46 protein-coding genes, 1 pseudogene and 1 riboswitch (1 of these 48 only partly in view) are annotated in these 57,211 nt (G+C 71.8%); of the genes and pseudogenes, 20 read left to right on the top strand and 27 right to left on the bottom strand.

Annotated elements, in window-relative coordinates:
* Positions 1–3 precede the first annotated feature (3 nt).
* Together AW272_RS25650 and AW272_RS25655 are read right to left on the bottom strand one after the other, a co-directional pair.
* On the bottom strand, positions 4–504 hold the full coding sequence (locus tag AW272_RS25650; RefSeq protein ID WP_066370071.1) for an HAD domain-containing protein: 501 nt from the start codon (positions 502–504) through the stop codon (positions 4–6).
* A 1-nt stretch (position 505) separates the two neighbouring features.
* On the bottom strand, positions 506–760 hold the full coding sequence (locus AW272_RS25655; protein WP_066370457.1) for a helix-turn-helix domain-containing protein: 255 nt from the start codon (positions 758–760) through the stop codon (positions 506–508).
* Positions 761–825: 65 nt separating this feature from the next.
* Between AW272_RS25655 and map the strand changes: the two genes are divergently transcribed.
* The 4 genes from map (at position 826) to AW272_RS25675 (ending at position 3,839) form a co-directional block, all read left to right on the top strand.
* Positions 826–1,593, top strand: a complete 768-nt coding sequence (map, locus tag AW272_RS25660) for a type I methionyl aminopeptidase (protein WP_066370460.1) — start codon at positions 826–828, stop codon at positions 1,591–1,593.
* Between the two features lie 61 nt (positions 1,594–1,654).
* Entirely contained in the window at positions 1,655–2,278 is a 624-nt protein-coding gene (locus AW272_RS25665) for an alpha/beta hydrolase (RefSeq protein ID WP_083958688.1), read from the top strand.
* 89 nt (positions 2,279–2,367) lie between these two features.
* Positions 2,368–2,643, top strand: coding sequence for a GlsB/YeaQ/YmgE family stress response membrane protein (locus tag AW272_RS25670; protein WP_066370078.1), 276 nt, complete (start codon positions 2,368–2,370; stop codon positions 2,641–2,643).
* Between the two features lie 149 nt (positions 2,644–2,792).
* Entirely contained in the window at positions 2,793–3,839 is a 1,047-nt protein-coding gene (locus AW272_RS25675; RefSeq protein WP_066370081.1) for an NAD-dependent epimerase/dehydratase family protein, read from the top strand.
* On the opposite strand, the gene AW272_RS25680 is transcribed toward AW272_RS25675, so the two are convergent.
* Positions 3,817–4,926 carry a sensor histidine kinase gene (locus tag AW272_RS25680; protein ID WP_066370084.1) on the bottom strand — a complete coding sequence of 370 codons (1,110 nt, stop codon included), beginning with the start codon at positions 4,924–4,926 and terminating at the stop codon, positions 3,817–3,819. The genes AW272_RS25675 and AW272_RS25680 overlap by 23 nt on opposite strands.
* Positions 4,923–5,609 (bottom strand): response regulator transcription factor, encoded by a 687-nt coding sequence (locus tag AW272_RS25685; protein ID WP_066370087.1) that lies wholly within the window; start codon positions 5,607–5,609, stop codon positions 4,923–4,925. Before AW272_RS25685 ends, AW272_RS25680 begins: the two co-directional genes overlap by 4 nt.
* Before the next feature lie 102 nt (positions 5,610–5,711).
* On the opposite strand from AW272_RS25685, the gene AW272_RS25690 reads away from it, so the two are divergent.
* Genes AW272_RS25690 through AW272_RS45700 form a run of 3 tightly spaced genes read left to right on the top strand, consistent with a single transcriptional unit; the run spans position 5,712 to position 7,611 of the window.
* On the top strand, positions 5,712–6,368 hold the full coding sequence (locus tag AW272_RS25690) for a glycosyltransferase family 2 protein (protein ID WP_245657722.1): 657 nt from the start codon (positions 5,712–5,714) through the stop codon (positions 6,366–6,368).
* On the top strand, positions 6,365–6,979 hold the full coding sequence (locus AW272_RS25695; protein ID WP_066370094.1) for a TIGR04282 family arsenosugar biosynthesis glycosyltransferase: 615 nt from the start codon (positions 6,365–6,367) through the stop codon (positions 6,977–6,979). Before AW272_RS25690 ends, AW272_RS25695 begins: the two co-directional genes overlap by 4 nt.
* Positions 6,976–7,611 (top strand): class I SAM-dependent methyltransferase, encoded by a 636-nt coding sequence (locus AW272_RS45700; RefSeq protein ID WP_066370099.1) that lies wholly within the window; start codon positions 6,976–6,978, stop codon positions 7,609–7,611. Before AW272_RS25695 ends, AW272_RS45700 begins: the two co-directional genes overlap by 4 nt.
* Here AW272_RS45700 and AW272_RS25705 read toward each other — a convergent pair.
* Positions 7,608–7,979: a hypothetical protein gene (locus tag AW272_RS25705; RefSeq protein WP_218011057.1), complete on the bottom strand. Its 372-nt coding sequence runs from the start codon at positions 7,977–7,979 to the stop codon at positions 7,608–7,610. The genes AW272_RS45700 and AW272_RS25705 overlap by 4 nt on opposite strands.
* Positions 7,976–9,085, bottom strand: a complete 1,110-nt coding sequence (locus AW272_RS25710) for a molybdopterin-dependent oxidoreductase (protein WP_218011058.1) — start codon at positions 9,083–9,085, stop codon at positions 7,976–7,978. Before AW272_RS25710 ends, AW272_RS25705 begins: the two co-directional genes overlap by 4 nt.
* Before the next feature lie 114 nt (positions 9,086–9,199).
* Between AW272_RS25710 and AW272_RS25715 the strand changes: the two genes are divergently transcribed.
* Positions 9,200–10,546, top strand: coding sequence for a glycosyltransferase 87 family protein (locus AW272_RS25715; protein WP_066370111.1), 1,347 nt, complete (start codon positions 9,200–9,202; stop codon positions 10,544–10,546).
* A gap of 7 nt (positions 10,547–10,553) precedes the next feature.
* Here the strand turns inward: AW272_RS25715 and AW272_RS25720 are convergent, their stop codons facing one another.
* The 3 genes from AW272_RS25720 to AW272_RS25730 form a co-directional block, all read right to left on the bottom strand.
* On the bottom strand, positions 10,554–11,921 hold the full coding sequence (locus tag AW272_RS25720) for a glycosyltransferase family protein (protein WP_066370113.1): 1,368 nt from the start codon (positions 11,919–11,921) through the stop codon (positions 10,554–10,556).
* Positions 11,922–12,098: 177 nt separating this feature from the next.
* Positions 12,099–12,419, bottom strand: coding sequence for a plasmid stabilization protein (locus AW272_RS25725; RefSeq protein ID WP_066370115.1), 321 nt, complete (start codon positions 12,417–12,419; stop codon positions 12,099–12,101).
* Positions 12,420–12,491: 72 nt separating this feature from the next.
* Complete coding sequence (locus AW272_RS25730) at positions 12,492–12,710, bottom strand: hypervirulence associated TUDOR domain-containing protein (protein WP_066370119.1); 219 nt, start codon at positions 12,708–12,710, stop codon at positions 12,492–12,494.
* A gap of 121 nt (positions 12,711–12,831) precedes the next feature.
* On the opposite strand from AW272_RS25730, the pseudogene AW272_RS46090 reads away from it, so the two are divergent.
* Positions 12,832–13,059 (top strand): annotated as a pseudogene (locus AW272_RS46090) (flavodoxin family protein); the annotation flags it as partial.
* Positions 13,060–13,137: 78 nt separating this feature from the next.
* Here the strand turns inward: AW272_RS46090 and AW272_RS46095 are convergent.
* Positions 13,138–13,371 (bottom strand): DUF2188 domain-containing protein, encoded by a 234-nt coding sequence (locus AW272_RS46095; protein WP_083958662.1) that lies wholly within the window; start codon positions 13,369–13,371, stop codon positions 13,138–13,140.
* Here AW272_RS46095 and AW272_RS43500 point away from each other — a divergent pair.
* Positions 13,295–13,456, top strand: a complete 162-nt coding sequence (locus AW272_RS43500; RefSeq protein ID WP_169807617.1) for a hypothetical protein — start codon at positions 13,295–13,297, stop codon at positions 13,454–13,456. The genes AW272_RS46095 and AW272_RS43500 overlap by 77 nt on opposite strands.
* 237 nt (positions 13,457–13,693) lie before the next feature.
* Here AW272_RS43500 and AW272_RS45255 read toward each other — a convergent pair whose 3' ends face one another.
* Together AW272_RS45255 and AW272_RS25745 are read right to left on the bottom strand one after the other, a co-directional pair.
* On the bottom strand, positions 13,694–14,248 hold the full coding sequence (locus AW272_RS45255; RefSeq protein ID WP_066370120.1) for a hemerythrin domain-containing protein: 555 nt from the start codon (positions 14,246–14,248) through the stop codon (positions 13,694–13,696).
* A gap of 336 nt (positions 14,249–14,584) precedes the next feature.
* Positions 14,585–14,956 carry a hypothetical protein gene (locus tag AW272_RS25745; RefSeq protein WP_066370122.1) on the bottom strand — a complete coding sequence of 124 codons (372 nt, stop codon included), beginning with the start codon at positions 14,954–14,956 and terminating at the stop codon, positions 14,585–14,587.
* A 94-nt stretch (positions 14,957–15,050) separates the two neighbouring features.
* Positions 15,051–15,119, bottom strand: a riboswitch (cobalamin riboswitch).
* Between the two features lie 129 nt (positions 15,120–15,248).
* Between AW272_RS25745 and AW272_RS25750 the strand changes: the two genes are divergently transcribed.
* Genes AW272_RS25750 through AW272_RS25765 form a run of 4 tightly spaced genes read left to right on the top strand, consistent with a single transcriptional unit; the run spans position 15,249 to position 19,111 of the window.
* Positions 15,249–16,259 (top strand): ABC transporter substrate-binding protein, encoded by a 1,011-nt coding sequence (locus AW272_RS25750; RefSeq protein ID WP_083958663.1) that lies wholly within the window; start codon positions 15,249–15,251, stop codon positions 16,257–16,259.
* A 10-nt stretch (positions 16,260–16,269) separates the two neighbouring features.
* Positions 16,270–17,295, top strand: coding sequence for a FecCD family ABC transporter permease (locus AW272_RS25755; protein WP_066370125.1), 1,026 nt, complete (start codon positions 16,270–16,272; stop codon positions 17,293–17,295).
* Positions 17,296–17,300: 5 nt separating this feature from the next.
* The gene (locus AW272_RS25760; protein ID WP_066370463.1) at positions 17,301–18,341 is read left to right on the top strand and encodes a FecCD family ABC transporter permease; all 1,041 of its coding nucleotides are present in this window, start codon (positions 17,301–17,303) and stop codon (positions 18,339–18,341) included.
* Positions 18,338–19,111, top strand: coding sequence for an ABC transporter ATP-binding protein (locus AW272_RS25765; protein WP_066370128.1), 774 nt, complete (start codon positions 18,338–18,340; stop codon positions 19,109–19,111). The genes AW272_RS25760 and AW272_RS25765 overlap by 4 nt, the downstream gene beginning before the upstream one ends.
* 78 nt (positions 19,112–19,189) lie before the next feature.
* On the opposite strand, the gene AW272_RS25770 is transcribed toward AW272_RS25765, so the two are convergent.
* The 3 genes from AW272_RS25770 to AW272_RS45710 form a co-directional block, all read right to left on the bottom strand.
* Positions 19,190–21,067 (bottom strand): pectate lyase-like domain-containing protein, encoded by a 1,878-nt coding sequence (locus tag AW272_RS25770; protein ID WP_245657723.1) that lies wholly within the window; start codon positions 21,065–21,067, stop codon positions 19,190–19,192.
* A gap of 132 nt (positions 21,068–21,199) precedes the next feature.
* A complete protein-coding gene (locus AW272_RS43835; RefSeq protein ID WP_174551857.1) occupies positions 21,200–21,769 on the bottom strand; it encodes a hypothetical protein in 570 nt (189 codons plus the stop codon).
* Positions 21,770–21,896: 127 nt separating this feature from the next.
* Positions 21,897–22,022 (bottom strand): hypothetical protein, encoded by a 126-nt coding sequence (locus AW272_RS45710; protein WP_275527317.1) that lies wholly within the window; start codon positions 22,020–22,022, stop codon positions 21,897–21,899.
* Positions 22,023–22,301: 279 nt separating this feature from the next.
* Between AW272_RS45710 and AW272_RS25780 the strand changes: the two genes are divergently transcribed.
* Positions 22,302–22,883, top strand: a complete 582-nt coding sequence (locus AW272_RS25780; protein WP_245657736.1) for a DUF998 domain-containing protein — start codon at positions 22,302–22,304, stop codon at positions 22,881–22,883.
* Positions 22,884–23,152: 269 nt separating this feature from the next.
* On the opposite strand, the gene AW272_RS25785 is transcribed toward AW272_RS25780, so the two are convergent.
* The 3 genes from AW272_RS25785 to AW272_RS25795 all read right to left on the bottom strand — a co-directional run bounded on the left by AW272_RS25785 (position 23,153) and on the right by AW272_RS25795 (position 25,857).
* Positions 23,153–23,596 carry a DUF1707 SHOCT-like domain-containing protein gene (locus AW272_RS25785; RefSeq protein ID WP_066370139.1) on the bottom strand — a complete coding sequence of 148 codons (444 nt, stop codon included), beginning with the start codon at positions 23,594–23,596 and terminating at the stop codon, positions 23,153–23,155.
* A complete protein-coding gene (locus AW272_RS25790; RefSeq protein WP_066370141.1) occupies positions 23,580–24,269 on the bottom strand; it encodes a phosphotransferase in 690 nt (229 codons plus the stop codon). The genes AW272_RS25785 and AW272_RS25790 overlap by 17 nt, the downstream gene beginning before the upstream one ends.
* Positions 24,270–24,348: 79 nt before the next feature.
* On the bottom strand, positions 24,349–25,857 hold the full coding sequence (locus AW272_RS25795; protein WP_218011059.1) for a glycosyltransferase family 39 protein: 1,509 nt from the start codon (positions 25,855–25,857) through the stop codon (positions 24,349–24,351).
* Between the two features lie 303 nt (positions 25,858–26,160).
* On the opposite strand from AW272_RS25795, the gene AW272_RS25800 reads away from it, so the two are divergent.
* The 5 genes from AW272_RS25800 to AW272_RS25820 are packed head-to-tail and all read left to right on the top strand — an operon-like array spanning position 26,161 to position 37,507.
* Positions 26,161–26,997, top strand: a complete 837-nt coding sequence (locus tag AW272_RS25800; protein WP_066370143.1) for an ABC transporter ATP-binding protein — start codon at positions 26,161–26,163, stop codon at positions 26,995–26,997.
* Complete coding sequence (locus tag AW272_RS25805; RefSeq protein WP_066370144.1) at positions 26,987–27,781, top strand: ABC transporter permease; 795 nt, start codon at positions 26,987–26,989, stop codon at positions 27,779–27,781. Before AW272_RS25800 ends, AW272_RS25805 begins: the two co-directional genes overlap by 11 nt.
* 50 nt (positions 27,782–27,831) lie before the next feature.
* Positions 27,832–32,559 carry a type I polyketide synthase gene (locus AW272_RS25810; RefSeq protein ID WP_066370469.1) on the top strand — a complete coding sequence of 1,576 codons (4,728 nt, stop codon included), beginning with the start codon at positions 27,832–27,834 and terminating at the stop codon, positions 32,557–32,559.
* Entirely contained in the window at positions 32,556–36,350 is a 3,795-nt protein-coding gene (locus AW272_RS25815) for an SDR family NAD(P)-dependent oxidoreductase (RefSeq protein ID WP_066370146.1), read from the top strand. The genes AW272_RS25810 and AW272_RS25815 overlap by 4 nt, the downstream gene beginning before the upstream one ends.
* Positions 36,347–37,507 carry an acyl-CoA dehydrogenase family protein gene (locus tag AW272_RS25820; protein ID WP_066370148.1) on the top strand — a complete coding sequence of 387 codons (1,161 nt, stop codon included), beginning with the start codon at positions 36,347–36,349 and terminating at the stop codon, positions 37,505–37,507. The genes AW272_RS25815 and AW272_RS25820 overlap by 4 nt, the downstream gene beginning before the upstream one ends.
* Here AW272_RS25820 and AW272_RS25825 read toward each other — a convergent pair.
* The 9 genes in view from AW272_RS25825 to AW272_RS25865 are tightly spaced (at most 44 nt apart) and all read right to left on the bottom strand, a layout consistent with a single transcriptional unit that may run on beyond the window.
* Positions 37,470–38,096, bottom strand: a complete 627-nt coding sequence (locus AW272_RS25825) for a 4'-phosphopantetheinyl transferase family protein (protein ID WP_169807623.1) — start codon at positions 38,094–38,096, stop codon at positions 37,470–37,472. The genes AW272_RS25820 and AW272_RS25825 overlap by 38 nt on opposite strands.
* Positions 38,093–38,872, bottom strand: a complete 780-nt coding sequence (locus AW272_RS25830) for a thioesterase II family protein (RefSeq protein ID WP_066370152.1) — start codon at positions 38,870–38,872, stop codon at positions 38,093–38,095. Before AW272_RS25830 ends, AW272_RS25825 begins: the two co-directional genes overlap by 4 nt.
* Positions 38,862–39,974 carry an HAD-IIIC family phosphatase gene (locus AW272_RS25835; RefSeq protein ID WP_066370158.1) on the bottom strand — a complete coding sequence of 371 codons (1,113 nt, stop codon included), beginning with the start codon at positions 39,972–39,974 and terminating at the stop codon, positions 38,862–38,864. Before AW272_RS25835 ends, AW272_RS25830 begins: the two co-directional genes overlap by 11 nt.
* Positions 39,974–41,122 (bottom strand): acyl-CoA dehydrogenase family protein, encoded by a 1,149-nt coding sequence (locus tag AW272_RS25840; protein WP_066370159.1) that lies wholly within the window; start codon positions 41,120–41,122, stop codon positions 39,974–39,976. The genes AW272_RS25835 and AW272_RS25840 overlap by 1 nt, the downstream gene beginning before the upstream one ends.
* 1 nt (position 41,123) lies before the next feature.
* Positions 41,124–41,372 carry an acyl carrier protein gene (locus AW272_RS25845; RefSeq protein WP_066370161.1) on the bottom strand — a complete coding sequence of 83 codons (249 nt, stop codon included), beginning with the start codon at positions 41,370–41,372 and terminating at the stop codon, positions 41,124–41,126.
* 22 nt (positions 41,373–41,394) lie between these two features.
* Entirely contained in the window at positions 41,395–42,243 is an 849-nt protein-coding gene (locus AW272_RS25850) for a 3-hydroxyacyl-CoA dehydrogenase family protein (protein WP_066370163.1), read from the bottom strand.
* A gap of 41 nt (positions 42,244–42,284) precedes the next feature.
* On the bottom strand, positions 42,285–51,470 hold the full coding sequence (locus AW272_RS25855) for a type I polyketide synthase (protein WP_169807624.1): 9,186 nt from the start codon (positions 51,468–51,470) through the stop codon (positions 42,285–42,287).
* A 38-nt stretch (positions 51,471–51,508) separates the two neighbouring features.
* Positions 51,509–56,245 (bottom strand): type I polyketide synthase, encoded by a 4,737-nt coding sequence (locus AW272_RS25860; protein ID WP_066370166.1) that lies wholly within the window; start codon positions 56,243–56,245, stop codon positions 51,509–51,511.
* Between the two features lie 44 nt (positions 56,246–56,289).
* Positions 56,290–57,211: the 3' portion of a type I polyketide synthase gene (locus AW272_RS25865; protein WP_066370167.1), read on the bottom strand. Its footprint extends 4,484 nt past the window's final position; only the last 922 of its 5,406 coding nucleotides appear in the window; its start codon lies off the right edge, out of view; its stop codon occupies positions 56,290–56,292.

The following is a 57,211-nucleotide window of genomic DNA, read 5'->3' on the forward strand; positions in this document are numbered from 1 at the left end:
CGCTCACGCGGCCGAGGTCAGCCAGTCGCGGGCCTGGCGGAAGTGGGCGTCGCGGATGCCCCGGTTCCCGCCGATGTGGAGGAGCCGGAATCGGTCGACGTTCGGGTGGGCCTCCAGCCACAGCCGGTCGATCCGGCCGAGGCCGTCGTCGAACCACACGAACGGGCGGCGGTTCACGTATTCGGCCACGGAGGGGATCTTCCAGCAGCAGCCGGGGTCCTCCAGTCCTCTGCCCTTGTGGACCTCGATGACCGGCAGTTCGGGCAGGCCGATGATCGGCCCGATGCCGGCGTTGGCGTCGTGCTCCCAGGTGGTCGCCCAGACCAGGTCGGCGCCCGTCTCCCTGGCCAGGGCCAGCAGGCGCGGACCATGGTCGGGGTTGAGCCACAGCGCGAACGCCACTCCGGCGGCCGTGCACGTGTGTGACTGCCACGCCGTCCCCGGCCGCCGGAAAGGGTTGAGCACCCCGTCGACGTCGACGAGGATCAGCGGCCGTTCTTCCATCTCAGGCCGCGCGTTCGGCCGCGGTGATCTCGGCGAGGACGTCGAGGGAGATCCCCAGAGCCGTCGCCAGGGCGGCGATCGTGAAGAACGCCGGGGTCGGGACGCGGCCGGTCTCGATCTTGCGGAGGGTTTCCGGGCTGATGCCGGCGGCGGCGGCGACCTCGATCATGCTGCGGTCGCCCCGGGCCTGGCGGATGACGGTGCCGAGGCGGTGACCGCGTTCGTGGTCGAGTTCGGTGAGTGGTGGTCGGACCATGTACGGGATCATAGCAAGCCGTGATAACAATACCGGTATAAGTATTGGACTCACGGGAGCACACCATGGTTGAGATCAAGACCGCCGCCGAACTGGACGCCATGCGCGAGGCCGGACGGGTGGTCGCCAACGCCCTCGCCGCCGTGAAAGGCGCGATCAAGCCGGGCGTGAAGCTCATCGAACTCGACGAGATCGCCGCCACCGTCATCCGGGAGAGCGGCGCCAAGCCCGCTTTCCTGCACTACCAGCCCGGCTTCGCGCCGACCCCGTTCCCGGCCGTCATCTGCGCGTCGGTCAACGACGTGATCGTCCACGGGATCCCCGACGGCTACCTCCTGCGCCAGGGCGACGTGGTCACCATCGACTGCGGCGCCTACCTGAACGGCTGGGCGGGCGACTCGGCGTTCACGGTCATCGTCGGGCCGGGCCGCCAGGCCGACCTCGACCTCATCGCCACCGCCGAGAAGGCCCTGGCAGCGGGCATCGCCGCCGCCGTCCCGGGAGCCAGGCTGGGCGACATCGGCGCGGCGATCTCCGCCGTCGGGCGGGCCGCCGGTTACGGCATCCCGCAGGACTTCGGCGGCCACGGCATCGGCCGGCACATGCACGAGGATCCGCATGTCGCCAACGAGGCGCGGCGCGGCCGGGGCATGGTCCTCAAGGCGGGGATGACCCTCGCCATCGAGCCGATGTTCATCGCCGGGGGCAAGGACCGCTACCGCACCGCGAAGGACGGCTGGGCGCTGCACACCGTCGACGGCAGCCAGGCCGCCCACGTCGAGCACAGCATCGCGATCACCGACGAGGGCCCCCGGGTGTTGACGCAGGTCTGAGACGGGCGAAAAGGGACCCGTCCGTTCCGGCCACTGCTCCGAATGGGATGTCATGGAGAGCATGCCGTACACGACTGTTCATCCGGCTCAGGGCGCGACGCGACTGGTGGCGGTGGTGCTGCACGGCGGCCGGGAGACCAGCACCGCCCCCACGACGGCCTGGCAGATGTCCGTTCTGCGGATGATGCCGTTCGCCTGGGCGCTGCGGAGCGCGGGGGCCCGGCGGGGACTGGCGGTCTGGCGGGTGCGGTATCGGTTGCGCGGCTGGAACGGCCCGGAGGCCTCGCCCGTGGCGGATGCCGAGCAGGTGCTGGAGCAGGTGCGGCTGGCTTATGGGATCGATGTTCCCGTGGTGATGATCGGGCATTCGATGGGCGGGCGGACGGCGCTGCGGGCCGCCGGGCATCCGAACGTGCGGGGGGTGGCGGCGCTGGCGCCCTGGTTGCCCAAGGGGGAACCGGTGGAGCAGCTTCGGGATCGGCGGCTTCTCCTGGCTCATGGGAGCGATGACCGCACGACCTCGCCTCGTGCGACGCACTACTACGCCGAGCGGGCCAGGGAGATCACGAGGGATGTCCGGGTCGTGGACGTTCCCGGGGAGAACCACGCGCTGCTGCGGAACCCCGGCTACTGGCACGACCTCTCATCGGACTTCGTGCTCTCGTTCCTGCCCGGGGGTGAGTGACCGGCATTGGCGGTGCGGGTGTGGTGTGGACCGGCTTCTGGAGGGCAGACGGGATTTCAGCTTCACCCCATCCTTAAAGGGAGTCCCGCATGACCATCACCGGCATCATCATCGCCATCATCGTCGGCGCCATCATCGGCGCGCTGGGCCGCCTGGTGGTTCCGGGCAAGCAGCACATCCCGATCTGGCTGACCATCGTGGTGGGCATCGTGGCCGCCTTCATCGGCACCTTCCTCGCCAGCGCCCTGGGCGTGTCGTCGACCGGCGGCATCGACTGGATCGAACTGCTGCTCCAGGTCGCCGTCGCCGCGGTCGGCGTCATCCTGGTGGTCAGCCTGTACGACCGGCGCGGCGTCCGCCACTGACGGCGGCTGAACCACTAGTCACGCGAACCCCATCCGGATCCGCCGGGTGGGGTTTTCGCATGCCTGCCCGGATCGGCATCGATGACGAAAGTCTTACGCCGGCCTCCGGGAACCCCGTACCGCCCGGCCGATTCCGTAGCGTCGCCGGCATGCGAGTACTCGTCACAGGTGGAGCCGGGTTCATCGGCTCGCAGGTCGTCGCCGCGCTCACCGCCGCCGGGCACGAACCGGTCGTGTTCGACGCCCTCCTCCCGTCCGTCCATCCCGGCAGGCCGGTGCTCCCGGACGCCGAGTTCGTCTGCGGCGACGTGCGGGACGCGGAAGCGGTGGCCGGGGCGCTGCGGGGGGTCGGCGCGGTCTGTCATCAGGCGGCCATGGTCGGGCTCGGCACGGATTTCGGCGACGCGCCCGGCTATGTCTCCTGCAACGACCTCGGCACCGCCGTGCTGCTGGCCGAGATGGCGCGGGCGGAGGTGAGACGGCTGGTCCAGGCTGGTTCGATGGTCGTGTACGGCGAGGGCCGCTACACCTGCGCCGTCCACGGCGTGGTGCGGCCGGGCCCCCGGGCGGTGGCCGACCTGTCGGCGGGCCGGTTCGAGCCCCGCTGCCCGCGCTGCGGCGCCGGGCTGGCCCCCGGCCTGGTCTCCGAGGACGCCCCCGCCGACCCCCGCAACGTGTACGCCACCACCAAACTCGCCCAGGAGCATCTGGCCGCGTCGTGGGCACGGGCGACCGGCGGCCGGGCGGTGTCGCTGCGCTACCACAACGTCTACGGGCCGGGCATGCCCCGCGACACCCCCTACGCCGGGGTGGCCTCTTTCTTCCGATCGGCGCTGGAGCGCGGCGAGGCTCCCCGGGTGTTCGAGGACGGCGGGCAGCGGCGTGACTTCGTCCACGTCAGGGACGTCGCGCGGGCCAACGCGGCGGCGCTGGACTCTCTGGGCGAAGGCCACACCGCCTACAACGTGGGCAGCGGCGAGCCCCACACCGTCGGCGAGATGGCCACCGCCCTCGCCGCCGCGTTCGGCGGCCCGATGCCGGTCGTCACGGGCGAATACCGGCTGGGCGACGTCCGGCACATCACCGCGGACTCCGCCCGGCTGCGCGAGGAACTGGGCTGGAAGCCCGAGGTGGAGTTCGCCGACGGGGTCGCGGAGTTCGCCTTCGCGCCCCTCAGGTCACCAGCGGGAGGGTGACCTCGAACCGGCAGCCGCCGGGCACGTTGCGCACATCCGCCTGCCCCGCGTGGGCCTCGACGATGCCGCGCACGATCGCCAGCCCGAGCCCCGCTCCGGCGGGCGGGGTGCGGGCGGCGGTGCCGCGCCAGCCGGTGTCGAACACGCGCGGCAGGTCGTCGGCCGGGATGCCGCCGCACGCGTCGGTGACCGCCAGGACCGCGCTGTCGCCGCGACGACCGGCGCTCACCGCGACCGTGCCGTCGGCCGGGGTGTGCCTGATCGCGTTGACCAGCAGGTTGGCCAGCACCCGGGTCATCTCCTTGCCGTCGACCTCGACGGGCACGTGGTCGATGTCCTCGCCGACCAGCCGCACGCCGCGCTCGTCGGCCAGCGGCCCGGCGCCCAGCAGCGCGTCGGCGGCCAGGTCGCGCAGCGACATCCGGCTCGGCACGGGGGTGAACGCCCCCGCGTGGATGCGCGACAGCTCGAACAGGTCGCCGACCATCGCGGTCAGCCGCTCGACCTCCGCGCGGATCTGGCGGTGGTAGCGGGCGGGGTCGGCGGCGACGCCGTCCTCCAGGGCCTCGGCCATGGCCCGCAGACCGGTGAGCGGGGTGCGCAGGTCGTGGGAGATCCAGGCGACCAGCTCACGCCGCGAGGCCTCCAGCGACCTCTCCCTCTGCCGGGAGGCGGCGAGCTTCTCGCTGGTGGCGGCCAGTTCCCTGGCCAGGTCGGCCAGTTCTGCGGTCGCAGGGGCGGCCGGGACGGCGAAGTCGCCGTCGTCGCCGAAGTCACGGGCGGCCCTGGCCAGGTCGCGGCTGCGGGCCACCACCCACCGGCCCAGCACCAGCGCGGTCGCCAGTGACACCGCGGCGGCCATCGCGACCACCAGCGTCACCACCCACAGGTCGTGGGGTGACAGGAACATCGCCCACGCCACCGAGAGGGTCCCGGCGAGCATGGCGGTGACCGCGACGACCGCCACCACGATCAGCGAGACGGCCACCGAGCGACGCCGCAGGGACACCAGCACGCCCGCGCCCGCCAGCCCGGCGACGACCGCCCCGCCGAGCGCGAACAGCGCGATGAGCACAACATCCTTCATTCCGGCTCTCCCGGGTCGAATCGGTAGCCGACGCCCCACACGGTGTGGATGAGCCGGGGCTGCGCGGGATCGTCCTCGATCTTGCCGCGCAGCCGTCTGACGTGGACGGTCACCGTCGACAGGTCGCCGAAGTCCCAGCCCCACACGTCCCGCATCAGCTCCTCACGGGTGTGCGCCCGATAGGGGTGGGCCAGGAAATGGGCCAGCAGATCGAACTCGCGCAGCGTCAACGTGAGCTCGGCGCCGTCCTTGGCGGCGCGGTGGGTCTCCGGGTCGACGGTCAGCCCGGCGACGCCCAAGGGCCCGCGCGCGACCGGGACGGCCGCCCGGCTGCGCCGCAGTACCGACTCGACCCGCAGGACCAGCTCACGGGGGCTGAAGGGCTTGGTGACGTAGTCGTCGGCGCCCACCTCCAGGCCGGCGATGCGGTCGTCCTCCTCGCCCCGGGCGGTCAGCATGATCACCGGGACGGGGCTCGCCGCGCGCAGGCGGCGGCAGACCTCCAGGCCGTCGAGGCCGGGCAGCATGAGATCGAGCACGACCAGGTCGGGCCCGCCGACGATGGCGCGGTGGAGCCCCGTGGGGCCGTCGGCGGCGTGGTCGACGCTGTGACCGGCGCGCACCAGGTAGTCGGCGACGACGCCTGCGACGGTCGGGTCGTCCTCGACGACCAGGATCCTCATGAGCCCAGCCTGGCACCCGCAACCATGCAAAACGGACGGCGTCCGCGTTTCGTAAGGACTCCTCCCCCAGATTCCGGTCCGGTTGTTCCTACGGTGGCGAGTGTGATCGAACCAACAGTGGACGTCGTGCTGCCCTGCCTGAACGAGGTCGAGGCCCTGCCGTGGGTGCTGGAGCGGATCCCGCCCGGCTGGCGGGCCCTGGTCGTGGACAACGGGTCGACCGACGGGTCGGCCGAACTCGCCCGTTCCCTCGGGGCCACCGTGGTGCCCGAGGCCCGGCGCGGGTTCGGGGCGGCCTGTCACGCCGGGCTCGTGGCGGCCACGGCGGAGATCGTCTGTTTCTGTGACTGCGACGCGTCGCTCGATCCCGGGCTGCTGACGGGGTTCGTACAGAAGATCGGAGAAGGCGACGACCTGGTGCTGGGACGGCGGCGCCCGCAGTCGCGCGGGGTGTGGCCCGCGCACGCGCGGGCCGGGAACTGGGCGCTGTCGCATCTGGTCAGGCGGCGGACCGGACTGCGGCTGAGGGACCTCGGTCCGCTCCGGGCGGCCCGGCGGGAGGACCTGCTCAAGCTCGGTCTCACCGATCGGCGCAGCGGGTATCCGCTGGAGATGGTGGTGCGGGCCGCCGACGAGGGCTGGCGGATCCGCGAGGTCGACGTCCCCTACCTGCCCCGCAGCGGTAAATCCAAGGTCACCGGGACCTGGCGGGGAACGTTCCAGGCGGTCCGGGACATGCGCGGGGTGCTGGCCCGATGACGACCCTGCTCGTGATCGCCAAAGAGCCCGTGCCCGGACGGGTCAAGACCCGGCTGACCCCGCCGTTCACCCCGTCGGAGGCGGCGGCGCTCGCCGAGGCGTCCCTGGCCGACACCCTCGCGGTCGCCATGGCGACCCCGGCCGACCGGCACGTCCTGGTGCTGGACGGCTCTCCCGGCCCGTGGACGCCGCCGGGCCTGGAGATCCTTCCGCAGTGCGGCGGCGGACTGGACGAGCGGCTGGCCGCCGCCTTCGCCTCCTGCCGCGGACCGGCCCTGCTGATCGGCATGGACACCCCGCAGGTCACGCCCGGCCTGCTCGCACCCGCCCTGGATTTCGGCGCGTACGACGCCTGGTTCGGCCCCGCCGACGACGGCGGGTTCTGGGCCCTCGGCCTGAGGGATCCCGACCCGGCGCTGCTGCTCGGCGTGCCGATGTCGGTCCCCGAGACGGGTGCGGCGCAACGGGCCCGGCTGCGGCATCTGCGGGTCGGCGAGTTGCCGGGGCTGCGCGACGTCGACACGGCCCGCGACGCCGAGGCGGTGGCCGCCAAGGCGCCCTGGACCCGGTTCGCCGCAGCGCACCTGGCGATGTCGGCGGCGCTGCGATGACCTGGCACGACGACCCCTACGCCGTCGCCCTGCGAGCCGGGCGCGGCCCGTTGTTCCTGCGTCGCGCCGACGGGCGGCGGTTCCCGCTCGACGTCGAACGCTGGTGCGCGGGAACCGACGCCGCCGATCAGTCGGTGCTGGCCCGGTGCCACGGCACGGTCCTGGACGTCGGCTGCGGGCCCGGCCGCCTGGTCGCCGCCCTCGCTGAGCGGGGCCATCGCACGCTCGGCGTCGACATCAGCCCGGCGGCCGTCGCCGGGACCCGGCGGCGAGGCGGGATGGCCCTGTGCCGTTCGGTGTTCGAGCCGCTCCCGGGCACGGGCCGCTGGACCACGGCCCTGCTCATCGACGGGAACATCGGCATCGGCGGCGACCCGGTGGCGCTGCTGCGGCGCATGGCCGAACTGACCGTCCGGGACGGCCGGTTGATAGCCGAGGCCGACCCCGCCGAGGTGGACGAACGTCATCTCGTGTGTCTCGACGACGGCAGCGGCGGGCTGGGCGCGCCGTTCCCGTGGGCCAGGGCCGGCGTGACGGCGCTCGTCCGGCACGCCGGCACGGCGGGCTGGTCTCCCGCCGACGAGTGGTCGGTGGCGGGTCGCCGGTTCGTGGAACTGGTGCGGCCGGTCTAGCGGCGGCGGCGGATCAGCATCAGCGCGACCGCCGCCACCGCCACGACCCCCAGACAGATCAGCAGGTTGCGGCCGTAGGGCTGGGCCAGCACCGTCGGGTTCGGCGAGGGGCCGGGGCGCAGCAGCACGGGCAGCGTGACCAGGACCAGCGCTCCCATGGAGATCAGCGCCCCGCGCACCACCGCCCGGTCGGGCAGCCGCGCCACCAGCAGGCCGACGAGCAGCACGAGCGGCCCGATGATCGCGTCGTGCAGGGCGACGGCCCCGCCGAACCCGACGACGACCCCCCACAGGCCCGGCAGCGGCAGCAGGAAGACCAGTCCCACGGCGATCAGGGCCACACCGGCCGCGCCCAGGGTGATTCTCACCGGACCTCCAGCTTGGACACCCATTTGGTCTGCAGGACACCCGGCCGGTTCGGGGCGATGACGCGCGCCGGGTAGCCGTGGTCGAGCGAGAGCACCTCGTCGTTGAGCTTGAGCGCGAGCAGGGTCTGCGGGTCGTCGGCGTACTGGGCGGGCATCTCGGTGACCCGGTAGTAGCCCCACACCTCCAGCGAGGTCACCCGCAGCGCGGCGCCCGGTGGCGCGCCCGCGCGGGCCAGCAGGTCGCGGATCGGCACGCCGCTCCACCAGGCGTTCACACTCCACCCTTCGACGCAGGCGATCGGGAGGCGTACCCGCTGTTGCGGGAGGGCGTTCAGTTCGGCCAGCGTGATCCGGTACGGCCTCGGTCCCGCCACCTCCAGCGCCCAGCCCTCGGCCGAGGCGTAGGTGACCTGCGCGGCGACGGCCGTGCGGTTGATCGGCACCCCCTGGGTCGCGATGTCGGGGTTGCGGGGCGCGAGCAGGGTGAAGGCGCGCAGTGGCGTGAACGACTGCCCGACCGTCGTCAGCGTGACCGCCCCCACCGCCGCGCCGACCCCCGCGAGCAGCGCCCGGCGGTCGGCCGCGTCCACGTCGGAGGTCTTCTTCCGCCAGTGCGCCCTGATCAGCGGCGCCTTCACCGCCAGGTGCAGCAGCAGCGCACCCGCGACGATCCAGCCGACCGCGTAGTGGGTCTGGGTGAAGGAGAACGGCCACGGATACCACTGCAGGATGTTGATCAGCCCGGTGAACAGCTCGAACACCGTCGCCGCCACGAGCAGCGCGATCGTCAGCCGCTCGACGAGATGAGGGAGCGACCGGAAGGGCGGCCAGGCGAACAGCCGGGGGTAGACCGTCCACAGCTTGGCCATGACGAGCACGATCGCCGCCAGCCCCGACGCGACGTGCAGCCCCTGGGTCAGCCGGTAGCCCCAGACGGGCCGGGTCGGCAGCAGCCCGGTCATCCAGCCCGGTGGATGCTGGAGCACGTGGCTGATCAGCCCGGTCAGGAAGCAGACGGCGATGGCCGTCCCCAGCCAGCGGCCGATCGCCACAGCGGTCCTGGGATCGTGCAACCGGCCCCTGAACTGCGGAAGCGTGGGTCTCATGGGTCCCATGCAATCGCGCCGGAGGCCCGTTCGGGGGGAGGCGGCACCTTACGAAATCCGGACGTCGGGCCAGCCTGCGAGCTTCTCCGGCAGGCGCGCTGAGAGTCTGACCCGGTGAGACTCACCATCGTCCTGCTGTCGGGCCTGGTCACCGCGCTGGCCGTCGCGATCACCCGCGCCGGGCAGCTCGCCGACCCGGCGGGCCTGATCGGTTGGTACGCCCTGTGCTGGGTTCTGTTCGCGGCGGCGGCGTGGTCGCTGCGCCGGGTCCCCGCCCGGCGGGCGGCGGCGCTGGTGCTCGTGGGTGGCCTCGCCGTGGGCGCGACCGGTCTGCTGGACGTGCCCCGGACCAGTACCGACTCCTACCGGTACGCCTGGGACGGCCGCGTCCAGGCCGCGGGGATCTCCCCCTATGACCATCCTCCGGCCGACCGCGCGCTGGCCGTTCTGCGCGACGAGTGGCTGTTCCCCGACGGCCCGATCTGCTCTCAGACCTACCTGTCGTGGCTGCCGGAAGGCGGCTGCACCCGCATCAACCGGCCGAGGGTGCCGACGATCTACCCGCCGGTGTCGGAGGCGTACTTCCTGGCCGTGCACGCGCTCTCCCCCGGCGGCGCCCGCCACAAGCCCCTGCAGGTCGGCGGCCTGCTGCTCGCCCTGGCGACGACGCTGCTGCTGGTGCGGGTGGCGGGGGCACGCGGCGCGAGCCTGTGGGCGTGGTGCCCGGCCGTGCCGGTCGAGGCGGTCAACAACGCCCACGCCGACATGCTCGCCGTCCTGCTGGCGGTCGCCGGGATCGCGGTGGTGGCCCGGCACCGCACCGCCGGGGGCGCGCTGCTGGGCGCGGCCGTCGCCGCGAAGTTCCTCCCCGCGCTGCTGCTGCCCGGGGCCCTTTCCCGGGTACGCCGCCCGCGCGACGCCCTGGCCGTCCTCGTCCCGGCCGGGCTGGTGGTGGCAGTCGCCTACCTGCCCTATCTGCTGGCGTCGCAGGCGTCGGTGTTCGGCTACCTGACCGGATACACGGCCGAAGAGGGTTACCAGAGCGGCGCCGACGGCCGCTACGCCCTGGTCCGATGGCTGCTGCCCGATGCCTGGGCGCTGCCGGTCGTCGTGGTGGTGATGGGATGCGTGGTGACGTACACGATCATCAAGGGCGACCCGGAGCGGCCCTGGAGCGGCGCGCTGACCGTGACCGGGACGGCGTTCCTGCTGCTCACGCCCGGCTACTCCTGGTATGCCTTGCTGCTCGTCGCCCTGGTCGCCCTCGACGGCCGCTGGGAGTGGCTCGGTGTGGCGGCGGCCGGGGCGGTGGCCTATGTCACCGGCGCGGGAACGGTCGCGTACGCGCTGGCCGCCGTCGTGGTCGTCGTGTGTGGTCTGCGGGCCCGCCATGACCTGCACACGCCGGTGGATCCACGCCGCGCTGAGAGGCCTGACGGCGCTCGCATCCGCCATGAGTGAACCCTGTTCAAGGACTCGCGCCGAATCGTGCCCGCCACGGTCCGGGCAGGTCCTGCCGTTTCCAGTCGTCGGTGTAGGCAGGGGGCCTGACGTCCCGGTGGGTCACGATGACGTCGTGGCCGCGTTCCCGGAATGACTGGACGCGCGGGGGCATGGTGTCGTCGAACCGCTGGGCGATGGCCTGCGACTCGCAGCCCAGCAGGTAGCCGAGCTGGGCGCCGCCCTGCCCGTAGATCACGCACGGCCCCTCGATCCGGGGCCTGAGCTTTTCGGCGGCGGCGGTCATGACCTCGCGTTCGGTGCGGGCATCGGCCGACATGGTTACGGCGACGACGCCCTGGAGGATCAGGTGAGCCGCCACACCGGCCGCGAACGGCAGGCGGGCCAGCCGCGCGGCAGTCGCGATGGGGAGCGCCAGCAGGGCGTACACCGGGAGCAGGAAGCGAGGGGCAGCGTAGTCGACGTAGAAGAAGTACGGCAGCGCCATCGCCACGGCCGTCGCGGTCGCCAGCGCGAGCGGGCGGAACCACGGGGTGTGCCGGGCCGCCCACAGGCCCGCGCCCGCGGCCAGCGGGATCGCGATCCACCAGATGACCAAGAGGGGGGACACGCCGCCGCACTCGACCCCGAAGCGGCACAACGCCGGCCCGTCGAGGGCGCGGGCCTGCTCGCCCAGGGTGCTGGTCAGCCCGGTGTCGTTGTGCTCCCCGGCCGTCCCGAGGCGTTCGGTCACCCCGCCGAACCGCACGACCGCCTCGGCCATCCACTGGCCCCAGCCGATCGCCAGCCCCACGGCCAGCGCCGCCAGCTCCCGGAACCGCCGCTGCCACAGGGCGTAGGCGGCCAGCGGCACCGCCAGCACCAGCGCGTCGGTCGGCCGCATGAGCGAGACGAGCACCATGGAGGCGCCCAGGCCCAGCGGGCTCCCGGTCAGCAGGAAACCGATGGCGGCGACCGCGCCCAGCGCGACGTAGAGGTTGGGCATCGCCTGGTTGCCGTAGAAGAGGGACAACCAGCATCCGGCCAGCAACAGGGCGGCCAGCGGCACCACCCAGTGGTTCCTGACCCGCAGCCAGACGGCGAACGCGCCGAACAGGGCGGCGGAGGAGACCAGGGTCAGCCAGATCCGCAGCACGACCACGCTGTCGGTGATCGCCACGATCGGCGCGACCAGCAGCGGCACCCCCTGGGCGCGCGGCGCGGAGTAGAGGGCGGGCGGCGCGTGGGCGGCGTACTGGGAGGCGTAGACGGCCTCGTCCCAGCCGATCCCCATGCCGAGAGTGGGGATGAGGAGCTGGGCGGCGAGATAGAGCAACGCGACCCCCGCGAGCAGGACCCCAGGGGTGGTGGCGAGCTCTCGCCGGACGATGACCATGGCGCCCTCCCGATACCGCCGAAAAGGGCTCCCCTGACCTCCAGGCAACCGGACACACCTGGCCGTCAGGACAATCTTCGTCGGGCCGTTTCTCGACGCACGTCGCCACGCTGGTCGTGGCACTGGCCGGTGGAGCGCCGGCCGCGCTGGGATTCGCTTGGGGAAAACGGGCCCGAACTAGCTGACCGCCTTCTCCAGCTGCGCCTTCGTCATCTTCGACCGGCCCTTGACGTTCTTCCGCTTGGCCTCCGCGTACAACTGATCGCGGGTACGCCCACCGGCGCCGGAGTGCGATCGCAGCCCACCACGGCGTGAGGAGGAGATGTCCTCGATCGAGGTGCGGCTCGCGGTCTGGGACTCGCCCGCTCTGGCCCGCTCCTTGTTCACGGTCCGGGCGGCGATCTCGGTGGCCCGTTCGTCGCTCTCCCCGCGCTGCTTCACGCTGTCCTTGATGTGCTCGTACTGCCGCTCCCGCTTGGGACTGGATCCTCTGGGCATCTCCTGGCTCCTCTCCGTGACCTGGATTCCCCTGCCCCTTCTCACGGCAGGTAGGCAACGCCGAAGTCTCCCTCACCCGTCGTCATCGAGGGCCTCCGGTTTGTGTACGGCGGTCCGGCCGGTCTTGTCGCTGCGCACCTGGTACTGCGGCTCCTCGGGCGAGGCGTCGACCTGGCGGCCCGAATCCTCCGTGCGCTTGGTGATCTTCTTCTCGACCTTGCCGTGAACGGTCTGACCGTGGCTCTTCCATGTGACTTCGTCGCCTTTGGACGGTTTGTCCTTTCTGGTCATAGTGCTGCCGTACCCCGTTTGGTGATCCTGATCCGGGTAGCAGATCCTCCGTAACCGAAGACCAGGCCCGCATCCGGCCGAACGCCGGATGTGGGCCTTCGCATGACCCACGGAGATCCACGTGAAGGCACTCGTCATCAACTGCACGCTCAAGCTGTCACCGGCGCCCTCGAACACCGAGGCCCTGGCCGATGTCGTCAGCGCCGAGATGCGCCGCAGAGGTGTCGAGGTCGAGACGGTCCGGGCGGTCGACCTCAACCTCCTGCCCGGCGTCGAGACCGACATGGGGCCGGGCGACGACTGGCCCGCCGTCCACGACAAGCTCCTGAACTCCGAGATCCTGATCATCGTGACCCCGACGTCGGCTACACCGTCCCCGGCCGGGAGCCCTCGCCGCACGACCGATGGGCGCGCCCCCGGCGTGAGCTCACGCGTCCGTGCCGGCTTCGCCGTGGGGGCGCCGACGGGTTGCGACTCGAGTGACCGCGCTGCCGCAGGTAGAGACCGGATCAGCCTGCCGGAGGGTGAGGGTCGTCGCCGGGGCGATCGTGCGCTGGTCGCGCACCTTGCCATCAGTGCCGTGGATGCGTAGTTCACCGCCGCCGTCGGCGGTGAGGATCTCGGTCGCGCGCCGGATCGCCTCTTCCTGGGTGGCGCACAACGCGCCGGCCCGGCTGCCGCCCGGCTTCCTGTCTCACCACATCGCGGGAATGGGCCTGAGCTCGACATTCGACCGGTTCCGCTAACCGGACTCAAGCGCCCTCCATGCGGCGAGCAACTCGGTGTGGAGTGCGGCGGGGGCGTCCTCGGCGATGTGGTGATCACTGTCGATGCCCTTGACCGCCAGGTCGCCCGGATGTCCGGATAGATCAGAGGCAGGTCGCTGCGCGTCCCCCAACCGTGGACGAGAAGGACGGCCGGGCCCGAGGTCGTGTCGGCCAGTTCGATGTGTTCGAGGGTGAAGTCGTCGAACATGGGTCAGGTCACTTGTCGAGAGCGGCGACCAGTTCGTCCTTGGTCATCGAGCTGTAGCCCTCGACGCCCTTCTCCTTGGCCTGCTCCACCAACTCTTCCCTGGTGCGGCCCTTCGGCTTGGGCGGCCTGGCCAGCTCCTCGGCTTTGGCCTGGCTGAAGTTGCGGCCCATCTTGATCAGCTTGTCGGCGGGGATGGCCTTGGCCATGGCGGGGAGGATGTCGCTCTCCTCCTCCTCGACGTGGTGCTTGACCGCCTTCACCAGCTGCTCCAGCGCGGTGGCGAACTCCGGCCGGTCCGGGTCGGTCGCCATGAGCGCGGCCAGCAGCTCCTCGGCCTCGTGGTGCTCCTCGACCCCGTGGTGCACCTCGCCGCGCTCGCTCGGGGCGGCCTTGGCCAGCTCGGAGTAGACCTTGGTCTCCTCGGCACGGGCGTGCGCGACGAACTTGGCAGCCAGCTCCGCGACCAGCGCGGGACGGTTCTCCGGCTCCCGCTTGAGCTTCTCGAAGATCATTTCGACATCACGGTGGTCGGCCATGATCAGATCGATGACGTTCAGCGACATGTCTCTCCCCAAGAGCGAGTGCGGTCCAGTGCAGCCGCCTCTACCCGCCGCCACCTCACGAAACGCGAAGGACCCGGCCAGTTCACACCACCGGTTCCCAGACGGTGAAGGGTCAGCTCGTGACGCGGCCCCCCGGTGCGGAGGGTCATCTGGGGCACGCCCGTCTCCGGGTGGAGCGCCACCTCGGCGTGGACCCGGTCGAGCGCCAGCGGAAAGCCCTCAGCCGTGGTCCGGGGGGATGGCGCCTCTTGCGCCGATGTGCCGCCGCAGGCGGCTAGCACACCGCTGACCAGCAAGGCGAGCAGCTCGCAACAACGACAAGATCGTGATAGTGCGTCAGGCGTTCTCAGACAGCGCCTGTCCTTCGGCCGGTTTCGGGAGACGGCGAGGCGGGGTGAACCGGTGCAGTTCGAGGATCGGCGGCAACGGGACCATGCCGGGGCCGCCGGCGCGGATCCATTCGGCGACGTCGGCGGTCGCGTTCTCGTCGTTGACGAAGGCGAGCCACACCGGGCGGCCGCCAGCCTTGCGGCCTTCCGGGGTCGGCTGGACGACGATGACGTTGGCCTGGTCACACACATCGAGGCAGTCGGTCACGCGGACCTCGGCGACTTCGGCCAGAAGTCGAATCTGCTTGTCGTGGTCGAGGTGGGGCACCTTCCGGAGGCTGCCGCAGCAGCAGTCCCGGCAGACGGTGATCCTTTTCACGCGCTCACTCGAGGTAAGACGTGCTGCGGAGCAGGCATCGACGCCCGTCCTCTCTCGGGGAGATCCGCCCCGGCTGGTGAGGAGGCGACCGCGTGAGTCTCTGGCTCTCGGCTGGACGCCGATCACAGTGGCGGGACCGCGCCGGATTCACACCGGTTTCCTCGTCCGCCGTCGCCTTTCCCGCATCGTCTCATATCGGGCCGTACGGATACATATGCCGCATAGCGAGCTTGAAAATTTGGTTAGCCTAACCTAACTTAGGCGGCACTCCCCTTGAGAGATAGGAAGCCGCATGCGCGCGCTACGTCCCTTTCTCGCCGTAGCGGCGTTGAGCCTCGGGCTCATCGGCTGCGGCGGCGAACAGAACACCGCGGCCCCAGAGGCACGACCGTCCAGCTCCGCGTGGTCGTTCACCGACGGCTCCGGCAAGGCCGTCACGGCGGAGAAGACACCCACCCGGATCATCGCGCACGCCGGTGAGGCCGCCGCGCTGATGTCGTTCGGCATCAAGCCGGTCGGGATCTACGCCGACGAGTCGATCAAAACCGACGCCAACCTGAAGGACCTCGACCTCACCGGCATCGAGATCCTCGGCCAGGAGTGGGGGAAGATCGACGTCGAGAAGGCCGCCGCGTTACGTCCAGACCTGATCGTCGCCGACTGGTGGCCGGTGGAGAAGGCGCACAGCGGCTTCGAGGAAGGGGTCGACGAGAAGAGCAAGAAGCTCGCCGACCTCGCCCCGGTGGTCGGCGTCACGCAGGGCAAGTCCATCGAAGACCTGGCCAGAGGCTATGAAGACCTGGCCGAGAGCCTGGGCGCCAAGGTCGACTCGCCGGAGATCTCCGCGAACAAGAAGCGTTTCGAGGAGGCCGTCGCGCGGTTCAAGGCGGCGGTCGCGGCCAAGCCCGAACTGACGGCCCTGGGCGTCTCGCCCGCCGACGACAAGGTCTATGTCGCCAACCCGGAGTTCGCGCCCGAACTGCTGGACTTCCAGCGCTGGGGGCTGAAGGTGATCAACCCGGCCAAGCCGGACCCCGCGTTCCCGTACTGGGAGACCCTCAGCTGGGAGAACGCCGACCGCTACCAGCCCGACCTGATCCTGTGGGACGGCCGGGGCTACAAGCCGGAGCTGAACACCGAATGGGGCGCCAAGCAGCCGACCTGGTTCAAGATCAAGGCGGCCAAGGCGGGTGCGGTGGCGGCCTGGCCGGCGTACTGGCTGCACACGTTCGGCCACTTCGCGACGGAGCTCGACAAGGTCACCGAGGCGATCAACGCGGCCGACGACAGCGTCGGCGACTGACCGCGATCCGATGATCAGCACGATTCCGGTACGGCGGGCCCCCGCTCTCGGCGTGGGCCTGGCCGTCCTTCTCGCCCTGCTGGGCGCGGTCGCCTTCCTCAGCGTGACCCAGGGCGCCCGCGACATCGGACTGGCGGAGGTCCTGCGCGCGCTCGGCGGTCTCGGCGTGAACGAGGAGATCACCGGCACGGTGACCCTGGAGCTGCGGGTGCCGCGCACGCTGCTGGGCATCCTGGCCGGCGCCGCGCTGGGCGCCGCGGGCGCGATCCTGCAAGGCGTCACCCGCAACCCGCTGGCCGACGCCGGGATCATGGGCATCAACGCGGGCGCGGCCGTCTTCGTGGTCTTCGCGATCACCGTGCTCGGGATCCAGGGTGTCGGCGTGTACGTCTGGTTCGCCTTCGCCGGCGCCATCATCGCGACGCTGCTGGTGTACACGATCGCCTCGCTGGGCCGCGAGGGAGCCACCCCGGTCAAGCTCGCCCTGGCCGGCGCGGCGGTCACCGCCGGGCTCACCTCCGTCACCACCGGCGTCCTCATGACCAACATCGACGCGCTGAACGAACTGCGGTTCTGGCAGGTCGGCGCGCTCGCCGGGCGGTACATGCCGATCCTGACCGGCGTCGCGCCGTTCCTGATCGCCGGGCTGGTCGTGGCCCTCGGCCTGGGCCGGGCGCTCAACGGGCTCGCGCTCGGCGAGGACGTCGCGCGCGGTCTCGGCCAGCGGGTCGGCCTCACCCGGACGGTCGCCTTCGGCGTCGTGGCGGTGCTCGCCGGCGCGGCCACCGCCGCGTGCGGGCCGATCGTCTTCATCGGCCTGGTCGTGCCGCACCTGGCGCGGGCGCTCTGCGGTCCCGACTATCGCTGGACCCTGCCGTACTCGATGCTGCTGGCGCCCATCGTCCTGCTGCTGGCCGACGTGCTCGGCCGGATCGCCGGCGCGCCCGGCGAACTGCAGGTCGGCGTGGTGCTGGGCGTGCTCGGAGCGCCGATCTTCGTCCTGATCGTGCGGTACGGCCGAATGTCGGAGGTGTGAGCATCATGACGCTCTCGACTGTGGCCAACGCCGTAAGCGTCACCCGTCGCCGCCGGACGACCCGCGTCGTGGTGGTCACCGGCGGGCTGACCTCGGTCGTCGCCGTCCTGTTCGTGGTGACCATGATGGTGGGCAGCTTCCGGCTCTCCGCCGGCGAGGTCATCGGCTCGCTGCTCGGCACGATCGACGACCCGAGTCTCGACTTCGTCGTCCTGGGACTGCGGCTGCCGACCGCCGCGACCGCGCTCACGGTGGGCCTCGCGCTCGGCGTGTCCGGCACCATCTTCCAGCACCTGCTGCGCAACCCCCTCGCCTCCCCCGACTTCGTCGGCATCTCCTCCGGCGCCGGTCTGGCCGCGGTCTCCGGGATCGTCCTGCTGAAGGTCACCGGGCTGGCGGTCGCCGGGTTCGCGCTGGGCGGGGCGACCGTGGCGGCGCTGCTCATGTACGTGCTGGCCTGGCGCGACGGGGTGAGCGGCTACCGGTTCATCCTGATCGGCATCGGGGTGGCCGCCTTCTTCGACGGCCTCATCGGCTTCGTCCTGAGCCGCGCCCAGCTGTACGAAGCGCGCCAGGCGATGCACTGGCTGACCGGCTCGGTGGGCCAGGCCAGCGGCACCGAACTGCGGCTGCTGCTGGGCGGCCTGGTGGTCCTGTTGCCACTGGCCGTGCTGCTGCAACGGCAGCTTCGCCTGCTCGAACTCGGCGACGACACCGCGCGGAGCCTGGGCGTGTCCGCCGAACTCGCCCGCGCCGCCCTGCTGGGCACCGCCGTGATCATCCTCGCCCTGGCCGTCGCGGCGGCCGGCCCGATCCTGTTCGTCGCCCTGGTCGCCGGGCCGATCGCCAACCGGCTGCTCGGACCCGCCACCGGCAGCGTGCTCGCCGCCGCCCTGGTGGGCGCCGCCCTACTGCTGACCGCCGACCTGGTCGCCGTCCACCTGCTGCCGACAGCGCTGCCCACCGGCGTGGTCACCGGCGCCGTCGGCGCGCCGTACCTGCTGTGTCTGCTGGCCACCACGAACCGACAAGGAACCGGCGGATGAACCGACTCCGCGCCGAAGGACTGTCCCTCGGCTACGACGACACCACCGTCATCACCGGCCTGGACGTCGCGGTGCTCGACCAGAGGATCACCGCGATCGTCGGCGCCAACGCGTGCGGCAAGTCGACGCTGCTGCGCGGCCTGGCCCGTCTCCTCAAACCACGACAGGGCGCGGTCCACCTCGACGGCAAGGCACTGGCCTCGATGAGCACCCTGGACGTGGCCAAAGTGCTCGGCCTGCTCCCCCAGACCCCGATCGCCCCGGACGGCATCACCGTCGCCGACCTGGTCGGCCGTGGCCGCTACCCCCACCAGGGCTGGTTCCGCCGCTGGACCGACCGCGACCACGAGGCGGTGACCCGGGCCCTGGCCGCCACCGACACGGCCGACCTGATCGACCGCCCGCTGCACGGCCTGTCCGGCGGCCAGCGGCAGCGGGTCTGGGTCGCCATGGCGCTGGCGCAGGACACCGATCTGCTGCTGCTCGACGAGCCGACGACCTACCTCGACATCAACCACCAGGTGGAACTGCTGCGGCTGCTGCGCAAGCTCAACGCCGAGTCCGGCAAGACCATCGTCGCGGTCCTGCACGACCTCAACCTCGCCGGCCGCTTCTGCGACCACATCATCGCCATGGACGGCGGCGCGATCGTCGCCGAGGGACCACCGTCGGAGGTGATCACCGCGGAGCTGGTCGAGAAGGTCTTCGGCCTGTCCTGCGTGATCGTCACCGACCCGGTCGCGGGCACGCCCATCGTCGTCCCCGCCTGAACGGCCAGTTGCGGAACGGCGTGAGCCGGGATCCCCGGTGGGCCGGGTCCGGAGATTCCGGCCCACCGGGGGCGGGTCCTACGGGGCCGGGTAATCCGTGATGTACACCGGCGCGCCGACCTTCGTCATGTCGGCCGCCTCGCCCACGCCGTTGACGACGTGGTCGATGATGCCGGCGCTGAGGTTGACGGTCATGATGTGGTGCAGCTTGACGCCCGGCGTCTCCGGAACCTCGAAGCCGTTCTCGGTGTGAATCTGCGGGTTGTTCTGGTTGAAGACGTAGACGCCACCGCCGTAGAGGAGGTGCCTCTTCACGTGCCGGCCCACCTTGTAGCCGGCGTAGCCCTCGACGTCGCCGTCCATCCAGTCGGCCTGGGTCGGCGGGTCGTACGGCAGCTCGTTCTGATAGAGGATCGTCACGCCGTCCTCGCCGTTCCAGATGGTGTTGTGCCGCTGGAAGTGCTCGACGAACAGGCCGGTCGCGGTCACGTGGTCGCCGTTGATGATGGCGCCGTTGCGGCCGTCGTTGGTGTTCCACCGCTGGGTGTCGGTGAAGCCCTCGACACCGTGGTCGGCGCGCCACACCCAGGTGTGGTCGATGAGCACGTGGTCGCTGTTGACCTCGAGGGCGGTGTTGGTCCTGCCGATGTGCGGTCCGCCGACGCGGAAGTACACGTCGGACAGGGTGATCGGGTTGTCCGCCGTGCTGTGGCTGCGCTTGTCCTTCTTGCCCACCCTCAGCAGGACCTGCGACTTCTTGAGGCCCGCGTCGATGGTCACACCGGCGACGATCACGCCGGGGACGCTGTCGACGTCGAGCGGGGTCGAGGCGTTGACAGCGGTGAGCGTGGCGTGCCCGATGCCGAGGACGACCGTGTCCGGGCGCTCGATGTCGATGCTCTTCTCGATGTCGTACACGCCGGGCGTGAACAGCAGGTGCTTGCCGCTCTCCAGCGCCTCGTTGATGGTCTTCACCGAGTCCGACGGCTTCGCAATGAAGAAGTCGCTGATCGGCAGCGTGCGACCCGGGGTCAGGCCGTTGGCCCACGTGATGCCGCGTGAGTCCTTCTGGACGGCGGGTACGCGGACGTTGTAATCGCCCTCCGCGTCGACGAACAGGTAGGGCTTCTCCCGGCTGACGGGAGTGGTCTCAAGGGTGGTGTACGGAGGGCTCGGGAACCCGGCGTCGTCCGGTGCGCCGACGACGCCCGAGAAGACCTGGTTCCACACCGCGTTCGACCAGCCGGCGACCTCGCTGTTGCGGGTCAGCCACTGCTGCTGCGATCCGTTCGTGGTGGACGGCAGCTTGGAGTCGGCGATGAAGCCTCCGCTGGCGTACTGCGGGCCGGCGGTGCAGTAGTCCATGAGCGACAGGTTGCCGCCGCTGATGTTGAGACGGCGCAGGGACACCGCCTGGGAGACGGCCCAGAAGTTCGCCGAACTCCGGCAGCCGTCCTGGCCGGCCGCGTTGACGTTGATCGACAGGTTGGACAGGGTGCGCCAGAAGTTGACGAGCGCGAGGCAGTTGGTGGCGGTCAGGCAGCGGTTGTAGACCTCGACCTTGCCGTTGATGACGACGTCGGTGGGCGAGGCGCCCAGGCCGGAGACCTCGGTGTAGTAGCCGACCTTGATCTGGAGCGGCTGCTCCGCGGTGCCGTACGTGCCAGGCTTGAAGAGATACGCGTGGCGCGTGGTGCCCATCTCGTTGTTGACCTGAGCGGCGTGCTTCGCGTCGAGCGTCGCCTGGATCGAGCTGACGGACATGCTCGGATCGAAGACGGTGACGTTCGGCCCGAGATCAGGGACGCCGGGGGTCGGCGACGCCGCGGTGGCGGGTGTTCCGGCCGTCATGACGGTGGTCGCGAGGAGGAGACCGAACGCTAACGCCCGACCGATCTGCCGACGACGCGGGCGCCGCGTCGTCACACTCCCGTCGCCGGGAGGCTTGCTCGTCATACGGTTCGTCCTTTCCGCTGCGTGTCGCAGCGGTCATTTGGGGGGTGAGATCCTTCGGCGAGCCGCCAATGAGAGCGCTCTCTCGAAGGAGGTGCAAGACTTGTATCAAGGACTGAAGGAATTGGTACGTTTCTATCGTGTGAACCGGTCCAAGCACAAGTACACGAACCGGGTCTGCGGGGCGCGTCCTGTGGATCTTTGGAGATCGGTCAGGGCGATCGCGATGAGCCCGTAGGCGAGGACGGCCGATGCCCAGTACGTGCCGTCCGGGCGGGTGCCGAGGTAGAAGTCCGGCTGGCTGCCCGCGGTGTCGTCCACGGGGAGACCGATCATCTCGAGGGTGGACGGCAGCGCGTCCACGCACTCCACGAGGTGGGCCAGCCCCAGCAGCCCGCAGATGACGTGGTCGTGCGCGCCCCGCAGCCGGGCGGCCGTCCCGAGCAGCACGGCCGACTCGTGCCGGCGTCCGCGCATCTCGGCGAGCGCGGCCGCGTGGACCGCCACCGGCGACAGGACCGGGAGTTCCCCGGTCGCCAGCGCGGCGACGTAGGCCGCTCGCAGCGCCTTGTCCGCGCCCGCCAGGTCGCCTCGCGCCAGGCAGAGCGCGGCTCGTGCGCTGCTGACCAGCGCCCGGGAGTGGTCCGCGGGGAACGCGGTGTCGCCGCGCAGACCCACGACGGCCTCGGCTCGCTCGACGGCCACCCGCCTCTCACCGACGTGACCCTGCGCCAGGTGGTACGCATCAGCGGCGGCGGGCACCGGGCGCGCGTGCGGTTCACCGACGAGTTCGGGACCGCGCCCTTCACCATCGGCGCGGCGCAGGCGGACCTCACGGCACCGGCAGCGAGCGCGTGCGGACCTTCTCCGGCGCGTCGGCCGTCACCGTCCCGGCGGGCGCGCCGATCCTCAGCGATCCGGTCGACCTGCCCCTGCCCGCCCTGACCAAGCTGACCATCAGCCTCTACCTGCCGGGACGCGTGGAGACCTGCACCTGCCACGACCTCAGCCTGGAGACCGGCTGGAGGATCCAGGGCAACACTGTCGCCTCCCCCACCTTGCCGCAGGATGCAACGACGCGGGCTACCAGGCCTGGCCGACTCCATCGATCTGTCGCTGTTCGCCTGAAAGAACTACAGGAGGAAACCGTGAACGACACCAGGCCCGAACCCGCAGCCCCATTGTTCTCGGCCCCGCAGCACCGCTGCGCGGAGGCATCTACTTCACCGCCGAATTCATCACCGCGGCAGCCTGGACGGATCCGCCCTACAGCTACACGTACCACTTCATCAGCAACCTCGGGGTTCGCGGCCCGGCGACCGCGTTCGGGCAGTTCATGTACTCGCCGCTCGCCTGGGTGATGAATACGGGCTTCTTCCTCTTCGGACTCGCCGCGCTGACCGGCGTTCTCCTGCTGAGGGGACTGCCCGGCAGACGTTACCGGCCGGCGGTCGCGATGGCGGCCCGGCTGGCGACCGGCGCCGTCGTCCTGGCGTTCTTCCCAGGATCCGGCGAGGCGGGAGACGGCGCGACCGACTACCACGCGCTGGGCGCTCTCATGGGGTTCATCGGTGGCAACGTGCTCGCCATCCTCATCGGCAGGATGCATCGGCTCCTCGGCTTCCCTCGCAGACTGGGGACCGCCCTGGTGGGAGCCGGGATCGTCGGCCTGGGTTCGCTGGTGACCTATATGGCCGTCGTCGAATCGGGAGCCGGGGGCCTCATCGGCCTGGTCGAACGCGGCATCGTCTATCCGTTCCTGATCGGGTTCATCGTCGTGGGAGCGGCGCTGCGGAAGCGTCCCCTTGCAGCGGGATGACGTGGACTCCGACGAAGAGCCCCGGCCCGCGTGACGATCATGAACGAGCACGCGCGATCGATCGGCACATACCCGGCCAGGAGCCGTTCACCCTGGAGTGGGCGCGGATCTGGCAGGCCGCCGAAAGGATTGTCAACTCCACGACGCCGCGTGAGGTGACCGGCGAACGGACCCGGAGGTGAGTCGTACGGAGAATCCCAACGTTCCCCCAGCCGGCGCGGACGTGCTCGGAATGGACCCCAGCGCACCGCCGTGAGCTGGGGTTCCCTTCAGGAACGCACGCTTTGCCGGGAAGCCGTGACGGCGTAGCTGACGGCGAGCAGGGCCAGGCCCGGCGGGATGATGACCCACATCGGCCAGAAGTAGAGGAGTTCGCCCTCGGTCACGCTGAGCAGGACCCAGATGACCAGGTTGAGGGCGACCTTGGCGACCCAGGCGATCCAGACGACCTTGAGCCAGCGGGGTAACGCGGCCGTCGCCACGGCCGGGGCTCTCGTCTGGGTGGCGGTGACGGTGGGGGACGCGGCCTGTGGGCTGGGGAGGTCCACGAAGAGGTTGTCCAGGTCGCCGAAAGTGACCGAGGTGTAGGCGCGGCTCATGCGGTCGTTGTACTCGTCGAGGCTGAGGCGGCCCTCGTCCACGGCGGACAGCAGGTGGGCGACGGCGGCCTCGCGATCATCATCAGAAACCCGGACTTCACGTCGATCTGCCATTGACTGCCTCCTCGAGGGTCGTGTGTTCGCGGGCGAGGAGGCGGTCGATGGCGACCGTCTCCGCGTTGTCGGCGTTTCGGTCGGTACGGCGGCGTTCCGCCATCACGGTCAGGTAGGGCCGGGCCGCCTCGCGGTCGACGCGGTCGAGGAAGGCCGCCAGCATGAGATCCCGGCTCGGGCGCAGCGGGGGGTCCACGTAGCCCGACGCCAGGGCCAGCCAGGTGGCGGCGATGTCGGCGGCCGAAGCGCCCCGGCCGGCGGTGGCCCAGTCGATGACGCGGGGGCCGTCGCCGGTGAGCAGGACGTTGTGCGGGTGCAGGTCCAGGTGGAGCAGGTGGTTGCCGGGGCAGACCGCGGGGAGCCAGCCGGGGGCGCGTACGGCGGACAGCTTCTTGAGCAGGTCGGCGAGGAGTGTGCCGTGGTCGGAGACCCGGCACGGGTGGGCGGCGGCGTCCTGGTAGAGGCTCGGGCCGTCGAGGCGCTCCATCAGGATGTCGGGGCCGTCGGCGTCGTAGACCTGCGGCGCGGGGAAGCCGCCGCGGCTGGCGTGGCGCATGACGGACGCCTCGCGTTCCAGGCTCCGGCCGTCTTTGGCCCGCCGGATGACCTTGCCCGCTCCGGCCTCGTAGATGTCGCAGTCACGCCCCGACCCGATCAGGCAACCTACGCGCATGCTAGCCAGGCTAAGCGGAGAAGCGCCGCAATTGTCCGGCCTCCCGGTGACATGTTCTCACCGCTCATCGGTGCCGCCATCAGCTGTGCCGGAGGCTCGGCCAGAGGGCGGACCAGGTGACGGGGGCGGCGCCGCAGATCCGGATGACGTTCTCGCTGACCTGATTGTCGATGTCGTAGCCGATGTCGACCGGGCCGACGAGACGGCAGTCGGTGAACCGCGCGGGGATGCGGCGGTTCTCGGCGGCGTGGACCAGCAGGACGGGGCCGTCGGCGCTGTCTGGAGGCGGACCCCAGTCGGCGTAACTCATATGTCCTGAATAGGCGGCAGGGAGGCCGTGGTCGGGGCCGTACCGCGCGATCGCGGCGGCTTCGCCGTAGTTCTGGGCGAGGATGACGGCGCGGGCGCGGTCGGCTTCGGGGATCTGGTTCCAGGCGTCCGCGACCGAGCTGACGAACTCCGGCCAGCCGATCTGCTCCCCCACCTCGGCGTTCAACGCGTTCGGGAACCCCGCGGCGGCGGGTGGCAGGACCGGGAGCCCGATGACGACGTTGACGGCCGCCGCGACCGCGATGGCCGCGACGAGGAGGCGCGGACGGGCCCAGCCGACGACGGGCGCCACACCGGCCGCCAGCGACACCATCAACAAGGGCAGGACGTAGTACGCCTTGCCGCCGGTGAACTGCACGACCGTGAACAGCAGCACGGTCGCCACGGGGATCAGCCGGGCCCAGCGGATCGACGGGTCCCGCCACAGGCGGATCAGGCCGGCCACCCAGATCGGGAAGAACAACGGGGAGAGCTGCACGATCAGAAGCGGGAAGAGCATCGTGCGGTCGTCCGCGCCGTCCTCGCTGATCCCGGCCGCGACCGCGAACTGCGGCCAGCCGTTCGCGGCGCTCCAGATCAGATTGGGCGCGGCGATGACCACGGCGATGAGCGCGCCGATCGGCAGCCAGCGGGTGCGCAGCACGTCTCTCGGCCCGACCAGCAGGAGCGCCAGGAACAGGGTCGCCACCAGCAGCCCCAGCAGCTGCTTGTTCTCCATGCCGACGCCGACCGCGACGCCGATGGCCACAAACCAGCGGCCGTCGCCGGTGCGGAGCAGGCGCAGCACCAGCAGGCTGATCACCAGCCAGGCGAGCATGTCGAAGGTCGCGGTGGCGAGCAGGTGGCCCAGGCCCAGGACGATCGCGGAGGTGGCCGCGCAGCCGGCGGCGACGGACTGCACCCGGCGGTCGCCGCCGAGTTCGCGGGCGATCAGGGCGACGGTCACGACCGCGGCCACGCAGAGGATCGTCGCGACGGCGCGGAGCGCGGCCGGGCTGTCGCCGAGCAGGGCGGTGCTCGCGCGGGCGAGCAGAGGGGTCAGCGGCGGCTGGTCGACGTAGCCCCAGTCGGGGTGATCGCCGGCGACCATGAAGTAGAGCTCGTCCCGATGGAATCCGTACCGGCCGGACAGGGCGGTCAGCACGACCGCGAGCGACCCCGCGACCGCGGCGATCGGGCCCACCGCGACGGACGGCAGCCCCCTGAGGCGACTGTCGCCTGCCTCCGGCAACTTCGTGTCAGAGCGTTCGATAGCCACCCGGAGATTCTGACAGCAACGGGTCAATATGAACAGCTCGTTCATGTCAATCATGAAATCGGTTGAACGCAACCCCTGTCTTCGTGGCGCCGGCGAGTAGGGGTGACCCCTACCGGGAACGGCCGCCCGTTGGCCTGTTGTCTCAGGCCACTTCCTGCCAATAGCGGCCGGGCCGCCCGCCGCTACTGTAGCGGTAACTCGATTTCCTCAGTCTATTCCACTCGCGACACCACCCGAATTATCAATTCGCGGGCACGCGAAAAGCACCGTCTTTTAGAGGTGAATACACAAGGAGGTGACACGTTGCTGCAAGCCATAGATCTTGTCAAGCGATACGGCCCGGTCCTGGCGTTGGACGGATTCAGCCTGAGTGTGGCGGCCGGTGAGATCGTCGGCCTGGTCGGGCACAACGGCGCGGGCAAGACGACCTTCGTGGAGATCGTGTCGTACCTGATCCGTCAGGACAGCGGTCACGTGACCATCGACGGACGTCCGCCGTCGGCGAGCAGGGGGCGGGTGGGCGTCGCGCCGCAGCACATCGCGCTCTATCCGTCTGTCACCGTGCGCGAGCACCTCAACCTGTTCGGGAAGCTCTCGGGGCTGCGCCGGGCCGCGCTCGACAGCGCCATCGAGGAACTGACCGTCGCGCTGAGGCTCGGCGCGTTCATCGACCGCAGGACCGCGGCGCTGTCCGGCGGGCAGCAGCGGCGGGTCCAGGCGGCCACCGCGCTGATCAACCGGCCCGGTCTGCTGCTGCTGGACGAACCGACCGCGGGCGCCGACCTGGAGACCCGCGAGGCGATGCTCGACGTCGTCAAGCAGCGCGCGGGCGACGGCGCGGCCATCGTCTACACCACGCACTACCTGCCCGAACTGGTCGAGTTGCAGGCCACCATCGCGGTCGCCCGCAACGGAAAGATCATCGCGCGGGGCACCTACGACGAGCTGGTGGACGGACTGCCCGGGGAGGTGCGGCTGATCCACGACAACGAGGAGGAGGTCCGCGTCTCCACCACGCAGCCGGCGGCCACCCTGATCGACCTGCTGGGCCGCGCCGAGCGGCCGATCAGCACGATCGAGGTTTACAACCCCTCCTTGGACGACCTCTACCGATCCCTGGCGGTCAGCGATGCTTCTTGACACCGGCTACCGCCCCGGGCCGACCGCCGCCCTGCGCGAATCCCTCTACCGGATCCGCGCGCTGGCCAACAACAACACGCTCATCCGGCTCCGCGACCCCGGCCAGACGATCAGCTACGTGGTCATGCCCATGGTCCTGATGCTGGTCCTGGAGCCGCTCTACGTGCGGGCGGTCGAGGGCGGCACCACCAAGGTGGTGACCGGGCTGCTGGTCATGTTCTCGGTGTTCGCGATCTCCATCGCGGGCAACGCGATCCTGGCCGAGCGCACCTGGAAGACCTGGGACCGGCTCCGGGTGAGCCGGGCGCCGGCCGCCGAGCTGCTGATCGGCAAGACCCTGCCGATCTACCTGGTGATGGTCGCGCAGCAGACCATCCTGCTGGTGTACGGCTGCCTGGTCATCGGCCTGCCCATCCCCGGCAACATCCCGCTGGTCCTGGGTTCCATCCTGGTCTGGGCGTTCACGTTGCTGGCGATCGGCGCGCTGCTGGCCGCGATCGTGCGCAGCCACGGCGAGCTCAGTGTGATCACGGACGTGGGCGCGCTGACGCTCAGCTCGCTCGGCGGAGCGCTGGTGCCGCTGAGCCTGATGCCGGAGTGGGCACAGGCCGCCGCGCATCTGTCCCCGGGCTACTGGGCCCTTTCGATGCTGCAGGCCGCGGTCGCCGGTGACACGGCCGGAACCATGCTGCCCGCGGCGATCCTGCTGGGGATCGCGCTGGTCTGCGGCGCGTTCGCGATTCGCCGGCTCACCCGCGGCTGGGGCCGCGGCGGGCTTCTCTAAAACCAGCCGGCACAAACCAACCCAATGATTCGGTGAATAGGGGCATGTTGATGAATCAGCAACATCCACCTGGTGACTCGCAATACCCCGCGGACGAGTCCGATATTGCGATCATCGGCATGGCCGGTCGATTCCCGGGAGCCAATGACGTCGAAACGTTCTGGCGGAACATCAGCACCGGAGTCGAATCCTTCACGCGTTTCTCGGATGAGGAACTGATTGAGGCGGGCGTACCGGCGGCGACGTTCTCGAAGCCGAACTATGTCCGGAGCCGGCCGATTCTCGACGAGATCCGCGGCTTCGACGCGGCGTTCTTCGGCTACAACCCGCGCGAGGCCACACTGGCCGATCCGCAGCAGCGGCTCTTCCTCGAATGCGTGTGGGAGGTCCTGGAGTCGGCCGGGTACGGCTCGCCGGAGAGCCGCGGCTCGGTCGGCGTGTTCGCCGGCATGAACATCAGCGGCTACCTGCTGACCCGGCTGCAGGCGTTCGCCATGGGCATCGACACGTCCGCGCTGATGATCGGCAACGACAAGGACTCGCTGGCCACGAACGTGTCGTTCCGGCTGGACCTGTCCGGGCCGAGCGTGACCGTGCAGACGTTCTGCTCGACCTCGCTGGTCGCGGTGCACCTGGCCAGCGAGGCGCTGCGCCGGGACGAGTGCGACATGGCGCTCGCGGGCGGCGTGTCGGTCCGGATTCCGGACCGGACCGGCTACCTCTGGGAGGAGGGCGGCCAGGAGTCGCCCGACGGTCATGTGCGGACCTTCGACGCGCAGGGCCGGGGCAGCATGTTCGGCGACGGCGCGGCCGTGGTCGCGCTGAAGCGCCTGGGCAAGGCGATCGAGGACCGGGACACCGTGCTAGCGGTGATCCGCGCCTCGACGATCAACAACGACGGCGCGATGAAGTTCAGCTACCTGGCTCCCAGCATCGACGGCCAGCGCCGCTGCGTGGCCAAGGCGATCGAGAAGGCGGGCGTGGACCCGTCGCAGATCTCCTACGTCGAGGCGCACGGCACCGCCACCGAAGTCGGCGACCCGATGGAGGTCGCGGCCCTGACCAGGGCGTACGGCCAGACCGAGAAGAAGCAGTACTGCATTCTCGGCTCGATCAAGCCGAACGTCGGCCACCTGGACCGCGCCTCCGGCGTGACCGGCCTGATCAAGGTCGTCCAGTCGCTGCGGCACGAGCTGATCCCGGGGACGCTGCACTACAACTCGCCCAACCCCGAGATCGACTTCGAGGCCAGCCCGTTCTACGTCACGGCCACGCCCACCCCCTGGCCGCGCAGCGCCGACCGGCCGCGCATCGCCGGGATCAGCTCGCTCGGCATGGGCGGCACGAACGCGCACGCGATCATCGTCGAGGCCCCCGTCCCGGCCGCGCGCCGGGAGCGGCCCCGCCGCTGGCAGATCCTCCCGGTGTCGGCCCGGTCGGCCGCCTCCGCCGAGCGGATGGCGGCCCGACTGGGCGAGAGCATCGCCGCCGCCCCCGACCTGGACCTGGGCGACATCGCCTACACCCTCCAGAGGGGCCGCAAGGTCTTCAACCACCGCAAGGTCGTCATCGCCGACGGCAACGCCAAGGCCGCCGCGCTGCTCGCGGACCCGGCCGGGCCGCTGGGCCGTACCGACACGGCGGTCGGCCGCAAGACCGGTTTCTTGATCGCCGGCGTCGGCGAGCAGTATCCGGGCATGGTCGCCGCCCTGTACGAGGAAGAGCCCGGCTTCCGTGCCGACGTCGACGAGTGCGTCAGCCTGCTGGGCCTCACCGAGGCGTCCCAGCTGTCCGACGTCTTCGTCCCGGCCGGACCCGCCAACGCCCCCGACCTGGCCACGCTGCTCGGGCGGACCGGGGACGCCTCCCCGCAGGCGGTCCCGAACGCGCATCTCATCCAGCCCGCCGTGTTCGTCGCCGAGTACGCGCTGGCCCGGCTGCTGATGAGCTGGGGTGTCAAGCCGGAGATCATGGTCGGCTACAGCCTCGGCGAGTACGTCGCGGCCTGCCTGTCCGGGGTGTTGTCGCTGGCCGACGCGCTCAAGCTGGTCGCCTACCGGGCCAAGCTGATCACCTCCCAGCCGGAGGGCGGCATGCTGGCCGTGGCCGCCGACGAGAGGCGGCTGAAGGCGGTGCTGGGCGACCTCGACCTCGACGTCGCGGTCCGCACCGGCTCGCAGCTCGTGCTGGCCGGGCCGGAAGACAGCGTCGAGGCCGCCGCGACGCGGCTCAGAGCGGCCGAGATCGGCTGCCGCCGCCTCCAGACCACGCACGCGTTCCACTCCCGGATGCTCGAACCGGTCGCGGCCGAGCTGACCTCCTGGATCAGCGCCAACGTGACGCTGAACCCGCCGTCCATCCCCTACGTCAGCAACGTCACCGGCGAGATCGCCACCGCCGAACTCGTCACCGACCCCGGCTACTGGGCCCGCCACATGTGCGAGACGGTCGAGTTCGGCACCGGGCTCGCGCATGTGCTGCGCGGCGGCGACATGACCCTGACCGAGATCGGCCCCGGGCAGTCGCTCGGCGCGCTGACCCGCGGCCACCCCGACTGCGACCGCAACCAGTGGCCGCTGATCGTCACCACCCTGCCCGGCCTGGGCGACCAGGTGGAGACGCTCGCCGCCACCGCGACCGCCGTCGCCAAACTCTGGCTGGCCGGCGTGCCGGTCGACTGGGACGCCTTACACACCGACTCCGATTGGACGCCCGGCCGGGTGCCGCTGCCGACCTACCCGTTCGACCGCCAGGACTACTGGCTGGAGATCGACCAGTCGGCGCTGACCACCGGCGTGCCCCTGCTGGACGAGAGCGACCCCACCAGCATCGCGACCGCGCTGCCGCGCCTGCCGGACGAGCGGTGGATCAACGTCCCGGTGTGGCGGCAGACCGCGCCCCAGCTCGTACGCGAGGAGGAGCAGACCAAGTGGCTGCTCTTCACCGACACCGGCCTGGCCGACACGCTGACCGCATCCGTACGCGCCGCGCTGGACGCGCTCGGCCACGAGGTCGTCCTGGTCCGGCCCGGCGACGCCTACGCCGACACCCCCGACGGCTTCCTCGTCCGCCCGGGCTCGCAGGAGGACATCGTCGCCGCCCTGCGGACGCTCGGTACCCGTGACTTCGCGCCCGAGCGCGTCGTGCACCTGTGGACCGCCGACCCGGCCCCCGCCGAAGGCGACGCCACCCAGGAGTGCCTGAAGCGCGGCCTGTACACGCTGGTCTCGTTCGCCAGGGCCGCGGTCGACCTCGGCCTGCCGACCTGGGCGCTGGACATCGTCACCGTCGGCAGCCAGAAGGTGCTGACCGGCGACGACATCGTCCCCGAGCGCAACACGCTGCTCGGCCCGACCCGGCTCATCCCCGTCGAGTACCCGAGGGTCAAGACCCGCCTGATCGACATCGACGCCGGCACCGGACCGGCCGCCCTGCGCGGGCTGCTGGCCGAGCTGCGGGCCGACCCCGCCGACCAGCTCGTCGCGCTGCGCGAAGGCCGCCGCTGGACGCCGGGCTACGAGGTGCTGGACGCCGCCAACATCGACAGAACCACCCCGGCCGTGGACGTGCGGCACGGCGGGACGTACCTGGTGACCGGCGGTCTGGGCGGCATCGGCCTGGGCATGGCCGAGCTCCTGGCCGGGAAGTACCAGGCCAACCTGGTCCTCATGGGGCGCACCGCGATCCCGCCGAGGGACCAGTGGAACCAGATCCTGGCCGCCCCCGGCACCGCCGACGAGGTGCGGCGGCGCATCGAAGGGCTGCGCCGGCTGGAGGCGGGCGGCACCGGAGTCGTCACGGTGGCCGGTGACGTGTCCAAGGTCGCGGACGTGCGGCGGGCGGTCGACGCGGCGATCGAGCAGTTCGGCGAGCTCAACGGCGTCCTGCACTGCGCGGGCGTGCCGGCGGTCGGCCTGATGCAGTTCAAGACGGTGGCCGACATCGAGCGGACTCTCGCGCCGAAGGTGGGCGGTTCGCTGGCCCTGGCCGAGGTGCTGAAGGACGTGCCGGTCGACTTCCTCGCCCTCTACTCCTCCACCACCTCCGCCACCGGCGGCGGCGCCGGACAGGTCGACTACTGCGCGGCCAACGCGTTCCTGGACTCCTTCGCGCTCAGCGACCCACTGCCCGGCGCGCTGGTCACCTCGGTCGACTGGTGCGAGTGGACCTGGAACGGCTGGACGGAGGGCCTGGAGAACTACGACGAGGGCTCCAAGCAGTACTTCACCTGGTACCGGGGCCTGTTCGGGCTCAGCTTCGAGGACGGCTTCGAGGCCCTCGTACGGGTGCTGAACAGCGGTGAAAGGCACGTGGTCGCCTCCACGCAGGACTTCGCGCCGCTGGTCGCGATGAGCCGCAAGTCCTCGATCGAGAGCCACCAGGCGACGGTCAAGAAGCTCAGGGACGCCTTCGGCCGGCACCCCAGGCCGGACCTGTCGACCGCGTTCGTGGAGCCGCAGAACGAGACCGAGGAGAAGATCGCCGAGGTGTGGACCGAGTCGCTCGGCCTGGAGTCGGTCGGGGTCCACGACAACTTCTTCGAGCTGGGCGGCAACTCGCTGCTGGGCATGGAGATCATCACGGAGGTCCGGAAGGCGCTCGGCCTGACCTACCTCCCACCGCACATCCTCTACCAGTCGCCCACGATCTCATCGCTCGCCGAAGCGGCCACCGCGGGCGAGGCCAACGAAGAGCAGACGGCCGACGTACGCGAACAGCAGCGCACCTCGCGCATCGAACAGCGGCGGAACATGCTCCGGAGCGGAAGGACGTCATGACAGAAACCGACTACGCCTCGGCGGTGGCGCTGATCGGCATGTCCGGTCGTTTCCCGGGCGCCAACAGCGTCGCCGACCTGTGGCGAAACGTACTGTCCGGCATCAAGGGGCTGCGCGAGATCACCGACGCGGAGCTGCGCGAGACCGGCGTGGAGCCCGGGCAGATCGCCGACCCGCGCTACGTGCGGATCGGCGGCCCGCTGGCCGACCTGGAGCACTTCGACGCTGGGGTCTTCGGGATCAACCCGCGCGAGGCCGAGATGATGGACCCGCAGCACCGGCTGTTCCTGGAGTGCTCGTGGGAGGCGCTGGAGGGCGCCGGCTACTGCCCCACCGACGTGCCGGGGCAGGTCGCGGTGTTCGGCGGGTGCGGCTTCCCCGACTACATCGTGAAGAACATCTTCCACCTCGCCGCCCAGCCCGGCGGCGCGATGCTGATGGCGATCGGCAACGAGCGTGACTCGCTGGCGTCGCTGGTGTCGTACAAGCTGGGGCTGCGCGGCCCGGCGGTGTCGGTGCAGACGTTCTGCTCCACGTCGCTGGTGGCGGTGCATCTGGCCTGCCAGAGCCTGCTGACGTACGAGTGCGACATGGCGCTGGCCGGCGGCGCGTTCACGCCGCTCCCCCAGCCGGCCGGCTACCTCTACGAGCAGGGCGGCATCATGTCGCCGGACGGGAAGGTCCGCAGCTTCGACGCCGAAGCGGGCGGCACCGTCATGGGCAGTGGCGTCGGCACGGTGGCGCTCAAGCGCATGTCGGACGCGCTCGCCGACGGCGACGTGATCCACGCCGTCATCCTCGGCTCGGCCTCCAACAACGACGGCCGGATGCGGGCCGGCTACACCGCGCCGGGCGTGGACGGCCAGGCCGACGTGATCGAGACGGCGCTCGGTGTGGCCGGGGTCAAACCCGACACCATCGGCTACGTCGAGTGCCACGCCACCGGCACCATGCTGGGCGACTCGATCGAGCTGGCCGCGATGAACCGGGTGTTCACCCAGCCGCGTGAGACCCCGGCCGTGCTCGGTTCGCTGAAGCCGAGCCTGGGCCACCTGGATCGGGCCTCCGGCGTGACCGGGCTGATGCGGGCCGCGCTGAGCCTCAAGCACGAGCTGCTGCAGGGTGTGCCGGACTACGCCCAGCCGAACCCGGCGCTGGCCACCGCGCAGGACCGGTTCACCGTGCTGACCGAGCACCGGCCGTGGCCGGAGGGCCCGCATCCGCGCAGGGCCGGGGTCAGCTCGTTCGGTCTCGGCGGCACGAACGCGCACGTGGTGCTGGAGCAGGCGCCGCCGCGCGAGGCCCGCCCGCACCGGCAGGGCCCGCACCTGCTGACGTTCTCGGCGGGCGACGAGAACGCGCTGAACGAGCTCGGCGAGCGGCTGGCCGGTTATCTGGCCGGTGGCTCCGGCGAGGACCTCGCGGACGTGGCGTTCACGTTGCAGATGTCGCGCGGCGGGTTCGCGCTGCGGCGCGCGGTCGTGGTCGCCGACCGCGACGACGCGGTCGTGGCGCTGACCGATCCCTCCCGCTGGATCAACGCCAAGACCCAGCGCCGTAACCCGAAGGTGCGCCTGGTCACGCCGGAGGGCGTGCCGGAGTCCTGGTGGCCGGAGCTGCTCGCGGCGGTCGACGCCGTGATCGGCATCGAGGACGGCACCGACCGGCACGACGCGGTCGGCGCGCTGGCGGACGGGCTGCGGCGGCTCGGCGTGCAGGTGTCACGTGAGGACGCCGGTCAGGCGTCGGAGGAGATCGCCGTCGCCCCCGTCGACGGGGTGCCCGCGGCCGAGTGGCTGCTGGCCACGCTGGCCCGGCTGTGGCAGGCCGGCAGCGCGATCGACTGGACCGCGTTGCACCGGGGCGCGGGCCGCAGGGTCGAACTGCCCACCTACCCGTGGCAGAAGCGCCGCTACTGGGTGAAGGCCAACCCGAACATGCAGGCCGCCCCGGTGAGCAACGACAAGACGTTCGACCGGTCGAAGTGGACGTACCTGCCGACCTGGCGGCAGCGGCCGTTCGCGGTCGCCGACCTGGACGAGCGGCTGCGGGCGGCCGGTCCCTGGCTGGTCTTCGCCGACGACGCCCGGGGCGAGGCCCTGATCGACCGGCTGAACGCGGCGGGCGCCGAGGTCACGGCGGTACGGAGCGGCGAGAGCTTCGATCAGGACGACTCGGGAGATTTCACCATCCGGCTGGACAAGCCCGATGACATGGCCGAGCTGATGTACTCGCTGCTGGGCGCGCCCCGCGCGATCGTCCACGGGTTCAGCCTGGCCGCGACCGAGCCGGGACCGGGTCAGGACCCGGCCGGGCACTTCGACGCCGAACAGCGCCGCGGCTTCTACTCCGTGCTGGCACTGGCCAGGGAACTGGTCGACAACAGCGGCTCGGCGCCGCGCGCCGAACTCGCCCTGCTCACCTCGGGGGCGGTCGGCGTGCTCGGCTCGGACCTGCGCCACCCGGAGCACTCCACGCTGGCGGCGCTGGCCCCCAGCCTGGCCCAGGAGAACCCCCGGATCCGGGCCCGCACGATCGACGTCGACTCCCTGGCGGCCGGCGACGAGTCCGTCCAGATCCTCGCCGCGATCCTGGCACCGCACGAGGGCCCGGTCGCGGTCCGGGCCGGGGAGACCTGGCTGCGGACCTACGAGCAGTTCCCGATCGAGGAGCTGACCGACGAGACCCGCCCGATCAGGAACGGCGAGACCGTGCTGATCACCGGCGGCCTCGGCGACGTCGGGCTCGTGCTCTCCCGGCACCTGGCCGCCGCCTACGGCTGCAACCTGGTCCTCACCGCCCGGTCGCCGCTGCCGCCCCGCGAGGAGTGGGAGGCGTTCCTGGCCGAGACTCCCCCCGGTGGGGAGCGCACCGCCCGGCACATCCACAACATCCTGGACCTGGAAGCCCGGGGCGCGACCGTGCTCTGCCTGTCCGCCGACGTGGCCGACGAGGAGCGGATGGCGGCCGTGGTCGAGGCCGCGGTCGAGCGGTTCGGCGGGATCGACGTGGTGGTGCACGGCGCGGGCGTACAGGACGGGGCGTACTTCAACTTCGCCCACCTGATGGACCGCGCCCAGTGCGACGCCCACCTGGCCACCAAGGTCAAGGGCTTCCACGTGCTGCAGAAGGTGCTCGGCGGGCACGCCGCCGACCGGCGGATCACGCTGTCGTCCATCGCGGCGGTGCTGGGCGGCATGACGCTCGCGCCGTACGCGGCGGCCAACGCGGCGCTGGACGCCTACATCCGGCAGTCCCGGGTGGCGGGCGGAGGCCGCTGGGTGACCGTCGATTGGGACACCTGGAGCATCGACGCCAGCCGTCTGGAAGGCCACAGCGAGGCCGTCGTCGGCTTCGCGATGGCCCCGGCCGAGGGCGTCGACGTCTTCGAGCGGGCCCTGTCGGCCACCGACCGGGTCGGCCATCTGGTCATCTCGACCGGTCCGCTGGAAGGCCGGCTGGCGCAGTGGGTCACCGGCGACATCCACAGCGCCGACGACACCCTCGACGACCAGGAACGCCACCCGAGGCCGGATCTCAACAACCCCTACGTGGAGCCGAGGGAGGGCACCGAGGCGGCGCTGGCCGCCATCTGGTCGCGGGTGCTGGGCATCGAGCCGATCGGCGCCACCGACAACTTCTTCGAGCTGGGCGGCCACTCGCTCCTCGCGATCGAGCTGACCACCCGGATCCGCAAGGCGCTGAACGCGTCGGTCCCGGTGACGGGACTGCTGGAGTGCCCGACGGTGCGCCTGCTGGCCGAGCTGCTCGACGAACGGGAGACCGAATGAGGCAGCCGGAACACGTGCGGGCGGTCCAGGCGTTCGCACGCAGGGAACTCATCGGCAAGGACACCTACCTCGACTCGCTGGCCGAGGCGCCGCTCCCGCTGTACGAGCGGTTCGCCGACACCGGCCTGGCGAACTGGTGGATGCCGAAGGAGCACGGCGGCCCCGGCCTCGGCCTGGAGGAAGGCGTGCAGATCGTCGCCGAACTCGCCTACGCCGACGCCGGCGCCGCGTTCACCCTGTTCATCCCGGTCCTGACCACCAGCATGGTCTCCTTGTACGGCTCCCCCGAACTGCGGGACCACTACCTGGGCAAGCTGGTGGCCGGGAGCGGGTTCTGCGCGACGCTCGGCAGTGAGCACGCGGCCGGCAGCGAGCTGGCCAGGATCACCACGACGGCCCGCCGCGACGGGGACGACGTCGTGCTGAACGGGGAGAAGGCGTTCTCCACGAACGCCGACTTCGCCGAGTTCCTGGTGGTGGTCGCCCGAGCGGAACACGACCCGGCCGGCTACCTCGCGGTGCTGGTCCCCCGGGAGACGCCGGGCATCCGGATCGACAAACGCTGGGACGTGCTGGGGCTGCGCTCCTCGGCGACCTACCAGGTGACGCTGACCGACTGCCGGGTGCCGGCCGCCAACGTGCTGCGCGGCAACGGGCTGCGCCTGCTGGAGGTGGGGCTGAACGCCAGCCGCATCCTCATCGCCACGACGGCGCTCGGCATCGCCCGCCGGATCCGGGACGTGTGCCTGGAGTACGGCAGGTCCAAGCAGGTCAAGGGCGCCATCCTGGCCGGCAACGCGGTGTTCGCGGCCAAGCTGGGCCAGTTCGAGATGCAGATCGACGTGATGGCGAACCAGTGCCTGGCGGCGGCCCGCCGCTACGACGAGATCGCGGCCCGGCCGGACGCGGCCGCGGAGTTCCTCCGGGTGGGCACGATGAAGGCCGCGCTGACCACGAAGATGTTCTGCGGCCAGAGCGGCTGGCAGATCGCCTCGGCCGCGTCGGAGATGTTCGGCGGCGTCGGGTACACCCACGACGCGGTGATCGGCAAGCTGCTGCGGGACGTGCGGTACGTGTCGATCGTGGAGGGCGGTGACGACGTGCTGCGGGACCTGGTGTTCAACCGGTACGTGGTGCCGGTGTCCCAACGGTCGTGACGACGGCGCCCGCGTAGCCGGGCGCCACGTCGAGCCAGCGAAGGGAACGCGACGAACCCACCGTCGCGTTCCCTTCCGTCGTTACCAGCGCGTCCCGCAGACCGGCCAGGCCCGCCCCGGTCGCCTTGATGTACGCCTCCTTGGCGCACCAGAGCTTGAAATATTCCTCTCTGGGAGAGGCGGCCCGGGTCAGGTGGTCGACCTCGGCGGGCTGGTACAGGTGCCGGGCCATGGCCAGGTGGTCGAGGTCGTCGCGGACGAGCTCGACGTCGACGCCGACCCGCAGGCCCGCCGGAGCCACCCCGATCAACGCCCACTCCGCGGAGTGCGACAGGTTGAAGTCGATCGGCCGGCCGGCCAGGTACGGCCGGCCGTTGTCCTCCGCGCCGAAGACCAGACCGTCCGGCGGCAGCCCGGTGAGCCGGCCGAGGACGGCCCGCAGGACGCCGTGCGCGACCGTGAAGCGGCGGCGCTCGACCGAGGTCGCCAGCGCCGCCGCGCGGGCCCGCTCGGGCCCGGAAAGCAGCGAGGCCCACCTCGCGCCATCCGGCTGATCGAGGTGGACCCGCCACACGGAGGAGTCCGTCACATCCATTTGAGCAGGGCTTTGGAGATGAGCTTGTGGGCCAGCGCGGCCTGCTCGAACACCGCGAAGTGGCCGCCGACGAACGGCTGGAGCTCGTACTCCCTGGTGGTCTGCTCCCCCCACGGCGTCACGGTCTCGGCCTTGATCCGGGAGTCGTCGGTGCTGGGCATGGCCGTGATGGGCAGGTCCAGCGGCTTCTCCTCGCGGTACTCGTAGGTCTCCTTGATCGTGAAGTCGGCGACCACGGCCGGGAGGATCATGTCCAGCACGCCGGGATCGGTCAGCAGCCACTCCGGCGTGCCGCCCAGCTCGCGGAGCATCGAGACGACCTCCGGCCGGGACATCTGCCCGACCGGCTTGCCGTCCTCGTAGGCGAGCTGCGGAGCGACGGAACCGGAGACGAACAGGTGCACCGGCGGCGGGCCGCCGCGGCGGCGGATCTCGCGGGCCAGCTCGAACGCGACGAGCGCGCCGAGGCTGTGGCCGTACAGGGCGTATCTGCGGTCGATCGAGCCGAGCGAGACATCCGCCTGGATGATCTCGGCGAGGTCGGCCACCAGCGGGCCCATCCGGTCGTAGGCGGGCTCCCTGAGCCTGCTGTCCCGGCCCGGGAGCTGAATGGGCTGGACGGCCACCCCCGGCAGGACGCGCTGCCAGCTCCGGAAGGTGGAGGCGGCGCCACCGGCGTGCGGCAGGCAGTACAGCGCGAGCGCGCCGGGGCCGGCGCCGGTCTGGCCGGCGAACGGCATCCACCGGCCGGCCGCGTCGTCAAAGCTCATCACTCACCTCATCGACGATCTCCAGATGGACGTACGGCGGGGGCGGCTGGACGGTGCTCAGGTCGGCCTCCAGCACCACGTGGGAGCCGTCCCTGCCGACCTCGCGGAATCCGGCGAAGGCGTAGGTGACCTGCATCATCCGGTTCCTGCCGGTCTCCACGAAGTCGGCGCGCACGCTCACGCCGGCCGTCTGGGCCAGCCGCATGATGTGGTTGAGCAGCACCATGCCGACGCCGCGGGACATCACCCGGCAGGACATCAGCATCATGTTGAGCCGCCACACCCGCTCGCCCTTCTCCACCAGGGCGAGACCGATCTTGCCGTAGCTGCCGAACCGGTCGGTCAGGGAGGCGACCAGCAGCAGGTGGTCGGGAGACCCGCGCAGCTCGTCCAGCTCCTCGTAGGAGTAGGTGCGGCCGGTCGAGTTGAGCTGGTTGGTGCGGACCGTCAGCTCCTCGGCCCGCTGCAGGTCGTCCCGTACGGCGGGAGCCACGGTGAACCGCATCTCCAGCCCGGCCAGGAACTCCTCGTTGGTGCCGACGAAACCGGACTCCAGTTCGTCCCGCGCGGCCTGCCCCTGGTACATGAGGCGGCGCTGGGCGGACTCGTCAGTGACGAACCGGGGGATGAACTCCGGCCGGGCCAGCGCCTCCTCCAGGTCCACGATGTCGACCAGGGTGACGGCGGGCAGGCTGTGACCGACCTCGCCGCGTTCGAACTCCTGGTCGTCGACGAAGGCGAAGGCGTCCAGTCCGAGGTTGAGCGCCTTCGCGATGCGCGCGATGGAGTCGGATTTGGCGTTCCAGTTGATCTGCGGGTGCAGGAACATCTCCTCGACGCCGAACTCGCGCAGTTTCTCCAGAGCGGCGCCGCTGTCGTTCTTGCTGGCGATCGAGTGCAGCACTCCCATCTGGTCGAGCCGCAGGATGTGCGCCACCACCTCGGGCCGCAGGGTGACCTCGCCGTCCTCCAGGAGCACGCCGTCCCAGAGCGTGTTGTCCAGGTCCCAGACCACGCACTTGATCCGGCCCTGGACCGGCTTCTCCGGTCCTTGGACAGGCTTGTCCAGGGCGACAGGGGGCGTTTCGTCGACCACGGTCATCAGATGATCTCCCGTTCTGCCTGGCTGGCGATGGTGATGCGCTGGATCTCGTTGCTGCCTTCGATGATCTCCATGACCTTGGCGTCCCGGTACAGCCGCGCCACCGGGTAGTCGTGGCCGCAGCCGTTCGCGCCGTGGATCTGGACCGCCTCGGACGCGTGCCGGGCGGCGGCGGTGGAGGCGAAGTACTTCGCCACCCAGGTCGCCATGATCGTGGACGCCTCGCCGGCGTCCTTGAGCCGACCGGCCTCCGCGACGAGCAGGCGGGCCGCCCGCGCGTCGGTGACCATGTCGGAGAGTTTCGCCTGGATCAGCGGCAGATCCTTGAGGAGCGACCCGCCGACGGTGCGGCGGGAGGCGTAGGCGGCGCAGGCCTCCAGCGCGGCCTGGATGATGCCGACCGAGCCGGTCGCCACGCTGTAGCGGCCGAGGTCCAGGGTGCCGGTCAGCACCATGCCGGCGGTGAAACCGCTCGGGCCGAGCAGCGCGTCCGGGCCGAGCGCGACGTCGCGGAAGGAGATCTCCGCGATCATCGACGCCCGGGTGCCGAGCATGTCCTCGATCGGTGTCACCTCGACGCCGGGGCTGTCCCTGGGGACCAGGAACGCTCCGATGCTGGTGGCCGTGCGGGCGAAGACCAGGAAGAGGTCGGCCCGCTGGCCATTGGTGATCCACTTCTTGACACCGTTGAGCACCCAGCCGCCGTTCTTCTCCACGACGTTGGTGGCGATCCCGGAGGCGTCGCTGCCGGCGCCGGGCTCGGACAGGCAGAACGCGGCGAGCACGTCTCCCCGGCCGAGCGCCGGCACCCACTGTTCGCGCTGGGCCGGACTTCCCCACCGCTGCACCGCCCACGACACCATCGTGTGCACGGTGAGCAGGCTGCGCACCGAGGAGCAGCCCCGGCCCACCTCCTCGTGGACCTCGCCGAGGGTGACCAGGTCCATCCCCCCGCCGCCGGTGTCCCGGGGGAGGAAGGGGGCCCAGAGCCCGGCGGCGGTCATCCGCTCCAGTAGCTCCTCGGGGACCCGGCCCTGCCGGTCGTACGCGTCGGCGTACGGGACGATGTGGGTGTCGACGAACGCGCGGGCGGACTTCCTGTCGGTGACCTGAAGGATGCCCGGCGCGGTCTCAGCCAGGGTCGTCATCTCAGACTCGCGCAGGGGAAAGCCGGTCCACCAGCTCCGCCATGGTGTTGGCGGACCGGAAATTGTCGATCTTCAATTCGTCGTTGGGGATGGTGACCTCGAACGTCTTCTCGATGAACATCACCAGCTCCATGGCGAACAGCGAGTTCACGAAGCCCAGGGCGAAGATGTCCTGGGTCTCGTCGATCTCCGCCTGCGGGTAGCGGGCGCGCACGAAGTCGAGGATCTGTTCCTTGGTGTTGGCGGACATATCTGGCTCCTTCGGGGATCGTTTACTTGGCGTCGTAGGTGTAGAAACCGCGGCCCGACTTGCGGCCGTGCAGGCCCGCGTCGGTCATCTGCTTGAGCAGCGGGCAAGGGCGGTACTTGCTGTCGGCGTAGTGCTCGTAGAGCACCTCCACGCTGTAGAGGATGGTGTCGACGCCGATCAGGTCAGCCGTCTCCAGCGGGCCCATCGGGTGGCCGAAACAGCTCCGGAACACCTCGTCGACCGACTCGGCGCTGGCGACGCCCTCGTGGACGAGGAACGCGGCCTCGTTCACGGTGAGCATCAGGACCCGGTTGGAGACGAAACCGCAGGCGTCCTTGACGTCGATGGCCTTCTTGCCCATCGCCGACAGCAGGTCGCGGACCCGCTCGACGGTCTCGGTGGTCGTGTGGAAGCCGGGGATCAGCTCGCACGCCGGCTTGGCCGGGACCGGGTTCATGAAGTGCACCCCGACCACCTTGTCGGGGCGGCCGGTGACGGCGGCGACCTTGGTGATCGGGATCGCCGAGGTGTTGACGACGAAGATGGTGTCCGGCCCGCAGACGGCGTCCATGGTCTCGTAGACCGACCGCTTGACGTCCCAGTTCTCCGTCACGTTCTCGATGACGACGTCGGCCTTGGCGACCGCATCGGCGCCCACCGCGGTGGTGATCCGGGACAGCACGTCATCGGGGTCCAGGGCCGGGCCGCCCATCAGGCGGCTCATCCTGGCGTTACGCCAGATGGTGGCGCGGGCCGCGGCGAGGATCTCCTCGTCCTTGTCCACCAGGACCACGTCGTGGCCGGTCTGGGCCAGGTTCTGGGCCACGCCGACGCCCATCACGCCGGCGCCCACCACACCGATAACTGTCATGACCTCTCCGTTTCTCTGGTTGTCCTGCTGACTGATGGCGCTCATCGGCGCCGGCGGGAGGCCGACGACTCCAGGCCCGAACGGCGGAGCTGGGCGCGGACGTGGCTGCCGCCGTTCTCTCCCGCCGTCCCCGGCGCCGGTGCGGGTCCCGAGGTGAGGGCCTCGATGGTCGCGGCGAGCGCGGCCACGGTCGGCGCCTCGTACAAGATGTGCGGGGGGAGCTCGGCGAGGGCGAACTCGCGGCGCAGGGCGGCCACGATGCTGACGCCCAGCAGCGAGTTGCCGCCCAGCTCGAAGAAGTTGTCGAGCACGCCGATCTGGTCGAGGCGGAGCGCGTCGCCCCAGATGACCGCGATGGCCTCCTCCCTCGGCCCGGACGGCTCCTGGTAGGGCGTGACCAGCTCGGGCCGGGGATGCCGGTCCCCGCTGACACCGGCCACGGCGGGCGAGGTCACCGCCTCCAGGTTGAACAGCGCGCTGCCGGTGACGACGGTCTCGAAGTCCTGGGTGGAGACGATGACCCGGGGTTCGCCGCTGGCCAGGGCGCGCAGCAGCGAGCGGTACCCCTCCTCGAAGTCGATGCCGACCCTGGCCCGGTTCTCCTTGAAGAAGGTCTGCAGACCCTCGTCGTAGCCGGCCAGGCCCGCCTCCCAGGCGTTCCAGGTCCACTCGCCCCAGTCGATCGACACGACCTTGCGGCCGGTCGCGGCCAGGCTCAGCGCGTAGCCGTCGAGGTAGGCGTTGGCGGCGCAGTAGTCCACCTGGCCGGGGCCGCCGCCCGTGGCGGAGGTGATCGAGGAGAACAGCGCCAGGAAGTCCAGCTCGATCTCGCCGGGCTCGCCGATCCGGAGGGCTTCGGCCAGCGCCCGCGTTCCGGCGATCTTGGGGGCGAGCACGGCGTCCAGTTCCTTCGGCCGCTTGAACTGCATCAGGCCCATGGCCGGGAGGCCGGCCGCGTGCAGGACGCCGTGGAGCGCGCCGAACCGCTCGATCGCCGTGTCCACCGCCCGCTTCACCGCGGCCGGGTCGGCCACGTCGCCGACCACGATCTCGACCTCGCCACCGAGGTCGCGGATGGCCTGAACCCGCCGCACGGCCTCCTCCCGGCCCGGCAGGCCGGAACGGGCGAGCAGGACGAGTCTGGCCTTGACGTCGCGGGCCAGGCGCTCGGCCAGGCCGAGCGCGATGCCGCCGAGACCGCCGGTGATCAGGTAGACGCCGCCGTCGCGCAGTGGAGTGGCCTCGGGGGTGGCCATGATCTCGTAGCCGGGCAGGTAGCGGCGGCCCCGGCGGAGCGCCACGATCCGGTCGGTCTGCGGCCGGGCCAGCTCGGCGACCAGGCCGGAGGGGGTGTCGAGGTCGATGAAACGGGTGGTGACCCTCGGGTACTCCAGGGGGATCACCAGCGACGGGCCGATCAACGTCGACCCGTCGGGGTTGCCGACCTCGCCGGGGAGGACCTCCTGGGTGCCGGAGACCGCGATGTCCAGCGACCAGCCGTCGACGCCGGACTCGCCCGCCGCCCTCGCCAGGGCGACCAGGGTGTGCAGGCCGTACTCGACGGTGCTGTCGCCGGGCTCCAGGGTCCACAGGTGCAGGACCCGGTCGAGCCCCCGGCCGGTGGAGCGCAGATCGCGCAGGAGGGCGAGGGCGTCGGCCACGCTGCCCGGGCGGACCGTGTGGCCGTCACCGATGGCGGCGTAGCTCCCGCCGGGGCGGACCGGGATGACGGTCGCGCCGGTCGCGGCGAGTTCGGCGGTCACCTCGTCGGCCGCCCCCTCACGGGTGAAGACGAGCCACGAGCCGGGCTGGTCCGGGCTGGGCGCGGGGGCCGCGGTCTGCCGCCAGACCGGCAGGTGGAGCCACTGCTCCTCGGGCAGCTTGGGCAGGCTGGTGATCGCGTCGAAGAGGTTGCCACTGTCCAGGGCCGCCGGCTTCGCCGGCCCGGCCGTGCCTGACAAAGCGCCCGGTGTCCCCTCGATCCAGTAGCGGCGCCGCTGGAACGGGTAGGTCGGCAGCGGGATCCGGCCCGGCAGGCCGGCGGCCTCCGCCTCGGGCAGCCGCCCGTGGTAGGCGTTCCAGTCCAGTTCCGCGCCGACCAGCCACAGCCGGGCCAGGCACCCGGCCAGTGCCTCGTCGTCCGGCCGCCGGTCGCTCGCGCCGGGCAGCGCGTGCAGGATCAGCGGCCACCGCTTCGGCGGGCAGCCCGCCCCGCGGACCAGCGCGCCGAGCGACTGACCGGGCCCGATCTCGACCACGGCCAGCTCGGGGTCGGCGAGCAGCGTCTCGACGCCCTTGCCGAAACGCACCGTCCCGCACATGTGCTCGGCCCAGTAACCGGGGTCGCAGACCAGGTCGGCGTCGGCGAGCTCACCCGTCAGGTTGGAGATGTAGGGAAGCTCCGGCGGGTTCAGCCGGATGTTGGCCTTCACCCAGTCGGTCAGCTCTCCGCCGACCGGCGTGAGCATCCGGGAGTGGAAGGCGTGCGTGGTGTCCAGCGCCCGGCACGGGATCTCGGCCTTGCGCAGCTCGGCGACGAGCCGCTCCATCTCCTCCGACGGCCCGGCCACGACCGAGACCTGGGGGCCGTTGACGGCGGCGAGGTCCAGGCCGCGCCGCTCCAGCCGGAATTTGCGGCGCACGTCCTCGGCGGGCATCGAGACGGCCACCATGGACCCGGCGGGCATCGCTCCGATCAGCTTGGCCCGGTGCGCGACCAGGGCGAGCGCGTCCGGCAGCGAGAGCACGCCCGCCAGGCAGGCCGCGACGTACTCGCCGAGGCTGTAGCCGAGCATCAGCCGAGGCTGGACCCCCCAGGCCATCAGGGTGCGGGCCAGCGCGTATTCGATGGCGAAGAGGGCCGGCTGGGCGATCTCGGTGCGCTTCAGCGTGCCGGCCCGCTCGTCCCCCTTCCCGTCGTCCACGGCCCGGCCGAGCAGGACGGCCAGGTCGGCGCCCGCGCCGCGCCCGGCGGCGATCAGGCCGGGCAGGTCGACGCCGCCGAGCGGTCCGCGCAGAAGTTCGAGGCATTCGTCGAGGGCCGCGCGGAACACGGGTTCACGCTCGTAGATCTCGGTGACCATGCCCGGGTACTGCTCGCCGACGCCCGCGAACAGGAACGCCGTCTGGCGGCCCTGCACGGTGTCGACCCGGGAGAGCAGTCCGTCCTGGGCGGCTTCGCCGGTGAGGATCCGCGCGGCGTCGGCGGTGGCGGTGGCGACGACGACCTTGCGGTGCTCGAACGTCTTGCGGCCCACCTGGAGCGTGTACGCGGCGTCCGCCAGCCGAGTGCCGTGCTCCGCCGCCAGGTGTTCGCCGAGCCGCCGGGCGGCCTGCTCGGCGGCGACGGCGTTGCGGGCCGACACCGGCAGGATCTGGTGGCGGCGGCCCTTCTCGTCCTCGACAGGGGCGGGCCGCGCCGGGGCCTCCTCGATGACCATGTGCACGTTGGTGCCGCCCATCCCGAGCGAGTTGAGCCCGGCGATGCGCGGCCGGCCGTCGCGGGTCCGCCACGGGGAGAGCTCGGCGTTCACGTAGAAGGGGCTGTTGTCGAAGTCGATCTCGGGGTTGGGGGCCGTGTAGTGCAGGCTCGCCGGGATGACCTGGTTCTTCAGGGAGTACGAGGTCTTGATCAGGCCGCTCGCGCCGGCCGCGCGGTCCAGGTGGCCGACGTTGGTCTTGACCGAGCCGATCGGGCAGTACCGCGTCTCCTCGGTCGGGCCGAACGCGCGGGTCAGCGCGGCCACCTCGATCGGGTCGCCGAGTTCGGTGGCGGTGCCGTGCGCCTCGATGTAGCTGATGTCCTCGCCGGTGACCTCGGCGTCGGCCATCGCGTCGGCGATCACCCTGGCCTGGCCGACCACGCTGGGCGCGGTGTAGCCGACCTTGAGCGCGCCATCGTTGTTCATCGCGGAGCCGCGGATCACGGCCCAGATGTGGTCGCCGTCCCTGATCGCGTCCGACATGCGCTTGAGCAGGACCACGGCGGCCCCGTCGCCGAACATGCTGCCCCTGGCCTGCGCGTCGAAGGTGCGGACGTGGCCGTCAGGCGACTCCATGCCGCCGGGGCCGAAGATGTGGCCGACCTTGTCGGGGACGCGGATCGAGACTCCCCCGGCCAGGGCCATCTCGCACTCTCCGGCGCGCAGGCTCTGCACCGCGAGGTGGGTGGCGACCAGGGAGGTGGAGCAGAACGTCTGGACGGCGACGCTCGGGCCGTGCAGGTCGAACAGGTAGGAGACGGTGGTGGTGAGCGCGTCCTTGTCGTTGCCCATGATGATTTCGTAGTGGCTGACGTCCTCGTCCTCGCGCAGCAGGCGGTCGCCCATCTGGAGGAGGTAGGTGCTGATGTTGGCGCCGCCGTAGACGCCGACCCGGCCGCGGTGGTCGGGGGCGCCGTAGCCCGCGTGCTCCAGGGCCTCCCAGCAGACTTCGAGGAACAGGCGCTGCTGCGGGTCGGTGAGGGCGGCCATGCGGGGGCTGATGCCGAAGAACTGGGCGTCGAAGCCGGCGACGTCGTCCAGGACCGGGCGGGCGGGGACGTACGCGGGGTCGTGGACGAGGGCCTCGTCGACGCCGGCGGCCCGCAGCTCCTCCGGGGTGAAGAAGCTGATCGACTCGACGCCGTCGTGGAGGTTGCGCCAGAAGGCGTCCACGTCGCCGGCGCCGGGGAACCGGCCGGCCATGCCGACGATGGCGATCCGCCGGTCGTCGTCGCTCCGGGTCGCCGCGACGGGGGCAGCGGGCTTGGCGGCGGGCCTGGGGGCGGCGGTCGCTGCGGTCCTGGGGATGACGGCCTTGGCCGGGGAGGCCGCGGCGCCGCGTTCGTCGAGGATGGCCGCCAGCCGGTTGACGGTCGGGGCCTCGAAGAGCATCACCGTGGGGACGGCGACCCCGAACCGTTTCTTGATCAGCGCCAGCATCTGGAGCGCGACCAGCGAGTTCCCGCCGAGGTCGAAGAAGTTGTCGCGGGTGCCGACGGGCTCGACGCCCAGCACCTCCGACCACAGCTCGGCCAGCCCGCGCTCGGTGCCGGTCAGCGGCGGGCTGTAGGGCTGCGGCAGCTCGGGCCGGGGGAAGCGCTCGGCGGCGTGCGCCGGTCCGGCCTCGGCGGTGACCTTCGGCAGCCGGTCGGCCAGGCCGCCCGCGGCCACCACGACGGCGGGCCGCCCGATCGCGATCACCTGGTCGAGCGCGGCCAGGGACTCGGCTGTGGTCATCGAGTGGGCGACCATGGTGGCGCCCATTGGGGCGCCCATCCCGCCTTCGAGGCGCTCCAGCGTGACCGACCAGGTGTCCCAGCTCGCGGCCACCCATCCGCGTCCCCGGGCCAGAGCGGTGAGCGCGGCGTTGGCGGCCGAGTAGCTGCCGAACGCGATGCCGCCCAGGATGGCGGAGGTGGAGGAGAACAGGACGCAGAAGTCCGGCTCGTGCTCCCCCATGACCTCCGCCAGGACGCGGGCGCCGGTGACCTTCGCGCCGAAGTGGCGCGCGACGGCGGCCTCGGTGACGTCCCGGAGCGGGAGGAAGGTGTCGGGCCCGGTCTCGGCGGCGGCGTGCACCACCCCGTCGATCCGACCCACTCCGGCGAGCATCGCGCGCATCGCGGCGGCGTCGGTGACGTCCACGCGGGGGGTGAGCACCTCCGCGCCGAGCGCGCGCAGCCGCTCGTCGCCGTCGCCGCGCGGGCCGCTCCGGCTGGTCAGGATCAGCCGGCCCGCGCCGGCCCGGATCAGGTGCTCCCCGACGAGCAGACCGACGTCGCCGAGACCGCCGGTGATCAGGTAGGTGCCGCCGGGGCGCACAGTCGCGGGGACCTCGGCCTCGGCGGCCGGGACGAACTCCCGCACGTGGCGGCGGCCGTTCCGGTAGGCGACGAGGATGTCGGCCGACGTCCGCCGCAGCTCGGCGGCCAGCACGCCGGCGTGACCGGTGGCGCCCGCGCGCGGATCCAGGTCGACGCCGCGGCAGTCGAGGGACAGGTACTCCTGGTTGCCGATGATCGGCAGTGTCGCCGCGGCCGCCTGGGCCGGGTCGGCGTGCTCCCCCGGCGCGACCGCCTGGCCGCCCCGCGTGACGACGACGACACGGGTGCTGTCTCCCCCGTCGTCGCCGAAGGCGTCCAGCAGCCGGGCCAGTGGGACGACCGCCCTGCCGTCAGAGGCATCCGGGCCACTGTGGGGATCACTGGGCGGGTCGAGGAGGCGGAGGTCCGCCACGACGGCGGGGCCGTTCTCGGCCAGCCGCCGGGCGAGCGCGACATGGTCGGCGGGCGAGGCGGGGTCGATGGTGAAGCCGCCGGGGATCTCGGCGAAGGAGGCTCCCGTCTGGACGGTCACCACCTCGCCGCCGTCGGCGCGGAGCGACTGGGCCAGCGCCTCGGCGACCCCGGTGCCGTCGGCGAACAGGACGAAGGGGCCGATGGTGTCCGTTTCGGCGGGCAGCGCCTCGGCGGCCCAGCGCGACTCCAGCAGCTGGACGTGGTCATGGCCGTGGTCGGGGTCGGCCGCCAGGCGCGGAGCCTCGGCGGGACGCCCGGCCGGGGCGTCGATCCAGTAGCGCTCCCGCTGGAAGGGGTAGGTGGGCAGCCCGACCTTGGCGGCCGGCCGGTCCTGCTGGTAGCCGGGCCAGTCGATCGGGGCGCCGGCCAGCCAGAGCCGTCCGACGGCCTCGGCGAGCACGGACCCGGCCGGGCGCGGGTCGGCGGCGGCCGGGAGGGTGGCGACGACCAGCGGCCAGCGCTCGCGCGGGCAGTCACGGTGCGCCCGGACCATCGCGCCCAGCGACTGACCGGGGCCCAGTTCCAGCAGGGCGTGGTCGCCCTGCGCCAGCAGCGTGCCCAGCATGGCGTCGAACCTGACCGGGGCGCACATGTGCTCGGCCCAGTAGCCGGGGTCGGTGGCCTGCGCCTCGGTGATCAGCTCGCCGGTGACGTTCGACAGGTACGGAATCCGCGGCGCGGAGAGCTCGATGTTGGCGTCGATCCAGGCCGTCAACCGCGCGCGGACCGGCTCCATCATCCGGGAGTGGAAGGCGTGCCCGGTGGCCAGCGGGCGGCACGGGATCCCGTCGGCCGCCAGCAGCGCCCGGACCGCCTCCATGGCGGCGGGCTCGCCCGCGAGCACGGTCAGGTCGGGGCCGTTCTCCGCGGCCACGTCGATCCCCGCGATGCCGGCGCGCGCGATCCTGGCGGCCAGGTCGGCCGCGCCGAGCGGGACCGCGCTCATCGCGCCCTCGGGCAGCGTGTCGATCAGCGTGGCGCGATGTGAGACCAGGGCCAGTGCGGACTCCAGTGAGAGCACCCCGGCCAGGCACGCGGCGACGTATTCGCCGAGGCTGTACCCGGCCAGCACGGACGGGGTGACTCCCCAGCCGATGAGGGTCCTGGCCAGGGCGTATTCGACGGAGAACAGCGCGGGGTGCAGCAGCGCGGTCGGCATCGCATCCGGGGTTGCGGCGTCGCGGCCGAGAAGGGCGCTGAGGCCTCCTCCGGAGGAGGTGTCGCGGGGGCGGAGCATCTCCTCCAGCGGGTCGGCGCCGTTCATCCGGGCGCGCAGGATCGCGCGGCACTCGTCCAGAGCGGCCCGGAACGCGGGTTCGGTGGCGTAGAGGTCCTCGGCCAGGCCCGGGTACTGCTCGCCGGTACCGGGGATCAGGAAGCCGACCGGGCGGTCGGCGCGGCTCTCCGCGCGCCCCAGCACACCGGCGTCCCGCATCCCGTCGACGGCCTCCCCGGCCGTGGCGGCGACCAGGAACCGGCGGTGCCCGAAGACGCGGCGGCCGGCCCGCAGGGTGTGGGCGACGTCGCCGAGCCGCACGTCGGGGGTGTCGGCGAGGTGGTCGGCGAGACTCGCGGTCAGCTCGTCGGCGGCCTTCGCCGAGCGGGCCGACCAGATGAGCAGTTGCGGCCGGGACGTGTCCGCCGGCCGGGAGAGCGCCGGGGCCTCCTCCAGCACGACGTGCGCGTTGGTGCCGCCGATGCCGAAGGCGCTGACCCCGGCCCTGCGGATCCGGCCCGCCGCGCGCGGCCACGCGCGCAGTCCTGTGACCACGTCGAGCCGGGCGTCGCCCGCGCTGAGCTGCGCGTTCGGCGTGGACAGGTTGCGGGTCGGCGGGATCTCGTCGTGCCGGAGCGCGAGCGCCGCCTTGATCAGGTTGGTCACGCCGGCGGCCCGGTCGAGGTGGCCGACGTTGGGCTTGACCGAGCCGATCAGCAGGTTCTCGCCCTGGAACACCTGCTGCAGCGCGGCCAGTTCGGCGGCGTCGCCGAGCGCGGTGCCGGTGCCGTGCGCCTCCACGTAGTCGATGTCGGCCGGCGCCAGACCGGCGGCGGCGAGCGCCTCGGCCATCACGGCCGCCTGGCCCTGCACGCCCGGCGCGGTGAAGCCGACCTTGCGGCCGGCGTCGTTGTTGACCGCCCAGCCCCGGATGACCGCGTAGATCTGGTCGCCGTCGGCGAGCGCGTCCTCCAGCCGGCGGAGCGCGACCACGCCGACGCCGCTGCCGAGCGGCGCGCCGAGGCCGTCCGCGTCGAAGGCGCGGCACTCGCCGTCCGGCGGGGCGATGCCGCCCTGCTGGTAGAGGTAGCCGACCCGGTGCGGCACGCCGACCGCCACGCCGCCGGCCAGCGCGAGATCGCTCTCGAAGGCGGCCAGGCTGCTGGCGGCGGCGCAGATCGCGACCAGCGACGTGGAGCAGTAACTCTGCACGGAGTAGCTGGGACCGGACAGGCCGAGCGTGTGCGAGACCCGGGTGGTGAGGGAGTCCTTGTCGTTGGCCAGACCCACCGCGAGCTCGCCCATGACGGCGCTGATCTCGCTGGGCACCAGGTTGTTCTGCAGGTAGGAGCTCCAGGCCGAGCCGCCGAAGACGCCGATCGCGCCGTCGAAGCGGGTGGGATCGCAGCCCGCGTCCTCCAGCGCCTCCCAGCTGTGCTCCAGGAAGAGCCGGTGCTGCGGGTCCAGGATCTGCGCCTCCTTCGGGCTGAACCCGAAGAAGCCCGCGTCGAACAGCTCCACCCCGTCGATCACGGCTCCGGCCTTCACGTAACCGGGGTCGGTGAGCAGTTCCTCGGGCACGCCGGCGGCCCGGAGTTCCTCGTCGGTGAAGCGGGTCACCCCGGATCGGCCGGCCCGGATGGCGGTCCACAGTTCGGCCACCCCGGAAGCGCCGGGGAACCGGCCGGACATCCCGACAATGGCGATGTCGGCGCCTTCGTTATCAGCCACGTCGTCAAACACGTCATCAGCTCTCATGTCGGGCGTCCTCACTTCCGCGTCCCCGAGCGGGCGCGGCGACGCCGCGACCCCCGCGCCGAGCTGGTGTCCAAAGCCTGGCGGGCGCCTTCCGCGGCGTCTCCGGCCACCGCCGCGGCGAACTCCGCCACGGTCGGGTGTTCGAACAGCACGGCGGGCGCGATCGGCACGCCGAGTTCCTTCTCGATGGCGAGCACCATGGCCATCCCGACCAGGGAGTTGCCGCCGAGGTCGAAGAACGGGTCGTGGATGCCGACCCGGTCGATGCCGAGGTAGGCGCCCCACACTTCGGCGATGGCGATCTCCGGCTCGGTCCGGGGGGCCGCGTAGTCGGTGCGGAGCCCGGGGCGCGGGAAACGCTCGCTGAGCGAGACGGCCGTGGTCGCTCCGACCAGCGCGTCGATGTCGACCATCGCCGACCAGTCGCGGAGCACCTCGCGGAGCGGCTGCCGGACCGCCAGCACGTTGCCGTGCCCACCGGCCACGATCCGGTCCAGCAGGGCGCAGCCCGCGTCGTCGGCGAAGCCGTACCGCGAGCGGTAGGCGCGCACGCGTTCGGCCAGGCCGGTGGCGGATTTGAGGCTCTCCGCCTGCCAGTCGTCGTGCTGCCAGGGGCCCCAGGCGATCGACACGACCCGGGTGGAGGGGGCCGAGGCGGCGAGCGCCTCGCCGTAGGCGTCCAGGACGGTGTTGGCGGCGCAGTAGTCGCTCTCGCCGATGCCGCCGAACGCGGTGACGGCGGAGGAGTACAGGACGAGCAGTTCGGGCCGCTGGTCGGCGGGGGTCTCCGGGCCGACCAGTTCGGCCAGCGGGCCCATCGCGAGGACCTTGGGAGCGAGCACCGCTCCCGCGTCCGCGAGCGTCCTGCGCTGCGCCATCCCGCCGGCGGGGAGCCCGGCGGCGTGGATGACGCCGGTGAGCGTGCCGAAGTGGTCGCGGCAGCGCTCCAGCGCGGCCCGCAGCTCGGCGGGGACGCCGACGTCGGCGGAGAGCAGCAGCACCTCGGCCCCGCCTGCCTCCAGTTCCGCGACGTCCCGCAGGCTGCGCCCGGCCTTGCTGTCGGGGTCGGTTACGGCGTCGCGGGAGAGCGCGGTCCTGCCGACCAGCGCGAGCCTGCGCACCCCGGCCCGGACCAGGTGCCTGGCCAGTGCCATCCCGAGGCCGCGGGCGCCGCCGGTGATCAGGTAGACGCCGTCCTCCCGCCACGGCGACGGCGGATCGGGGACCGTGGGCACCTCGCCCCAGCCGCGCAGCCAGCGCCGGCCGCGCCGCCAGCCGGAGACCCGGTCGTACACGGCCTCGGCGTCGTCGCGGTCGACGTCCAGCAGCAGTTCGCAGCCGATCTGACCGGCCGCTGCCTCGATGTCGGGCGCGCCGGGATCGAGGTCGACGCCGGTCCAGTCCAGGCCCGTGTACTCGTGCCGGAGCGCGCGTCCCAGACCGTGCGTCACGGCCCGGTACGGGGCCGTCGCGTCCGCCCCGAGGATCTCGGTGGCTCCCCGGGTGACGGTCAGCAGCCGTACCCCCCGGTCGCCGAAGGCCTGGGCGGCGAGCAGCAGGCTGTCGAAGCCGTACCCGACGGCGGCGTGCGGGTCGTCGGCGAGGAGGCTCCACAGGTGGGCCACATGGAGCGGCCCATCACCGTCGACGGCTGCGAACACCTCGGCGTAGTGGCCGGGGTCGCGGGGGTCGATGACCAGGCAGCGGCCCTCGCGGCGCAACTCGGTCCCGGCGACCACCTCCAGCACCCGCGTGCCCGAGGCGGCGGCGCGGTCGGCGAGTGCCGTGCCGACGCCGCCAGAGTCGGCGAACACGATCAGCGATCCGTCCAGCCGCAGGTCGGCGGGGACGGCCGCGCGCGCCGGGTCCCGCTGCCAGGCAGGCGCGAAGCACAGGTCCGCCGGTTCGCTCAGCCGGGCCGACGGCACGGGCGAGCGGCTGCCCTCGACGATCTCCGGCCAGTAGCGGGTCCGCTGGAACGGGTACGCCGGCAGGCTGACGACGCGGCCCGGTCCCGGCTGGACGCGCTCCCAGGTCACGCCCACGCCGAGTTCCCACAACCGGGAACAGGTCTCCAGGAGCTCGACCCGGGCGTCGCGCGGTTCTCCACCGGCCCAGGAGGCCGGCAGGGTGCCGAGGACCGCGGCCCCGGACCCGCCCGCGAGGTTCTGCCGGACCAGGCCGCCGAGCGTCTGCCCCGCGCCGAGTTCGACGAACACGTCGATGTCCTGCTCGACGCAGTGCCCCACCGCGTCCGCGAACCTGACCGTGCTGACGAGCTGGTCGGCCCAGTAGGCGCTGCTGGTGGCCTGTTCCGCGGTCATCGGCAGGCCGGTGAGGTTGCACAGGATCGTGGTGGCCGGGGCCTGCCGGGGCACGGATTCGATCAGCGCGGCCAGTTTCTCCCGCGCGGGTTCGAGCAACGCGGAGTGGAAGGCGTGCGCGGAGCGCAACGGACGGCAGGCGATGCCCGCGGCGAGCAGCCGGTGGGTGATGGCGTCGATCTCGTCGGGCGCGCCGCTGAGGACGGTCATCGACGGGCCGTTCAGCGCGGCGATGCCGGTCCCCGTCCCGTTTCCCGTCCCGGCGCCGAAGGCGCGGACCTGGTCCTCGCCGGCCGCGACCGCAACCATCTTGCCGGCCGAAATGGCGCTGATCAGGCGGGCGCGTTCGGTGACGACGCGCAGCGCGTCCTCCAGGGTGAAGACCCCCGCCAGGGTGGCGGCGACGTATTCGCCGAGGCTGTAGCCGAGCAGCGCGTCCGGGCGGACGCCCCGGTGCGCGAGCAGCTGGGCCAGCGCGTACTCGACGGTGAACAGGAACGGGTGGGCGACCTCGGCGTGCGCCAGCCGGTCGTCGGCCTCCGAGGGGGCCTGCGAGGGGGCCTTCGCGCGGCCGAGCAGGACGGCCAGGTCACCGGAGGCCGCCGCGGGCTTTTCTGCGGGGTGGAACAGCGGGCGCAGGTCGACGTCCCCGACGAGTTCGACGCAGCGGTCGACCGCTGCGGCGTAGACGGGTTCGGCCTGGTAGAGCTCCCGGCCGAGGCCGGCGTACTGATCGCCGACGCCGGGGAGGAGGAAGGCGACGCGCGGCCGCCCCTTCACGCGCGCGGCGGCCCCGGACGAGGCGGCGTTCCGGAGTCCGCGGACGGCCTCGGCCACGTCGTCGCAGACCAGGACGCGGCGGTGGTCGTGCTCGGCGCGGCCGACCCGCAGCGTGTGCGCGACGTCGGCCAGGCCGGCGTCGGGGTGGTCCTCCAGCCAGGAGGCGAGGCGGGAGGCGTGCTCGCGGAACGCCGCGTCGCCGGCCGCCGAGATGGGCAGCGCGTGCGGTCCCTCGGCGACCGCCGTCGCCGGCTCGGGCGGCGGCGCGGATTCGAGCACCAGGTGGGCGTTGGTGCCGGACAGGCCGAACGAGCTGACTCCGACCAGGCGCGGCGTGCCCTCGCCGGGCAGCGGCACCGCGTCGGCGGCCGGCTGGATCGAGCCGTCCGCGGGGACGGCCGGGGACGGCTGGGTCAGGTTGAGGGTCTTGGGGATGAGCCGGTTCTCCAGGATCAGCACGGACTTGATCAGCCCGGCGACACCGGCGGCGGCCTGGGTGTGGCCGATGTTGGTCTTGACCGCGCCGACCCGCAGGGGGCGTTCGGCGGACCGGCCGCCGAAGACGTCGTGCAGGGCGCCGAGCTCGATCGCGTCGCCGAGGTGGGTGCCGGAGCCGTGCGCCTCGACGTGGTCGATGTCGTCGGGCGACACACCGGCGGCGGCCAGCGCGCTGGTGATCACGGCGACCTGGGCGCTGCGGCTGGGGGCGGTGAGGCCGTTGCTGCGGCCGTCCTGGTTGACGGCGGAGCCGCGCAGCACGGCCCGGATGCGGCGGCCGTTCGCGATCGCCTTGGAGAGGGGTTCGAGCACGACCAGGCCGGCGCCCTCCCCCATCACGTAGCCGTCGGCGCCGGCGTCGAACGTCTTGCACCTGCCGTCCGGGCAGAGCATCCCGCCGGCGCAGGCCTGGATGAAGTTGGTGGGGTGGATGGTCAGCGACGCTCCGGCCGCGATGGCCAGGTCGCAGTCGCCGCGCCGCAGGCTCTCGGCGGCCAGGTGCACCGCGATCAGCGACGACGAGCAGGCGGTGTCGACCGTGAGCGTCGGGCCCGACAGGTTGAACTGGTAGGCGATCCGCCCGGCGGCGACGCTGGCGGACACCCCTGAGGCCAGGTACGGGTCGGCCAGCGCGTCCCTGCCCTGGCGTTCGAGCTGGAGACGGCCGTACTGGAGGGTGTCCATCAGCCCGATGATCACGGCGGTGCGGCTGCCCGCCACCCGGGCCGGGGAGGCGCCGGCGTCCTCCAGGCCCTCCCAGGTCAGCTCGAGCAGGAGCCGATGGTGGGGGTCGACGCGGAGCGCCTCACGCGGGGACAGGCCGAAGAACTCGGCGTCCCAGGTGGTGATCTCCGGCAGGAACGCGCCGTGCCTGGTGTACATGGCGGCCGGGGTGCGCGGGTCGGGGTCGTAGTAGTCGTCGATGTTCCAGCGCGAGGCCGGCACCTCGGAGACCCCGTCGCGGCCCTGCGACAACATGTCCCAGTACCCCTCGACCGTTTCGCCGCCGGGGTAGCGGCACGCCATGCCGATGATCGCGACCGGTTCGTGGGCCCGGTCCTCGGCGGCGGCGAGCAGGCGGCGCGTCTGGGTCAGATCGACGGTCACACGCTTGAGGTAGGCGCGGAGTTTTTCCTCGTTCCCCATCTGTCGAGCCTTTCCAGTAGCGAAGGGGGTGGTTGGGACGGTGCTCAGAGTTCGTTGTCGATCAGCGCGAAGATCTCCTCGTCAGAGGCCGAGCCGATCTTCGCCACCACTTCGGTCGCGTCGGCCGGGCCGGGCGCGAGCCTGGTCAGGCCGGTCTGGAGGATGGCGACGAGCTTGCTTCTGACCGCGTCCGCCTCGCCGTTGAGGGTGCCTAGCGCGGCCTCGACCCGCTCCAGCGCGCCTCGCAACGTCTCCTCGGGCGAGGGCGCCGCGGGGGCGAGGTGCCTGAACAGGTAGCCGGTCAGCGCGGTGACGGTCGGGTGGTCGAAGACGAGCGTCGCGGGCAGCCGCAGGCCGGTCTCGGCGTTGAGCCGGTTGCGGAGTTCGACGGCGGTCAGGGAGTCGAAGCCGAGTTCGCTGAACGCCCGGTCCACGTCGATCCCGGCGGCGCTGCCGTGCGCGAGCACGGCGGCGACGTGGGCGCGGACGAAGTCGGTGAGCAGCCGCCTGGCCTCGGTCTCGGGCACTTCGGCCAGACGTCCCCGCAGGTCGCCGCCGACGGGCGCGAGCGAGGTGCCGCCCGACGCGGCCTGCCGGCGCGGGGCGCGGACCAGGCCGTGCAGCATCGCTGGCAGGTCGCCCCGTTCGGCGCGGGCGTGCAGCCCGCCGATGTCCCAGCTGGTGGCGATGACCAGCGGTTCGGCGCTGCCGAGGGCGGCGTCGAACAGGTCCAGGCCGGCTTCGGCGGTGAGCGGGGCGACGCCGGAGCGGGCCATCCTGGCCACGTCGCCGTGGGTGAGCCCGCCGGTCATGCCGCTGCCGGCGTCCCACAGGCCCCAGGCGATCGACACGCCCGGCAGGCCGGCCTCGCGGCGGTGCGCGGCGAGGGCGTCCAGGAACACGTTCGCGGCGGCGTAGTTGCACTGACCGGCGTTGCCGAGCGTCCCGGCCAGCGAGGAGAACAGC

The sequence above is a fragment of the Herbidospora mongoliensis genome, assembly GCF_001570545.1.
Lineage (GTDB): Bacteria > Actinomycetota > Actinomycetes > Streptosporangiales > Streptosporangiaceae > Herbidospora > Herbidospora mongoliensis.

Excerpts from the sequence above, each read along its gene's own strand:
- AW272_RS25650 (WP_066370071.1), bottom strand. The coding sequence starts at position 504 with ATGGAAGAACGGCCGCTGATCCTCGTCGACGTCGACGGGGTGCTCAAC.
- AW272_RS25655 (WP_066370457.1), bottom strand. The coding sequence starts at position 760 with ATGGTCCGACCACCACTCACCGAACTCGACCACGAACGCGGTCACCGC.
- map (WP_066370460.1), top strand. The coding sequence starts at position 826 with ATGGTTGAGATCAAGACCGCCGCCGAACTGGACGCCATGCGCGAGGCC.
- AW272_RS25665 (WP_083958688.1), top strand. The coding sequence starts at position 1,655 with ATGCCGTACACGACTGTTCATCCGGCTCAGGGCGCGACGCGACTGGTG.
- AW272_RS25670 (WP_066370078.1), top strand. The coding sequence starts at position 2,368 with ATGACCATCACCGGCATCATCATCGCCATCATCGTCGGCGCCATCATC.
- AW272_RS25675 (WP_066370081.1), top strand. The coding sequence starts at position 2,793 with ATGCGAGTACTCGTCACAGGTGGAGCCGGGTTCATCGGCTCGCAGGTC.
- AW272_RS25680 (WP_066370084.1), bottom strand. The coding sequence starts at position 4,926 with ATGAAGGATGTTGTGCTCATCGCGCTGTTCGCGCTCGGCGGGGCGGTC.
- AW272_RS25685 (WP_066370087.1), bottom strand. The coding sequence starts at position 5,609 with ATGAGGATCCTGGTCGTCGAGGACGACCCGACCGTCGCAGGCGTCGTC.
- AW272_RS25695 (WP_066370094.1), top strand. The coding sequence starts at position 6,365 with ATGACGACCCTGCTCGTGATCGCCAAAGAGCCCGTGCCCGGACGGGTC.
- AW272_RS45700 (WP_066370099.1), top strand. The coding sequence starts at position 6,976 with ATGACCTGGCACGACGACCCCTACGCCGTCGCCCTGCGAGCCGGGCGC.
- AW272_RS25710 (WP_218011058.1), bottom strand. The coding sequence starts at position 9,085 with ATGAGACCCACGCTTCCGCAGTTCAGGGGCCGGTTGCACGATCCCAGG.
- AW272_RS25720 (WP_066370113.1), bottom strand. The coding sequence starts at position 11,921 with ATGGTCATCGTCCGGCGAGAGCTCGCCACCACCCCTGGGGTCCTGCTC.
- AW272_RS25725 (WP_066370115.1), bottom strand. The coding sequence starts at position 12,419 with ATGCCCAGAGGATCCAGTCCCAAGCGGGAGCGGCAGTACGAGCACATC.
- AW272_RS25730 (WP_066370119.1), bottom strand. The coding sequence starts at position 12,710 with ATGACCAGAAAGGACAAACCGTCCAAAGGCGACGAAGTCACATGGAAG.
- AW272_RS43500 (WP_169807617.1), top strand. The coding sequence starts at position 13,295 with ATGCGTAGTTCACCGCCGCCGTCGGCGGTGAGGATCTCGGTCGCGCGC.
- AW272_RS45255 (WP_066370120.1), bottom strand. The coding sequence starts at position 14,248 with ATGTCGCTGAACGTCATCGATCTGATCATGGCCGACCACCGTGATGTC.
- AW272_RS25750 (WP_083958663.1), top strand. The coding sequence starts at position 15,249 with ATGCGCGCGCTACGTCCCTTTCTCGCCGTAGCGGCGTTGAGCCTCGGG.
- AW272_RS25755 (WP_066370125.1), top strand. The coding sequence starts at position 16,270 with ATGATCAGCACGATTCCGGTACGGCGGGCCCCCGCTCTCGGCGTGGGC.
- AW272_RS25760 (WP_066370463.1), top strand. The coding sequence starts at position 17,301 with ATGACGCTCTCGACTGTGGCCAACGCCGTAAGCGTCACCCGTCGCCGC.
- AW272_RS25765 (WP_066370128.1), top strand. The coding sequence starts at position 18,338 with ATGAACCGACTCCGCGCCGAAGGACTGTCCCTCGGCTACGACGACACC.
- AW272_RS25770 (WP_245657723.1), bottom strand. The coding sequence starts at position 21,067 with ATGACGAGCAAGCCTCCCGGCGACGGGAGTGTGACGACGCGGCGCCCG.
- AW272_RS45710 (WP_275527317.1), bottom strand. The coding sequence starts at position 22,022 with ATGGTCAGCTTGGTCAGGGCGGGCAGGGGCAGGTCGACCGGATCGCTG.
- AW272_RS25785 (WP_066370139.1), bottom strand. The coding sequence starts at position 23,596 with ATGGCAGATCGACGTGAAGTCCGGGTTTCTGATGATGATCGCGAGGCC.
- AW272_RS25790 (WP_066370141.1), bottom strand. The coding sequence starts at position 24,269 with ATGCGCGTAGGTTGCCTGATCGGGTCGGGGCGTGACTGCGACATCTAC.
- AW272_RS25805 (WP_066370144.1), top strand. The coding sequence starts at position 26,987 with ATGCTTCTTGACACCGGCTACCGCCCCGGGCCGACCGCCGCCCTGCGC.
- AW272_RS25810 (WP_066370469.1), top strand. The coding sequence starts at position 27,832 with ATGAATCAGCAACATCCACCTGGTGACTCGCAATACCCCGCGGACGAG.
- AW272_RS25815 (WP_066370146.1), top strand. The coding sequence starts at position 32,556 with ATGACAGAAACCGACTACGCCTCGGCGGTGGCGCTGATCGGCATGTCC.
- AW272_RS25820 (WP_066370148.1), top strand. The coding sequence starts at position 36,347 with ATGAGGCAGCCGGAACACGTGCGGGCGGTCCAGGCGTTCGCACGCAGG.
- AW272_RS25830 (WP_066370152.1), bottom strand. The coding sequence starts at position 38,872 with ATGAGCTTTGACGACGCGGCCGGCCGGTGGATGCCGTTCGCCGGCCAG.
- AW272_RS25835 (WP_066370158.1), bottom strand. The coding sequence starts at position 39,974 with ATGACCGTGGTCGACGAAACGCCCCCTGTCGCCCTGGACAAGCCTGTC.
- AW272_RS25840 (WP_066370159.1), bottom strand. The coding sequence starts at position 41,122 with ATGACGACCCTGGCTGAGACCGCGCCGGGCATCCTTCAGGTCACCGAC.
- AW272_RS25845 (WP_066370161.1), bottom strand. The coding sequence starts at position 41,372 with ATGTCCGCCAACACCAAGGAACAGATCCTCGACTTCGTGCGCGCCCGC.
- AW272_RS25850 (WP_066370163.1), bottom strand. The coding sequence starts at position 42,243 with ATGACAGTTATCGGTGTGGTGGGCGCCGGCGTGATGGGCGTCGGCGTG.
- AW272_RS25860 (WP_066370166.1), bottom strand. The coding sequence starts at position 56,245 with ATGGGGAACGAGGAAAAACTCCGCGCCTACCTCAAGCGTGTGACCGTC.